Below are 44,531 nucleotides of genomic sequence, written 5' to 3' on the forward strand. Positions count from 1 at the left end.
CGTGTTGGCCTCGCGCCCCCGGGTGCTGCGCGGCGTGGCCCTGGCCCTGGCGCTTGTCGTCTTCTTCCTGTCCCCGCTCGGCGAGGCCGTGGACGGGCCGTGGGCCTGGTTCCTCAACAAGTCCACCGGAGCCGTGTTCCCCCTGCTGCCGTGGCTCGGCTTCCCGTGGCTCGGGGTCTATGCCGGGACGGTGGCGGGTGAGCAGGGACGCCGCGGGCTCGTCCGCGCCCTGCTCTTCCTCATCGGGCTCGGGGTGGCCGGCTCGCTGGCCGCCGAGCCCCTGCGCGACCTGTACCCGGCTCACCGCTTCTTCGTCACCAATCCCTCCAACGCGGCCGAGCGGACCCTGTGGGTATGCCTCGTGCTGCTCGGGCTGGTGGGGCTGGAGTGGCGGACGGCCCCGGGCGCCGCGCCCTCCCGGCCGCGCCGCTTCGTGGAGACGTTCGGCACCTCGTCCATGTCCGCGTACTTCTTCCACGAGGCGCTGATCTACTTCCGCCTCTTCGGCTTCTCCTTCGAGCGGGTGTGGGGCGGCCGCAGTGGCTGGGGGCAGTACGCGCTGCTGACGGGGGTGCTCATCTGCCTGACGTACGGGCTGTGCCTGGGGTTGGATCCCGCCCTCAACGCCGTGCGTCGGGGCTTCCGGTACCTCGTGGAGAGCCTCCCCGGAGGCTCCGGCGAAAAATTCGCCAGGCTCCGTTAAATCCAAATCCTGGCCGATGCGTTTCGAGCGTCCGTTCCCACGGAAACAACCGGAGTGTACATGTCCTCGTCCAAGCTGAACCGCCGCCTGACCCGCTGGGGGAGCGCCGCCCTCGCCCTGAGCCTCGTCTCGGGGTGCAGCACCTCGCCCTCCACGATCGCCGCCAGAGGCCCCGCGCAGTCCGACTGGCAGGCCCAGCCGAACACGACTCCCCGTCAGGAGCCCGCCCCCGTCACCGCCCAGGCCCAGCCCGCCTCGGTGGAGGGCTCCGTGGAGAAGCAGGAAGCGGCGATGGATGCGAAGGCCGACGACTCGGCCCCCAGCAAGCCCAGCCCGAAGAAGCTGGCCGCCCCCGCCGCGGGCTCGGGAGTTGCCCAGGCCGCTCCGGTGCGCCGCGCCCGCGAGGCGGTGGCGATGAAGACCGGGGACGCGCCCGCGCCCACCCTCGAGGTCGAGGAGGCACCCCTCGTCGAGGCCGGAGCCCCCGCCACGCCCCCTCCTCCTCCTCCGGCCCTCAAGGCGCCGCTCGCTTCGGGCAAGGACCTGCGGCAGCCGGAGCCCGAGACCCAGGGCAACCGCTTCACCGAGCACGTGGCCAACGCCTTCACCGAGACCGCCGCGGACCGCTTCTCCACCTTCGCGGTGGACGTGGACACGGCCTCCTACGCGGTGTCGCGCCGCTACCTCAACCAGGGCGCCCTGCCCCCGCACGGGGCCGTCCGCGTCGAGGAGTTCGTCAACTACTTCAAGTACCGCTACACCCCGCCCGAGCAGGGCGCCTTCACGGTGCAGATGGAAGGCGCGCCCTCGCCCTTCAACGCCAACCGCCACTTCCTGCGCGTGGGCGTGCAGGGCAAGGTCATCTCGCGCTCGCAGCGCAAGCCCGCGCACCTCGTCTTCCTGGTGGACACCAGCGGCTCCATGAACCAGCAGGACAAGCTGCCGCTGGCCAAGGAGGCGATGAAGCTCGCGGTGAAGGGCCTCAATGAGAACGACACGGTGGCACTCGTCACCTACGCGGGCAGCACCCGCGACGTGCTGCCTCCCACCCCCGCCACCGACCTGGAGCGCATCTTCAAGGCCATCGACGGGCTGGAGTCCGGCGGCGGCACGGCCATGGGCTCGGGCATGGAGCTGGCCTACAAGCACGCGGTGAAGAAGGCCTCGGGCAACGTGGTGTCGCGCGTGGTGGTGCTCACGGATGGTGACGCCAACATCGGCCCCAACACCGGCCCCGAGGCCATGCTCAACAGCATCCAGGGCTACGTGAAGGAGGGCGTCACCCTGTCCACCATCGGCTTCGGCATGGGCAACTACCGCGACGACCTGATGGAGAAGCTCGCCGACAAGGGCAACGGCAACTGCTTCTACATCGACAGCTACAAGGAGGCGCGGAGGGTCTTCGAGACGCAGCTCACCGGCACGCTGGAGGTCATCGCCAAGGACGTGAAGCTCCAGGTGGAGTTCGACCCCAAGGTGGTGCGCCGCTACCGGCTGGTGGGCTACGAGAACCGCGACATCGCCGACAAGGACTTCCGCGACGACAAGGTGGACGCGGGTGAGATTGGCGCGGGCCACAGCGTCACCGCGGTGTACGAGGTGGAGCTCACGGGCGAGAAGGCGCAGCTGGGCATGGTGCGCATCCGCGCCAAGGCTCCCAACGGCACCGAGGCCGCCGAGCAGGCCTTCCCCTTCGAGCAGCGGATGCTGCGCGCCACGCTGGATGGGGCCTCGCCGGACTTCCGCTTCGCCCTGGCGGTGGCGGCCACCGCGGACGTGCTGCGCGGCAGCCCGAGCGCCCAGGGGTGGAACCTGGCCACGGCTCAGAAGCTCGCCGAGGGCGCCACCGACGGCAACGCGGACCGTGAGGAGTTCGTGAAGCTGCTCACCAAGGCGCGCGGCCTGCTGGGCAACGGCGCCGTGGCTCGCGACGGCCGCTGAAGCACGGGCTCCCGGCCGGGGAGCCCATCCGCGACACGAGGGGCCGCTCCCACGGTGGGGGTGGCCCCTTCGCGTTACGGAGCGACTTTGGATGGCTGAACGAGACGGCTACGGGACCTGGGCGTCGGCCGAGGCGGGCGTCCGCTTGCGGGTCTCGAACTGGGACCACAGGAGCGTGTCACCGGCCTGCACGGGCACCAGGAGGCGCTGATTCACGATGTAGCTGGCGCTGTCCGGCTTGACCACCGAGCTGGTGACGAACTGCTCGGGCACGGAGCGCTGCACGAGCTGGTCGTACGTGATGACGGTGCCCTCGGGGAGGTCCTGGGCCACGACGACCACCGGGACCAGATTCCAGCCCCTTCGGGCATCCGCTCCCTGCTTCTTCGCCCACGCGAAGCCGAGCACGGCCACCAGCATCGTGGAGAGGACGAAGCCGACCACGCCCCCCAGGAGCACGCCGGAGCCGAACGAGCCTCCCTGCCTTGAATTCGTTGGATCGTTCATGAGACCAGGCATGCTAGCCAGCAATCCCCTGCCCGGTCCATCCACGAACTCGGGACGCTCCAGCATCCGCACGCGCGCGCCGCGTCCGCGCCGCGTACGCTCTCGTCCTCCGCATGTCCTTCGTCGCCGCGCCCGATGCCTCCCGTCCCCTGGACCCTCTCCACGCGCCCGGGCTGGACACGCTCCGGGCGCTCGCCATCCTGCTGGTGCTCTGCTTCCACTACCCGCGTGAGGGGGCTCCGGCGTGGTTCGCGCAGCTCGCTCGCTTCGGGTGGACGGGCGTCGATCTCTTCTTCGTCCTCAGTGGCTTCCTCATCGGCCGGCAGTTGCTCGCCCCGCTCGCCGCCGGAGAGCGGCCCCAATGGGGCACCTTCTGCCTGCGCCGGCTCCTGCGCGTCCTGCCTGCCTACTGGGGGGTGCTGGCCATCTACGCCTTCCTCCCCGATGCGCGTGAGCAGGACTCCATGGCACCCCTCTCCAGCTTCCTCGTCTTCACGCAGAACCTCGCCCTGGAGGGTGGAGCGTTCTCGCATGCCTGGTCTCTCTGCATCGAGGAGCAGTTCTACGTCGTGCTGCCGCTGCTGGTGTTCGCGCTCGCGGGCCGCGTGCGCTGGCGGGGCGTGGTGGTGCTCGTGCTCGGCATCATCCTCCTGGGCATCGCGATCCGGATGGGCCTCTGGTGGCTCCACCTCGAGGCACCGCCTCCCGATGCGTCACCCGGGCGCCTCTACAGACGGTGGATCTACTACCCGACGTGGAACCGGATGGATGGCCTGCTCGCCGGGGTGGTGCTCGCGCTCGTGTGGACCTTCCGGCCCGCGCTCTGGAGCCGGTGGGTACGCGCTCCCCTGGGAGCCCTGCTCCTCACGGCCCTGTGTCTCGGGCTCGCCGGGCCGCTGTGCTCCGACAACAGGACGCTGGCCTCCTGCGCGCTCGTCTTCCCGCTGCTCTCACTGGGTTTCGCGGCGCTCGTCGTCCTCGCCCAGACGGAACCCGGTGCCCGCGTCCTCGGGCGCGTGCCCGGAGCACGGTGGCTCGCGAGCGTGACGTACTGCGTGTACCTCTCGCACAAGCTCGTGCTCCACGCCGTGCACGAGACGCTCGCGACGTATGGCATGGGCACCTATCACCCCCTCACAGTGCTCACGTCCGCGGGGTGCGTTCTCTCGGCCGCCGCATTGCTGCACCTGGGCGTGGAGCGTCCCTTCCTCCGCTTGCGCGAGCGCTGGGCACGCCCTCTGGCGCAGCGGGCGAGGCCCGAGCCTGCCTTCGCCGCTGAGCGTGGAGGGAACCCGCCGGCGCTCAACAAGGTTGGTTGACTGGTTGACAGTCATGCCGCGACGCGTTAGGATGCTGAATTCGTAGTGCCAACGCCCCGAATCATGCACACCACCAAAACCAGCCTCAAAGCCAAGCGCGGCCAGCTCTGCAAATGGGGCACTGGTTAGGTGACTGCTTTGGAGGACTCCGTTCCTCCGAGCCCGCCAGCCCCCCGCTGGCGGGCTTTTTTATTTCCCCCCCTCCCTCGAGGAGAGCAAGACGATGTCATCCGCCGTGACCGAGCCGCTTCCCGCCCACCCCCTGGATGCGATCTCCTTCGGAAAGATCGTGCAGATCCGCGAAGGCCTGCTCCGTGCCCAGGCAGCCGGCAAGCGGGTGATCCGCTTCGAGTCCGGTGACCCCAGCTTCTCGATCGCGCCGCACGTGGCGGAGGCCATCGCCCAGGCCATGCGGGCGGGCAAGACGCACTACGTGCCCAACGACGGCATCCCGGAGCTGCGCGCGGCGCTCGCCGACAAGCTGCAGAAGAAGAACGGCATCCAGGGCGCCACGGCCGAGCAGATCTTCCTCACCAACGGCGCGATGCACGCGCTGTACGTGACCTTCGGCTCGCTGCTCGTGCCGGGCGACGAGGTCATCCTCCCCGACCCCATGTGGACCGAGGTGGCGGAGAACGTGAAGCTCGCGGGCGGCAAGCCGGTGGGCATCCCGGTGCGCGCCGAGGAGGGCTACGCCTACCGTCCCGAGGCCATCGCCGCGGCGATCACCCCGCGCACCCGGGCCCTCTTCGTCAACACGCCGCACAACCCCACCGGCGCCGTCATGCCGCGCGAGACGCTGGATGCCATTGTCGCCCTGGCGCGCAAGCACGGCCTGTGGATCGTCTCGGATGAGGCGTACGAGGACGTCATCTACGAGCCGCACGTGCACCACTCCATCGCCTCGCTGGCCGGGGATTGGGCCGAGCGCGTCATCAGCGTCTATTCCTTCTCCAAGAGCCACGCGATGAGCGGGCTGCGCACGGGCTACCTGCACACGCCCTGGGTCCCGTTGCAGAAGCGGGTGCAGAAGCTGCTGCGCTGCACCATCAACGGCGTGAACAGCCTGGCGCAGTGGGGCGCGCTGGCGGCGGTGACGGGGCCCCAGGACAACCTGCTGGCCATGCGCGCCGAGTACCGTCAGCGCCGCGACTCCCTCGTGAAGGCGCTCGAGGGCATCCCGGGCGTGCGCCCGTTCAACCCACGCGGGGCCTTCTACGTGTGGGCGGAGCTCGAGCCGTCCCTCTACGAGCGGCTCGGGGTCGCCAACGCGGACGCGCTCTCGGCGAAGCTGGCGGCGCGGGGAATCGGCAGCGCGCCGGGCGATGCCTTCGGCCACGCATGCGACAACGCCCTCCGCTTCGCCTTCAGCTGCGACACGAAGATGGTGCTCGAGGGCGCGGAGCTGCTGCGCGCCGCGCTGCTCGGGGGCGCGCGATGAGCGGCAAGCTGACCGTGGCGCTCGGGCAGTACGATATTGGCTGGCACGCGCCCGAGGCCTCGCTCGCCGCCGCGGAGACGTTGATTGCACGCGCCGCCGCGGGTGGCGCCCGGCTCGTCGTGCTGCCGGAGATGGCCACCACCGGCTTCACCATGGACACGACGCAGGCCACCCCGCTGGAGGGGCCGGTGGTGTCGCGCCTGGGCGAGCTGGCGAAGCGCTCCAACGTCTGGCTCGTGGCCGGCGTCGCCGCGCGCGAGGAGCGTGGCGCGGACACCGAGGGCCCCTGCACGGTGAACACGTCGATCGCCTTCGACCCCGAGGGACGGGTGGCGGCGGTGCACCGCAAGCAGCGGCTCTTCGCCTACGGCGGCGAGCACCAGCACTACCGGCCCGGCACCACGCCCACCTGCGTGACGATCGACGGGGTGCGCACCGCGCTCTTCATCTGCTACGAGCTGCGCTTTCCCGAGATCTTCGGCGCGGTGGCGCGGAACGTGGACGCGATGGTGCTCATCGCCAACTGGCCCGCGGCCCGGCGCGCGCACTGGGACGCGCTGCTCAAGGCGCGAGCCATCGAGAACCAGTGCTACTTCGTCGGGGTGAACCGCATCGGCACCGGGGGCGCACTGACGTACGACGGCGGCTCGGCGGCCTTCAGCCCCTGGGGCGAGGAGCTCACGCCCGATACGGCCTCCGGCGTGCCGCTCGTCACGCTCGACGTCCACAAGGTCGCGGAGATCCGCGAGAAGTACCCGTTCCTGCGCGACCGCGTGTTCTAGCGCCCCCACGAGGACCGAGGCGCTCCCCGCGCTCCGGGTAGCTGAAGGCTTCTATCGACTTCGACCTGGAGAGCCCACGATGAACCTGGAGATCCGTTTCCTCGAGGCCACCGAGGCGGCGTCCCACCTGGACGCCCTCGTGGAGTTGCTCAGGGACTCCGTGGACAACGGCGCCTCCGTGGGCTTCCTGCCACCGCTCGAAACGGCCGAGGCCCGGGCCTATTGGGAGGGCGTGATCGCGGACCTGGGCCCCACGTCGCGCAGCCTGGCCGTGGCCACGGTGGACGGACGGATCGCCGGCACGGCCCAACTGGTGAGCGCGGGCAAGGCCAACGCCCGCCACCGCGCGGAGGTGTCCAAGGTGTTGGTGCACTCGGCCTTCCGCCGCCGGGGACTTGGCGCCGCGCTCATGCGGGCCATCGAGGAGCGGGCCCGGGAGCTGCGCAAGAGCACCCTGGTCCTGGACACCCTGGAAGGAGAACCCTCCGAGCAGCTCTACCTGTCCCTCGGCTGGATTCGCGTGGGAGTGATTCCCCAGTACGCCGAGCACAACGGAGCCCTGGAAGGCACGGTCGTCTACTACAAGCTGCTCGGCGGCGCGGGACGGTGAGGGAAAGCGCTGAATCCGGCTCGGACACCGCAGCCACCGGTTCACATCGTCATGGGCAGAACTGACACTTCACCGGAGCGCCGGAGTCCATTCGTCTACTTCAACCTCCAGCGAAGACTCGGTTGTGATCCTACCCAAAATCTTCCTGAGGACTCCAGCGTCGCGGCCACCAAGCCTGAAGGCCTGGATGCCTACAAGCTCTTCCCGCGGCGAGCGCTTGCATATCATGACCACATCGTACCGCTCGTAAAGTCCACAGCAAGACCCGGTAGAAATCGGCTTGGTAAACCCAAGGCTGCTCATCAGCGGCTCAAGGCGTGAGAGGAGGTCTGGATCGTCGCTAGAGAGAATGCCTTCACATTTCTGCGGCATCTTGTTGACTCTGAACTTCAAGATCGCACCCCATGCCAGCATCTCGCGTAAAGTCTCGAATCTGTCGTAGAGTTCACCACCCATGGCGTCCCGTTCCGTCACCAGAGCATCCTCCCGTGCCGGCACGTCGAAATCATAGAAGACATGCAGCGGCATCATCTCATTGGACTCATGTCCGATGAGCAAGAATCGGGGATCGGGCGCGACCAACTTCTCGGCGTAACAAGCGAGCACGCGCTGCGCTGAGAAGTCTAGAGTCGGATAAGCCAGAGCCCCCATGCTCTTGCCCATGCGACTCAGGAACCAGCGATAGAACGGAGGCAAGGGGCGATCTGCAAGCCGCTCGATCCGCGCGATCATTTCAGGACTAGCACCCTGCCACTGCTCCTTGAGTTCTGGCACGATTCTCAGGAGCAGTTCTTCCATCTCGAGTTCTATTTCGAGTGCTGACATTCCATTTCCTTGTCTTCAGAGCAGAGCATCGAAGGAATGATGACGTTACAGGTCAAACACGGTGGAACGGTCTTACCATGGTCGAAGTAATCTTCGACCTCCTCCCTGCTCTCCGCATCGCGGAACTTGATCTTCGCCTCGATCGGCTTCTTACCGCTGTGGAACCATCGTTCGGTCAGGCCACCTGGATAGGCGTTATCCGTTAGAGCGAGCATGAGTGCCTTTGGACCGGCACAAGAGCCCGGAGGGTAGGCAGCAGACGATGTCTCACCGCGCTTGCTATCGTCGGCACGTGCCTCAAGCCTCGCCCATGTTCTTTCTATGTCTGTCTCGCGGTGGCTGAATCGTTTCTTAAGGAAACTCTTGACCGTTTGCTTTATGGCACCAGGAGTACTTCCAGATGTGGGAGCCACCCACTCCAGCTCCGTGATGCTGTCGCAGACACCTTGGAGTGTCACCCGCGATTGGTCTGCATAGGTTTTATTTTTTTCGCACTTGCACTGGACTACCCCTAGCATTGTCGCAAGGGGGTTGGGGAGTTTGCCATTACGCACCTTCCTGGAGACCCTCTGGGCCAGTCGCCCGGCGCTGACCTTTGTCGACGGAGTCTCCTTCAGCGTACTGTCTTGACCATGTCGCTGCCTGCACAGAGGGCATCTGTCCTCCCCATTGACAACCATGACGGTACCGTTCGTCTGGAGCACCCCCATCATCGTCGCCGCGTTGGCCGGGCTACCGCTCGGTCCGCAGTTGTTGAGCATCGGGTCGCCGAGCAACTGGACGTTCTTTCCCTCGATCTTCACGTCCATGGACCCGGGACCCGCGAAGCTCGTGGGTCCTTCCACGTTCGAGGAGACCACCCCGCCGCCAGTCCCCTTGCTGGCCACGTCGCCCATGGAACCGAAGGTGGCGCCCCGGATCGCCACCTTCTTCCCTTCGATCGTGACGCTCTTGGAATAGCCCTTCGGGTCCGCTCCGCTCTTGCCAATGTTGGGCAACGGCGTCGGAACAAACGGCGCTGGCGGCCCCGGCATCTTGCACACGTTGGGTAACGTCGCCGCGGCGAGCCCGTTGCTATCCTCGGTCACCGGGGTCTTCGGTGCATTCACGGAGACTTTCGGCATTGGAACTACCTCCTCATGACACCTGCGGAGCTTGCAGGAGCATCGCCCCTCTCAGCCCACCATCGGAACCCGCCATCACCAGCGCCCGGGGACCTCGCGCATAGCCCCGTGCGAACGCCCGGACCGCCAGCACCCCTCCGAGGGCCCCAAATGCGGCGCCCACGTCCCCCCAGCAGTCGCTCGGGGCATTGTACCCCGGTGACTTCCAGACCGACGGCGCCCGCAGCGCGACGAAGCCCCACTCCTCGCTGCGGTAACGCTCGCCATTGATATCCGTGTACAGGACATCGACGCCCTCGCGTGGAAGGTCGAGCCCGGCGACGGCCCCCTGCACCGCCTGGGTCATTCCGACGCCGAACGAGCCCGTGTCACTGTCGCGCAGGAGCCGCTCCTGTGCCGTGCACGACCCTCGCACGATGGCCAGTTGGGGGAGTCGCAGGCGACGGCGCAGACCCGCGCTCATCAGTGCGAGGCACCCAGCTCCCTCGCCCGGGGTGAACCCGCTGCGAATCCCCGGCTGCGCGAACCGGCGGCTGCGCTCCAACCAAACGAACGTGTCCGCGTGGTGGTAGCTGTCGACGCCAACGACCAGGAACAGATTGTCCTTGCTTTCGGAGCACTCCCGCATCACCTGCTCGACCGCCCGAATCGCTCCGGCATGCCCACGCCCTGCGATCTCGACGCGTGCGCTGGACGTTTTCGACCGGAGGCGCGCGGCCACCACGTCCACGACCCAGGCCGCATCTTCTTCGGAGAACCCCGGACGGGTTTCCGGAAGCGCGAGCAACACGCTGAGTTTGCCCCCGTAGAGAATCTTCTGTTCGATCTTGGCTTCGAGTTCCTCGAGAACACTCACCGCCATCGGCATGAGCCGGTCCCGGCCTTCGGGCCTGGACCCGAGCAGCCGGTCGGCGGCGACCACCACCCGTTCGCCGCGTGGGTCGACGAAGGGGTACTCGGCGTAACGGCAGATGCCCGCGCGCACGGACGCCGCGCTGCTCTCGGCGGTGAGTCCGACAGGGGTCCGCGCGGCGACAGCCACTATCTCGACCTGGGCGTTCACGTCGCGCTCCCTTGTTCGACGATTTCAGTCTCGTCAAGATAGTCCGCGTCGGGGGCTCGAACGCGCAACACGCTCTGCCATACCAGGGCCAGGCGCCTTTCTTCAGGTTCCACGACCACCGTCACCATGCGTGCGCCGTGCTGCTCTCGCCGCGTGCCGATACGCGTGGTGAACCCGAGCGAAATGCGCGGGAGTTCGACGCGCAGGACACCGTCAGGGGTCATATTCAGGAGTTCGACGCGCTCGCCTCCGACGAGGGGCTTCTCGAACCGCTGGTCCACGGGGGCACTCAGCGCGAAGGCGGGATCGAAGTCATCGGGGAGCAGCGGTTTCTTCGTTTGCACCCACCGCGCATCATACGTCCCCGCCAGCTTGCGCCGAGGTATCCATGAGGAATCGATCGGGCCGAACCCCGCCGGCCCCATCTCCGCTGGCTCACCACTTGGATACTCGACCGCGTGGGCCAGTTTTCCAGCGACGTGAGCGGCTCGCCGTGCGAAGCCGCGCCCGATCGGGTTCCGCTCGTCGATACGATGTTGCTTGGGATCGAGGTCGGACAGATCACTGCCACCGAACGCGAATTCGTATCGAATCAGGCGCGTGGAGAAAGGCCGCGGACGGGTCACCGTCACGCTGCGCCAACTCGAGTCGTAGAGGCGTTCCCCGTGTACGAGGAGATCCTTGTGGAGCCGTTCGATACGGAGCGAGACCGGCACTGTCGGAACAGGTCTCCCATGAGGTGCGTGCGCGTGGGCGTGGACCAGCACGTCAGTGCCAGGCTTCGCCGCGAGGAGATCGGAGTCGTAGCGCAAGCTCGACCGGCCTGGTTCGCCGAAATACTCTGGCACCAGGACGGGGGGAAGCTGCTCGTCCGCCAGAATGAGCCGTCCCCCGGCAGCAATGTCGAACGTGGCCTTGACGGCGACGAGCCACCAGTGCACTCCGTCCTTGTCGCGCGTCCAGTTTCGCTCTGCGGCGTAAGCGGTGCGATTCTTCAGCCCCCACATTCGAGGGACGCTAGGAAGCTCCAACCATCCTTGTCAACCAGCACGGCTGCGCCGGTAGGATTCCCTGGAGAAGGCATCCTACCTGATCGGCTGCCCTGACCCAGACGAGGTGAGAACTGGGCTCCAGCACAATCGGAGGAGGCACCGAATGAAAGCACCCATGCACTCGTCGGGAGCAGGGACAGACGGAGCAACGCGCGAGCCCATCTGGGGAAGCAAGCTGGGGTGGGTTGTTGGATCGGATGAACTGGGAAAGCTGCTGGTGGACTTCGACGGCAATCGCTCGGGCCGCCCGCTGGCCGCCCGGCGGACCGTCCCGCTGGATCCCGAGACGCTGCGACATGCCATCGCCACCCGTCAGCATGCGGTATTGCTCTTCGAGAACGGTGACCCCTTGCTGCCGCTGGTGGTGGGGCTGGAGCAGACACCCAGTCCCACGCCGTTGGTGGACGCGGTGCTCGCGCAGCCCGCGCCCACCGAGCAACAACCCGTGGAGGCCCATGTCGATGGCAAACGGGTCGTCATCGAGGGTCAGGATGAAATCGTCCTGCGATGCGGCCAGGCCAGCATCACCCTCAGGCGCAATGGCCGGGTGGTCATCAAGGGCACCCAGATAGAGAGCCACGCCTCGGGCATCCACCGCATCAAGGGTGGCTCGGTGCAGGTGAACTGATCCATGACCGTCCCCCTGATGGACATCTACGAAGAACACCTGGACGAGGCGAGCTTCCTCTGGGTGCAGTGGAATCGCGCCCTGGTGGCACCCAACTACAACCTGGAAGACGTGTCCTCGTTGGAGGAACGGCTGCTGGCACACCTGGACGGGCTGGTGCTAGGCGGCGAGCCCGTAGCCACGCAGTTGCTACTCCCCGCGTTGGATTCGGAGGATCCGCCGCGCATCTCCGCTGCCCTGTGGGCTCTGCTCGCCGAGCCTGGGCTCATGGAACTGCCCAAGTTCGTGGAGCGGGTACGGGCCACTGCTCTCGAAGGGCCCCTCGCCGCCTTCCGGCGGGCGCTCGAGCTGAACGCTCGGCCCGAGGTGGGTGAGGCCCTGCTGCCATTGTTGAAGAGCCAGGAGCCCCTGCTTCAGGCCTGGGCGCTCGAAGTGCTCGCCTCCAGGGGACAGTTCCCTCGCGGTGCCGAGGTGGAGTTGCTCGGCCACCCGGACGCGCGGGTGGTGGTGGCCGTACTGCGCGAGACGCCGCTCCTCCCCCGCGATGTGGCCTCGCGCGAGTTGCCCCGGCTGCTGGCCGACGCGCGTCCGGGTGTACGGGAAGCCGCCATCCTCGGGGGGATGCGTTCTGGCGTGCTGGCCGCCTGGGAGGCATGCCGCAAGGCGGTGGATGCGCGAACGCAGGTGGAGCGGACCTCGCTGGTATTACTGGCGCTCGGTGGTGATGAGCGAGACCTGATGCGGCTGCTGGCGTGCACCGGCGTGGAGGCGATGCGCGAGGACTCCCTCTGGGCACTGGGCTTCAGTGGCCGGGTGGAGGCCGCCGAAGCGTGTCTGGAATTCATGGGGCCGGGTCCCGTGGCGGCGCTGGCTGGCGAGGCCTTCAGTGCCATCACCGGTCTGACGCTGGAGGACGCCTACGTGGTGGCCGCGGAGGAGGAGGAGTCGCTGCCGCCTCTGGAGGAGGACCTCGCACGGGATCTGGAGCCCCAGCCTGAGGATGCGCTACCGGCGCCAGCAAGAGAGGCAGTGGCAGCGTGGTGGAAGGACGCCCGGAAGGACTTCGTCCGCGGCACTCGCTACCTGCGCGGGCGCGCGTTCAGCCTGGATGGCCTGCTGGAGGAACTGGCGCGGGGCTCCATGCGGCGACGGCATGTGCTCGCGTTGGAGTTGGCCCTCCGAAGCCAGGGCTCGTGCCAGTTCCAGACACAGGCCTTCACGCCACGACAGTACGCCGCGCTGGCGCAGGCCCGGGACATGCGCGGACGGCTACCGGCCTCTCCCTTCCCCCGCATGATCGGCGGCTGAGCCCCGGGCTCAGGCACGCCCCGCTACGGACCTGTAGCACCCTGTATCGAAATGAGCTTCCGAGGCCGGTGGTTCGGCGCCCGACCCTCGGGGAACCGGATCCCATCCGTCCGCGGGACACGGGGGTAGACGGCCCGGCGGAGGCGACACAGATCGCGAGCGTGGATCACGCCAAGGCTCTCAGGAGCGAGGCGCGCCCCCCGCCCATGCCAGGCCTCGCCCGCGGTTCCGCGATCAGCCAGCGAGGCGTGGTGCGCGTCGGCCTGGGAGTACGCGACAGGGTGCTACAGGGGAGGCGCTGACATGGCGGGGTTGGACTGGATTCAGGTGGACGTGGGCTTCCCCATGAGCCTCGCCGTGGTGTGCGCCGCGCGCGCCCTGGGCATGGAGCGGCGCGCGTTCCTGGGCGCCATGGTGGAGCTGCAGATCTGGGCGGTGCAGGCCCTGCCCTCCGGACGCTTCGAGCCCTTCCCCGCGTCCGCCGGACAGGCGCCGGACGCGTCCGCGGACGAGGCCGTGTGGTGCGAGGCCCTGGAGAGCGCCGTGCGGTGGACGGGCGCGCCCGGTGCCTTCTGGAACGCGCTGCTGCGCTCCGGAATCCTGGTGCGCGAGGGCGACACCGTCCGGCTCACCCTCTGCGAGCGCTACGTGCAAGTGCTCGAAAAGAGGAGGAAGGAGGCCGAGCGCAAGCGCCGCGAGCGCGCCAGCAAGAGCGCCACGGCGTCCACGGGACGTCCGGCGGACGCACCCGGGACGTCCCCCGCTAGAAAGAGAAGGGAGAAGGAGAGTGAGAAGAAGAGTCTTTCTTCTGCTGCAGCGGAGTTGATGGAGGCCGCGTCCACGGGACGGCTCGCGCCTGTCCCGAGGCCCTCGGACGAGGACGTGTGCGCGGACGCCGATCCCGTCCAGCTCTCCCTGCCCGGCACGCACCTGGTGCCCGTCTCCCCTCCTCCCGAGGAACGGCTCCAGGCCGCCGCCCTCACCCAGGAGGACTCCGCGTCCGAGGACGCGCCCCAGCCCGCCCCGCTGTCCGAGGGCGCTCCGGCGGCCCGGGCCCGGGCCTTCTTCGAGGCCTTCCAGGACGAGCGCTGCAAGGTCTTCCGGGGCGTGCCTCGCGAGGACATGCCCGCGGGATGGGCGGACTGGTACGGCCAGGCGCTGACGAAGGTGGGCGGCGACGAGGGACGTCTGCTGGAGGCCTGCCGTGGCTATCTCCAGTCCGACTGGGGCCGCTCGCGCCAGCCGGTGGGGACCGCTCTCGCCTTCCGCGCTCCGAAGGTCTGGGTGCGCTACATCCCGCCCCAACCGTCCTGGCCCACCGAGCCGTCCGTTGAGTCCGGCCCACCGGCCGTGGACGTGTCCACCGAAGCCGGCCGCGTCTGGCAGGAGTGCCTCACCCGGCTGCACGACACCGGGAAGCGCTATGCCCTCTCGTGGCTCACCCGGGCCCACGCCGTGGACGTGGAGGACGGACACCTGGTGCTCTCCGCGCCGGATCTCTACTTCCGCCAATGGGTGGAAGCGCACTACGGCCCCATGGTGGATCTCCTGGTCCAGGACGTGGGCCTGCTGGGCGTGCGCTGGCGGCTGCCCGAGGATACGGAAGGGCCTCGGGCCGCGGGCGCATAGATGGCCCGTTCGCCTCTCTCAGCGGTGCTGCTCGAGCAGCTCGCGCACTCGAGCGGGGCGCTCGCGGATGAACTGGAGCGTCTGCTCCACGGCCGTATCGAATCCGGCGCCGGACGTTTCCTTCCGAGGGTCCGCGTAGACGTCCGAGGCGAGCTGACTCCGGAGGCTCCTCACGCGGGAATCGAGTCCAGCCTTCTCGATCGTGCGCGTCACCTGCTCCAGCCGCGCCACGAAGGCGGCCGCGCAGTCCACCTCTTCCAGACAGCGCGCCGCGAGCAGGCCCGACACCGCCCAGGGATCCACCAGCCCCGAGCGCGAGCCTTCCCGATGCCCGAACGTCTGATCGATTCCCGCCGACAGCAGCGTCCAGCGGCCGGTCGAGGGATCCTGGTACACGCGATAGTTGTTCACCGTCGCGAACGCATACCCATCCCAATGGGAGATGACACTCTCGAGCGCCCACGTGGTGAGGAACCGGTCGTAATCGAAGAACGCCGTCACCTCCGGGTAGAACCCGCCCTTGGGAAGCCGTTGCAGGCGACGGGTGAGCTCGCGCAGGGGCGCATAGGGGTCACCCCCGGTGCTGGAATCACCCGAGCCACACGCATCGCCCTCGAGCTTGCGCGACAGGCAGAACCCCGAGGCGTCCTGTCCCCCGGCCGGGACGTTCTCCGGGAGGAGATCGCACCAATACGTCCCCTCGTAGAGCGCGCCGTCCTTGTCCTCGAACCAGCGCGCCAGGAAGCGCCGGTCGATCGCCTCGACGAGCGTGTAGAGACCCCACGGCTCGCCATTCACATACAACCGGACCGACACCGCGCGGGGCGCCGGTACGCCCAGCTCGCGATAGAGCGGATACCCCAGGCGCTCATTCATGAAGCTCGGGTCCTGCACGTTGTTGTTGAACGTGAAGTTCTTCCGGCCGAGCAACTCCCGCGAAGGCGGGCACCCTGGCACCTCGGGATCGTCCCACTCGAGGTCCACCTTGAAGGAAGGCTTGCCCTCGAGCGTCCTCGCGGAACCGCAGCCCCCCTTCACATGCACGCCCACGCCTTCGAACACCTGCTCGCCGAAGCGCAGCGTGGCCCGGTGAGACCCGCGCTCATAGGGGACGCAGTCGGGCGGAATCGCCTCCGCGTTCATCGCCGCCCAGGAGTCCGGCGGAATGTCGAGGTGGAACTCGAGAATCCGCCCCTCGTCGAAGAGCGCTCGGGACGCATCGTCCGTCCTGAAGAACCGCAACGCGCTCCACGCGCCCCACGTCTCGCAGGACGGCGGCCCATACGCATAGCGGACCCGCACCGCGTACCGCTTCCGCTCCCCGAGCCGGCCGCTCGTGGCCTGGAAGACGCCATCGGACAGGCGCACCGCGTCGAGCTTCGCCGGCTCGCTCACCGCCGCCGACCAGACGAGCCGCTCGGGGACGCCTCCGTCCACCGACCAGAGCTCGAACAGGGCTCGCGCTGGCGCGTTCCCCCCGGCGTCTCGAAACCCCGTCGTCCGGAAGGCCACGTCCTCGGGCACCACCCATTCGTCGGCGGCAGGACGCTCGATGCGAGCCGCCGCCGGCACCGCATTGCCCCCGGGTGGACAGTGGTCCTCGGGTGCAGGCGGCGGCGCGTCCGGAGCATCCGGCTCACCGGGCTCGACGGGGGATGACGGGAGAGGGTCCGCGGGCTCCGGGGCTTCTGGAGACGTCTGCGAACACGCGACGAGCAACGCGACCAGGCAGACCCACGAGCCTCTCGATTTCACGCGGCGAAAAATGGGGCCGCACCCCTTGCCGGGCAATGCGCCACCCCGAGGGGACGGCCAGGCAGGGCCCCGCTCCCTTTTCGCGTCCGGGCGGTTCCCCCTGTCCCTCCACCCACCCGCTTGCCGCGCTCCTCGGGGGGTTCACTTCAGTGGCGAACCGCGCCCCTCCTGGTATAGGGTCCGCACACCCTGAGGAGCGCTGCAACGGGGGTCTCCCCCGCCAGGCTCAGGTTCGTGAACGGCGCTCGCTGACTCGTGGCTGGGTGCACGGGAGGCGAGCAAAAGGCCCGCCTGCCACATCCAGCCCCCGCCAATCAGGAGCAAGGCATGAGGGCTGTAACCGATCTGAGCAAGTTCACCGACTACAAGGTCGCGGACATCAAGCTGGCCGACTGGGGCCGCAAGGAGATCGCGATCGCCGAGACCGAGATGCCCGGTCTCATGGCCATCCGCGACGAGTTCGCCAAGACGCAGCCCCTCAAGGGCGCGCGCGTCGCCGGCTCGCTCCACATGACCATCCAGACCGCCGTGCTCATCCAGACGCTGGAGGCAATCGGCGCCGAGGTCCGCTGGGCCTCGTGCAACATCTTCTCGACCCAGGACCACGCCGCGGCCGCCATCGCCGCCGGTGGGACCCCCGTGTTCGCCTACAAGGGCGAGTCGCTCGAGGAGTACTGGGAGTACACCCACCGCATCTTCGACTGGGCCGACGGCGGCACGCCCAACATGATCCTCGATGACGGTGGCGACGCCACCCTCCTCATCCACCTGGGCACCCGCGCCGAGAAGGATCTCTCCGTGCTGGCCAACCCCGGCAGCGAGGAGGAGACGGTGCTCTTCGCCGCCATCAAGAAGCAGCTGGCCGCGAAGCCGGGCTGGTACTCGAAGAACCTGGCGAGCATCCGCGGCGTCACCGAGGAGACCACCACGGGCGTGCACCGCCTCTACCAGATGGCCAAGGAGGGGAAGCTGGCGTTCCCGGCCATCAACGTGAACGACTCGGTCACCAAGTCCAAGTTCGACAACATCTACGGCTGCCGCGAGTCGCTGGTGGACGGCATCAAGCGCGCCACGGACGTGATGATCGCCGGCAAGGTGGCGGTGGTCGCGGGCTACGGTGAGGTGGGCAAGGGCTCGGCGCAGGCGCTGCGCGGTCTGCAGGCCCAGGTGTGGGTCACCGAGATCGATCCCATCTGCGCGCTCCAGGCGGCCATGGAGGGCTACCGGGTCGTGACCATGGAGTACGCGGCGGACAAGGCCGACATCTTCGTGACCGCGACGGGCAACTACCAGGTCATCACCCACGAGCACATGAAGCGGATGAAGAACAACGCGATCGTGTGCAACATCGGCCACTTCGACAACGAGATCGATGTGGCGAGCCTCAAGCAGTACCAGTGGGACAACATCAAGCCGCAGGTCGACCACATCATCTTCCCGGACAAGAAGCGCATCATCCTGCTGGCCCAGGGGCGTCTGGTGAACCTGGGCTGCGGCACGGGCCACCCCAGCTACGTGATGAGCTCGTCCTTCGCCAACCAGGTGCTGGCGCAGGTGGAGGTCTTCGCCAACCCGGGCAAGTACAAGCCGGGCGTGTACATGCTGCCGCGGCACCTGGATGAGAAGGTGGCGCGCCTCCAGCTCACCAAGCTGGGCGCCATGCTCACCGAGCTCACGCCGGATCAGGCGAAGTACATCGGCGTGCCCACGGAAGGGCCGTACAAGAGCGACCACTACCGCTACTAGGCGGTAGCGCTCCGCGCCTCTTCAGGGCCTCGGGTTCTCCGGAACCCGGGGCCTTTTGTTTTTCCGGGGCGCGGCACCCCGCGCACGGAATGCCTTCTCCGAGTGCTTGCCAGAAGCGGAGGCAGCCCGGCCCGGGATTATTTTCCGCGTGTCACAAATCCTGGCGGCCCTCTCCCACCCGTCCGGTCACGAAGACCGATGCTCGCCTGCCCCGTCCCGGGCAGAGCCAGTCCATTGCAGCCCTGGGAGATGAAGACCTCGCGGAACTTCTCGAGGAGGGGCGCCATTGTCATGGGCGGGTCCTGGCGGGGGTTGGTGAACAATCCGAGGACTCCTCGATTGTGGTCCCCGGCCTGGAGACGTTCACTCCCCGGACCATCCAGGAGAAGCCAGACATGAACTACCGCACCCTTGGACGCACCGGCGTCCGCGTGAGTCCGCTGTGCCTCGGGGCCATGATGTTCGGCCAGTGGGGCAACCCGGACCACGCAGACAGCATCAAGATCATCCACCGGGCGCTCGACGCGGGGATCAACTTCATCGACACCGCGGACATCTACTCGCGCGGTGAGTCCGAGGAGATCGTCGGCAAGGCGCTCGCCGATGGCCGCCGTGACAAGGTGGTCCTCGCCACCAAGTTCCATGCGTCCATGGGGGATGACCCCAATCAGCAGGGCAACTCGCGCCGGTGGATCTTCCAGGAGGTCGAGGCATCCCTGCGCCGCCTGCGCACCGATTGGATCGACCTCTACCAGGTGCACCGGCCCTCGGCGGACACGGACATCGAGGAGACGCTCGGGGCGCTCAGCGACCTCGTGCGCCAGGGCAAGGTGCGCTACGTGGGCTCCTCGACCTTCCCGGCCTCGCAGGTCGTCGAGGCGCAATGGACCGCGCGCGAACGGGGCCTGACGCGCTTCGTCTGCGAGCAGCCGCCCTACTCCCTCCTCGTGCGAGGCATCGAGGCGGACCTCCTCCCCACCTGCCAGCGCCACGGCATGGGCGTCATCCCCTGGAGTCCGCTCGCGGGCGGGTGGCTGTCCGGCAAGTGGCGCAAGGGCGCGCCGCCTCCCTCCTCGACGCGCGCCAACCGCATGCCCGCGCGCTTTGATCTGTCGCAGCCCACCAACCAGCGCAAGCTCGAGGCCGCCGATGCCCTGGGCCGGCTGGCCGACTCGGCGGGCATGTCGCTCGTCCACCTCGCCATCGCCTTCGTCATCAAGCACCCGGCGGTGACCTCGGCCATCATCGGCCCGCGCACCCTGGAGCAGCTGGAGTCGCAGCTCGGTGCCGCCGACCTCACGCTGGACAATGCGTTGCTCGACCGCATCGATGAGATCGTCACGCCCGGGACGAACATCAACCCGGCCGACGCGGGCTGGGAGAACCCGGCGCTCGCCCCCGCCGCGCGCCGTCGCTGAGCACCCCGGGTCACCCGTCCTGCAGCGGCAACTCCACCGTGAAGGTCGCGCCGCCTCCGGGCGTGTCCGTCACGGAGATGGCTCCCCCGTGGGCCTCGACCACCTGGCGTGACACCCACAACCCCAGGCCCAGGCCCCCGTAGTGACGCACGGAGACGGCGCGCTCGAAGCGGTTGAAGATGCGCGCCCGGTGTTCGGGCTTCACCCCCATGCCGTGGTCCACCACGTCCAGGCGCGCGTGGGAGCCCTCCCGCCGCAGCCGCACCTGCACCGGCTTGCCCGCGCCGTAGCGTGCCGCGTTCGACAACAGGTTGTGCACCAGCTGTTTCAGCCGCGAGACATCGAGCAGGCCGGGCAGGCTCGCCTCCGAGTCGAGCGAGAGCACGCAGCCCTGCCGGGCCAGCTCCTCGCGCATCCGCGCCACGCTGTCCGCCACGAGCACCGCCAGGTCCACCGGCTCGCGCTTCAGCCGCAACCGGCCCGAGGCAATCTCGGACACGTCCAGCATCGTCTCGACGAGACCCGCGAGCCGTTGACTCTGCCGGTGCACCGAGGAAAGCCGCTCGCTCGCGAGCGCCCGGACTTCGGCGGGCAGCATCCGCTCGAGGGACTCCACCTGGAGGCACAGGGCGGCCAGGGGTGTCTTGAGCTCATGGCTCGCCACCGACAGGAAGTCGTCACGCGCCTGCACGGCCTCCCGCAGGCTCGACTCGCGGGCCTCGTGCTCCGTGGCCTCCCGGCGCATGCGCGCCAGCTCGAGGTGGGACCGCACCCGGGCCAGCAGCTCCCGCGCGCTGAAGGGCTTCACCAGGTAGTCGTCCGCTCCGGCCTCGAGCCCCTCGACGGAGGCCTCCTCACCCGCGCGCGCCGACAGCAGGAGGAAGGGCACCATCTTGAGCGTGTCCATCGCCCGCACCTCGCGCAGCAGGCCGAAGCCGCCCAGCCGGGGCATCATCACGTCCGAGAGGATGAGGTCCGGCGGATTCTCCCGGGCGCGCTCCAGGGCCCGGACGCCGTCCTCCACGGCCTCCACTTCGAAGGAGGGCCGCAGCAGCCCCGTGATGTAGGCCCGCATGTCCGCGTTGTCGTCCACGACGAGCACGCGGGCGCCAGGGCCCGTCCGGGCAGGGGACTCCGGGGAGACATCGCCCTCCCCTCGCATCCAACCCAGCGCCTCCGAGACGTAGGGCGCGGCGCGAGCCCCGGCCGCCCCGGTCTCGTCCTCCCGGTGCACGCGATCGCGGGGGAGATGGGCACTGCCGAACGGCAGGTGGACGGAGAAGGTACTGCCCTCGCCGACGGCGCTCCGCACGGAGACGCGTCCCCCGTGCAGCTTGACGAGCTCCTGCACCAGGGCGAGCCCGATGCCGCTGCCCTCGTGGCTGCGCGCGCGTGCGCCTTCCACCCGGTGGAAGCGCTCGAAGACGCGCGGCAGCGCCGGCTCGGGAATGCCGGTGCCGGTGTCGCTCACCCGCAGGACGGCCTCGCCGCCTTCCGCGCGCAGGGACACCGTGATGCCTCCCTCGAAGGTGTACTTGAGCGCGTTGGACAGCAGGTTGAAGACGACCTTCTCCCACGCCTCCCGGTCCAGCCAGACGGGCTCGGAGAGCGCCTCCAGGTCCACCGTGAGCACGAGCCCCGCGCGCCGGGCGGCCGACTCGAAGTGGCTCACGAGCTCGGCGGTGAAGGCCGCGAGGTCCGTGGGTTGATAGGCCGCCTTCGCCCGGCCCGCCTCCAACCGGGAGAAGTCCAGCAGGCTGTTGACGAGCTTGAAGAGGCGCACCCCGCTGCGGTGCACGAGCGACAGGCGCTCGCGCTGGTGGGGAGACAGCGCCTCCGTCCCATCGGCGAGCGCGTCCTCGAGGGGCCCCAGCATGAGGGTGAGGGGCGTGCGGAACTCGTGGCTGACGTTGCTGAAGAAGGCCGTCTTCGCCCGATCCAGCTCCGCGAGCTGCTCGGCGCGCCGCTTCTCCTCCTCGAAGGCCCGGGCCCGCGCCGCGTCCGCCGCCACCTGGCGCGCGAGCAGCTGAAGGAAGTCGCGGTAGCCGTCGTCCAGGGGCAGCCGGGGGCTCAGTCCCGCCACCAGCACCGCGTTCGTCTCTCCGCTCGCGCCCAGGGACACGGGGAGCAGCAGCGCGCGGCTGGCCGGCTCGGGCCAGGGGCCACCGGACAGCGCTCCGAAACGCGCGCCCAGGTCCTCGGCGAGCACCTCCTGGCCCGAGCGCAGCACCTCGGCCAGGGGCCAGGCGGCCCCCTCCGCGAGCGCCAGCTCCACCGGAGCGGCCGGCCCTCCCCGCTCCACCCCCGTGCTGGCGGCGAGCCTGGCCTTGTCCGCTGCCACCTCGTAGAGCAGCGCGAAGGGCACGTCCGCGCTCGCCTGGGCGAGCACCTGCTCCACCGAGCGCAGGACGCCGTCCACGTTCTTGTCGAGCGCGGTGCGGATGGACAGCTCGCGGATCGTCCGGAAGCGCCGGTCGCTCAGCACCTGGCGCGTCGTCTCGCTCGCGATGGTGACGATGCCCACGAAATGGCCCGTCTCGTCACGAGTCGGGACGTAGGACCAGGTGAAGAAACACTCCTCCACGAAGCCCCGGCGCTCCATGAAGATGCACATGTCCTGCTCATACGACGCGACCAGCGAGGTCCGGACACCCTCGAGCATGGGCTCCAGGAGATCGCTCCACATCTCGATGAGCGCCTGCCGTGCGGGCACGCCGACGGAGGCGGGGTGCTTGCCCCCGAGGATGGGACGGAAGGTGTCGTTGTACAGCAAGACGTACTCGGGCCCCCAGTAGAGCGCGATGGGATAGGGCGAGCCGAGCATGATGCTCACCGCGGTGCGCAGGGACGCGGGCCAGTCCTCGACGGGACCCAGCGGCGTGCGGCTCCAGTCGAGCGAGCGCAGGAGCGCGCCCATCTCACCTCCACCCGCGAACACCGTCTCCGTGAGGCTCACGCGGGTGCTCCCGCGAGGGCCTCGGCCGCGGGGGGCATGCGCGGCAGGCGTACCCGGAACGTCGTCCCCTCTCCTTCCCGCGAGTCCACCTCGATGCGGCCACCATGCGCCCGCACGATGTGGTCCACGATGTAGAGCCCCAACCCCACGCTGCGCGTCGCGCTGTACCCCGTCGCTCCACGCTGCATGGGCTGGAAGAGCCGCGGGAGCAGCTGCGGCGCGATGGGGGCTCCCTCGTTGTGCACCTCGAGCACTCCCTCGTCCTCTTCTCCGTGGACCTTCACCCGGACGGGGCTACCCCGAGGGCTGTAGTGCAGCGCATTGCCGATGAGGTTGGTGAGCACCTGCGCCATCCGGTCTCCATCCCAGACGGCCCGGCCCTCGCCGCGCTGCTCGAGCTGGATGATGCGCTCGGGGTTGGAGACCTGGAGCTCTTCCACCACCTGCCGGCCGAGGACATGGAAGTCGAGCGGCGCGCACTGGATGGGCAGGCCCCCGCCCAGGCGGGCCTTCGTGAAGTCGAGCAGATCCCGGATCATCCGGTTGGCGCGCTCCGCCGACGCGTAGATGCGCCCGAGCGACCTGCGCTGCCGCTCCCCCAGCCCCGGCTCCCGCAGCAACGTCGTGGCCGACAAGGTGATGGCGGAGAGCGGGTTGCGCAAGTCATGGCTGACGATGCCGATGAGGTGCTGCTCGAACTCGGCGCGATCCAGGGCCAGCCGCTCACGCTCCGCGCGCTCGCGTGCCAGCCGCAGACAGCCTTCCACGCGCGCCAACAGCTCGCGGGCACTGAAGGGCTTCACCAGGTAGTCATCCGCGCCGGAGCGCAGGCCATCCACCGTGGCCTCCTCACCGGCGCGCGCGGACAGGAGGATGATGGGGATGGCCGCGGTCCGGGGGTTGGCCCGCAGCTCGCGCAACAGGCCCAGGCCGTCCAGCCCCGGCATCATCACGTCCGAGAGGACGAGGTCGGGCAGCCGCGCCTGGACCGCCGAGAGCGCCGCCAGTCCGTCCGGCACCGGCTCGACCGAGAAGCGCGTCTCCAGGAGCCGGCGCACGTAGTCGCGCATGTCCGCGTTGTCGTCGACGAGCAGGATGTGGCCCCCCGGAACGAGGTCTCGCGACAGCGGGGGGGGCGAGGCGAGCCAGCTGGAGGCCTCGTCGAGGAAGGGGGCCGCCCCGAGCCCGGTCGACGCCTGCGTGCGCGGAGCCTCGAGCCGTTCGCGCGGCAGGTGGGCGGAGCCGGTGGGAAGACACACGGTGAAGGTGCTGCCCTGGCCCGGCGTGCTGTCCACCCGGAGGGTGCCGCCGTGCAGCTTGACGATCTCCTGCACCAGCGAGAGGCCGATGCCGCTGCCCTCGTGGCTGCGGCCCCGCGCGCCCCGCACCTGGTGGAAGCGCTCGAAGATGCGCGGCTGCTCCTCGGGAGGAATCCCCGTGCCGGTGTCGCGCACGGACAGCTCCACGTGGTCTCCCCGCCACCGCAGGCACACCGTGATGCTGCCCTCGAAGGTGAACTTGAACGCGTTGGAGACGAGGTTGAGGACAACCTTCTCCCACATCTCCCGATCCACCCAGATGGGCTCTGGCAGGGGCTCGCACTCCACCACCAGGCGCAGCCCCGCCTTCGTCATGGCCGAGTCGAAGGCACTGACGAGCCCCGTGGTGAGGACGGAGAGATCCGTGGGCTGGAAGCTGGACTGGATGCGGCCGGCCTCCAGGCGGCTGAAGTCCAGCAGCGTGTTGACGAGCTTGAACAGGCGCACGCCGTTGCGGTGGACGAGCGCGAGCGACTCGCGGGCCTCGTCCGGCAGCCCGCCCGAGTCCAGCAATTCCTCCAGGGGCCCGAGCATCAGCGTCAGGGGCGTGCGGAGCTCGTGGCTGACGTTGCTGAAGAAGGCCGTCTTCGCCCGATCCAGCTCGGCGAGGGCCTCCACGCGCTGCTTCTGCTCCTCGTAGGCGCGCGCGTGGGAGAAGGCCGTGGAGAGGTGGCCCGCCACCAGCTGCAGGAAAGCCTGGTACTTGTCGTCGAACTCGAGCCGGGCGCTCAGCCCCACCACGAGGAAGCCCGCCGGGGGCCCGCCCATCTCGCCCTCCACCGGCAGCACCAGGGCGCGGGTGGGCGCCGTGGGGACCTCGTTGGAGAGCGCCGAGCGCAGCCGCGGGGACAGCGAGGGCACCAGGACGGGCCGGTGCGTCGAGAGCACCTCGTGCAACGGCCAGTCGCCGTGGGACGTGGAGAGCTCCAACACGGGAGGCAGCCGGGAGAGGCCCTCCTGCCGCAGCCCCCGGGCGGACACGAGCGAGGCGCGCTGGCCCTCCGCGTCGCACAGGTAGAGGATGGCGAAGGGCACGTCATGGGGGTTGTCGTCGAGCGCCCGCATCGCCAGCCGGGCGGCCTCGTCGACGCTCCGGGCCTGGAATGAGTCCGCCGCCACCTGCTGCAGGGTGTACAGCCGCCGCTCGCCCAGGATCTGGCTGGTCGTCTCCTGGACGGTGACGAGCACGCCGCCGCGTCCTCCGGCGTCATCGGGAATGGGGCTGTACGAGAAGGTGAAGTACGACTCCTCGAAGAAGCCCTTCCTGCTCACGAACAGCAGCAGGTGCTCGGACCAGGTGGCGGGGCCGCCCCGGAGGACGCCCTCGGCCATGGGGCCGACGGTGGACCAGATCTCCTTCCAGACGTCCGGCCCCGACCCGCCCAGGGACGCGGGGTGCTTGTCTCCCAGAATGGTCCGGTAACCATCGTTGTAGAGCTGGACCATGTGCTCGCCCCACCACATCAGCATGGGGAAGCGGCTGCCCAGCACCACGCCCACGATGGTGCGCAGGGCGGGGGACCACGTCTCCACGGGTCCGAGCACGGTGCGCGACCAGTCGATGGAGCGCATGAGTGCCCCCATCTCGCCGCCGCCCGCGAACACTTCCCCGGCGGTGGCAGGCGCCTTGGATTCTGGAGGTCTCTGACTCATCCGCCGACGTCCATAACACCCAGGGTGCGCATCCTCCGCCGGTTGATTCAGGGGCTCACTCCCGGAGCGTATTCGAGTGAAAACATGCGGCTCGGACCCTGGGCCAGGCAACCAGGCCGCCATCCCCTCGACGGATCGCACGGACCCTTCATCCCGGTACCGGTGAGCCGGCGCCTCCGCCTCGGAGTCACTCAGGGCTTGCGCGTGACGCGCAGGAGCTTCACCGGAGGGGTGAGCTGCTGCCCGTTCGCGGGGGACTGCTGGATGGCACGCACCACGTCCAGGCCCTTCACCACCCTGCCGAAGGCGCCAAAGCCCTGCCCGTCCGGGTTGCGCTTGCCGCCGTAGTCCAGCTCGGGCTGATCCCCGAGGCAGATGAAGAAGTCCGACACCGCGGTGTCCGGCGTGTCGCGCGCCATCGAGACGGTGCCGTCCTGGTGCTTCAGTCCCGTCACGTTCGTGCGCTCGAGCGGAATGGGCGGGCGCTGCTCGGACTCGCGCGCGGGGTTGATGCCGCCCTGGATGACCTCGATCTTCACCTTGTTGTTCGGCTGGTTGTCGGGCTTCACCGTGCGGTGGAACACCCCGCCGTCGAAGAAGCCGCCGTCCACGTAGAAGAGGAAGTTCCGCACCGTCTTGGGCGCGTGGGCCTCGTCGAGCTCCAGCTCGATCTCGCCCTTCTCCGTCTGGAGCACCACGCGCACCGGCCTGGTGGGCTCCGGTTTCGCGGCCTCCGGTTTCGCCGCCTTCTTGGGCGTCGCGGCGAAGGCGGTAGGCGCGAGGGTGAGCAGGACGGCGAGGCAGGCGGATGACAGCAGGTTCATGGGAATCTCCAGTTCACGGAGATTCTTCGCAACAATCCGTTCATCAGGGAAGCGCGAGCGTGAGCACCGAGGGCACGCGCTCCGGAGCCGCGAGCCGCAGCAGGCCATAGCCGATCCCCTGACGCCAGTAGAAGCGCTGGAGCGCCTCGCGCGAGTCGCAACCCGTGGCATCCACGAACTCGACCCAGCCATGGGAGTCACGGTCCACCACGCGCAGCGAGGGGCAGCGGCCACCGGGGACGGAGTCCGCTGAAGGCATCCGTGACGCGAAGCCGGGACAGACTCCTGCCTGCCCTCCGGCCAATCGCGTCCGGTACGGTGAGGCGCGAGCGCCTCGGGTCATCGAGGAGAGGCCCTCCGGCCGCCAGCGTGGGGCCGTCGGAGGGATGCCTCCCCTCTACACACGTCCCGGCCTCCATCGCCGCTTCATGCTCGGCCCTCCCATCGAACGCATCCGCATGACCCCCGGCATCATACCTGGAACTCCCGGAACGCCGCGCCCAACCCGGGGGGCCATGGAAGGAATTGTCGCCACGCGCCGCAATCCCAGACACACAAACGGCCGCCGCGAGCCCAGTGCGTCACACGAGAGGGAAACAGGGGTATCCTCGCACCATCCGATACAGCTGTCGTTTCAACGGCTCGAGGGGAGGAGCGATGATGCGGGCAAGCCTGACTCACGAGGAGGAGCTGGAAACGGCTGTCACCGGGGCCCTCGCGCGGGCGCGGCGCTTCCTGGAGGAGGCGCGGACGGCGGACGGACGCTGGTTGGATTTCCGCTTCCGGTTCGTGGTGGGAGACCGGGACGTCATCAGCTCCCAATGGGTGACGGCCTATGTCGGCCATGCACTGGCCCGGGTGGGGAGCGACCCGGCCCTGCTGGAACATGCAAGGGATTGGCTGGTGGGTCATGCCCACCCCGTGGGTGGCTGGGGCTTCAGCCTGGCGACGCCCGCGGACGCGGACTCGACGGCCAATGTGGTGCATTTCCTGTCACACTGGCGCGGCGAGCCCTCCGGAGAGGCGGCGCTCGCCGAGGCGTGCATGCAGCTGCTGCGCTACTGGGACGAGGCCGAGGGGGGCTTCCGCACCTATCGCCCCGCCGAGCGGCCCTCGCTCCAGGGCTGGGCCAGCTACCCGGGCAGCAGCTGGTGCGACGTCCACCTCTGCGTCACCGCCATGGCGGGACAGGCGCTGCATGCCTCGGGAGACCCGCGCCACCGCCCGGTACTCGAGGCCTGTGCCCGCATGCTGCGCGGCGCCCAGGCCCCCGAGGGCTTCTGGGAGGCCTATTGGTGGCACGGCCGCACCTACGCCACCTTCCACGCGGCGCGGCTGCTTTCCCTCGTGGACGGGGCCTCCGAGCACGTCTCTCGCGCCGCCCGCTGGGTGCTGGGCACGCAGGGGCGCGACGGTGGCTGGGGCAATGGCACCGGGGGCGAGGCCGCGCCCTTCCACACGGCGCTCGCCCTCTCGACGCTGCGGCTCGACGGAGGGCCCTCCCGTCACGGCGCCGCCCTCCACGCCGGCTTGCGCTGGCTGCTGCGCGCCCAGCAACCGGATGGCGGCTGGGCCCACGCCCCCATCATGCGGATGCCCCGCCCCGAGGTCCACGTCCCCTGGGAGGATCCCGACGGCTGCCTCCTGCTGCCCGTGCTCACGGACCGCAACCGGCTCTTCACCACCGCCACCGTGCTCTCGGCGCTCGCGGACCGCCGGGACGCCCTGCGCTCCGGCTGAACGCCGCGTGCCGCCGCGGGCTTCGTCTGGCGCGGCAAACGCAGACATCGAGCCTCACCGGTCTTTCCCGTTCGCCTGCCCATGAACCTTTCACATACAGCCGGAGTCCCGAATCCCTGTCGCGAAAACCGCTCCGTTTGCTTTGACTTTCGAAATGCCATTCCGTATCTTTTGAATCGCTTCCGGCGACAGGAATTGCCCCGCCGCCGAGAGCCTCCGGGCTGGTCCCCACCGGACCGGGGTTTCACTCACCACGAGAGGGTAACGCCATGATCAACGAGACCCACACGAACGAGCAGCCGGCCAACCTCACGGAGCTGAGCGACGAGGCGCTCGACAACCTCATCTCCGGCAGTGCCCAGGAGCTGAGCAGCACGCAGGCCTGGGAGTAGCGCTCCCCAGGAACGCCCCACCTGCTGAACCCGCGGACGGGTGCCTCCGGAGCGCCCGTCCGTCGTCAGCCCGCTCGAACACTCCCGGATTCCACACCCTGGCTGACAATCTTTGACATGAGGGGGAGATCATGGCCGATGCACTGAATGCGTACTTGAAACTCTCCGCGCCATACCTCTCCCCCTGTCTCATCTCACCCACGGCGCTGGCGGACCTCGTCTGGATTGCCCGCCTCCTGCCGCCCGTCTCCGCCTCTGGCTTCGAGTGCCGGCTGGGACGGGAGGAAGCCCAGGCGGATCTCGGCGTGCGCTTGCTCGCCGCGGATGGCAGCCGCGCCGCGCTCGCGGGCCGGGGAGACCCCTCGCTCGCGCTATCCCCTTCCCTGTTCGTCCATCCCGTCTGGGAGCGCCTGCGCCGCTTCGGCGTGCACTGGGACGAGCCGGGCACGCTGTTGCAGGAGGAGATCCGCGACGTCTTCCTGGAGTTCGACGTCGACGGCCCTCCCTCGCCCGTGCCCATCCCCTCCTTCTTCATCGAGTACGAGCGCCAGGCCTGGCGCCGGCTGGAGGCCCTGGAGCAATCCCTGGCGCTGCTGTGGGGCGCGCCGCTCGCGCCCGCCGTCCGCGCGCGCGTCGTCGACTGTCTGGCGGCCCTGCCCCCGGAAGGCTCCGTCTCCGCCGTGGGCGCCATGTTCTCCCGCCGCTTCGACGGGGTGCGGCTGTGCCTCCAGGGTCTGACGCCCGGCACGATGCCCGGCTACCTCGCCCGCATCGGCTGGCCCGGGCAGCCGGAGGAGCTCGAGGCGATGCTCGCCCCGGTGGCCGGCCGGGTGGAGCGCATGGCGTTGAGCCTCGACGTGGGCGCGGCCGTGCTCCCCAAGGTGGGCGTGGAGTGCCACCTCGCCGAGAGCCTCTACGAGCCCGACACCGAGCGGTGGACGGCGCTCCTGGACGTGCTCGTCGAGCGGGGCCTGTGCCTGCCGGCCAAGCGCGAGGCGCTCGTGGGCTGGCTGGGCCATACCCACCTGCGCTCGCGTCCGGAGACACTCCCCTCGAACCTGCGAGCGCTCTCCGCCTCACTCGGTCCCAGCGCCCTGCCCGTGTTCCTGCGGCGCCTCAATCACCTCAAGCTCGTCCTCCAGCCCGGCCAGCCTCCCGAGGCCAAGGCCTACCTCGCGCTCCTCCAACGGTGGCTGGGCCATGACGGGCAGCGGAAGCGCTATGTGTTTGGGGACGTGGAGGAGGTCCGCCACGCCGTCCTCGGGGGCTGAGCCCGCTGCGAGCCCGTCGCCTCGCCCTCTCCCCTCCCGGCATACCGGCCCCTCGGCGGAGGCCCCCATGGCCCAGGGTGTTCCAGAAGAGTTACACTCTTCCACCCTGGCCCAACACGGGAGACAGCAGCGGATGATGGGTGGACAGACCTCGCCGAGGAGCGACTCGGGTCTCGGCACGGAGCAGGAGCTGCAGAGGCGGTTGTCGCTGGCGACCCCCGCGGACACCGTGCGAGGGCTGTCCATGCACGCCATCATGGACGCGGTGCGCCTGGACCTGGGGGACGAGGCCCTGGCGCGATGCCTCACGAAGAGCCAGGAGAAGACCTACAAGAGCTTCTTCAACTACCCCGTCAGCGAGTACCTCGTCCTTCTGTACAACGCGGCGTGGATGCTGAGCGAGAAGCACGGCGGCTTCGACGACTCCATCCGGCGCATCGCGAGCGGCTTCTCCCCCGGCTTCCTGAGCTCGGTGGTGGGCAAGGCCTTCATGCTGCTGTCCAAGGAGGGGCCGAGGCAGCTCATCGGCAACATGCCGGTGGCCTTCCGGGCGGCGGCGAGCTTCGGGGAAGTCATCGTCCAGTGGTCGGGCCCGAGGAGCGGCGTGCTCGTCACCAAGCGGGACTTCCTGCTGTACGTGACGCACGAGGGCGGGCTGCTGAGCCTGTTCCGCGCGCTGGGGTTGCGCAACGCCCGGGCCCAGGGCCGGCAGACGGGGCCGCTGGACAACGAGGTGGAGTTCTCCTGGGAGTGAGCTGACGCCGGGCGGGTCCGGCCGGGCGTACTACCCGGCGAGCAGGGCCGGCCGGCAGCTCGCGTCGCCGCTGGCCGCGGGCAGGGTGAGGGTGAGCAACGTGCCGCGTCCCTCGCGGCTCTCGGCGCGCAGCGTGCCGCCCAGGCTCGTCACGATGGCGTGGCTCACCGACAGCCCCAGCCCCGTGCTCCCGGCGCGCGCGGCGGCGAAGGGCTCGAAGATGCGCGAGAGGGCCTCGGGCGGCAGGCCCTTGCCCGAGTCCTGCACCTCGATCACCACCTCGCCCTCCTCCCCGGTGTAGGCGGCCACGCGCAGCACGTTGCGCGCGGCGTCCGCCGGCTCCATCGCCTGCACCGCGTTGAGCACCAGGTTGAGGAAGAGCTGGCTGAGCCGGGCCTCGTCCGCCCTCACCACCGGCACCTCGTGGAAGTCCCGCTCCAGCCGCGCCCGGTGCTGCAGCTCGCCGCGCACGAGCTTCAGCGCGTTCTCCAGCACCGGCTGCACCTCCACCCACCCCGTCTGCTCCTGCGGCTTGCGCGAGAGCGTGCGCAGATCCTGGACGATGTGTTTGATGCGCACCGCGCCCTGAGCCGTCTCGGACAGGGCCTCGATGACGTCGTCCAGCTCCCGCGTCACGGCCTCGCCCTTGTCGCGCAGCGACTTCCCCAGGCGCTCCAGCTCCTCGCGGGCGAAGGAGAGGTTGGCGAGCATGAAGGCCAGGGGGTTGTTCATCTCGTGCCCCACCGCGGCCGCCAGCGAGCCCAGCGCGGACAGGCGATCGGCCTGGATGAGCTGCGCCTCCATCTGCTTGCGCAGCGTCACGTCCTTGGCGAACACGCGCAGGCCCGGCGGATCCCACAACTGCGCCACCGTCAGCTCCCAATACCGGCCGTCCAGCTGCACCGTGGGGGCGGGCTCGCCCGAGGGAGCACCCCGCCAGACCCACTGCAGCGCCGCCTGCACCAGGGGGTGCTGCGCGCCCTGCACCAGCAGCTCCGGGAAGGCCTTGTGCGTAGCCGGGTTGCCGAAGCGCAGCTCCCCGTCCATGCCCAGCTCCAGCAGGGGCTCGGGGTGCAGCAGCGGGAAGGAGGCCAGGCGGTAGAGCGGCTCCTCCAGCGCGCGCAGCCCCGACACGTCGCGCACCAGCAGGCCCAGGCGCGGCACCTTCTCGCCGGCCACCGGGGCGCACGGGGTGACCTCCGCGGCGTACCAGCGCGTCTCGCCCTCCACCTCGAGACGGTACTCCAGCCGGCCGCCCGCGCCGCCGTGGCGTACCGCGCGCACCAGCGCCCGCAGCGGCTCTCCCGCCTCCTGCCCCAGCACCTCCACCAGCGAGCGCCCCTCGGCGCCCGTCACGTCCCGCCCGAAGGCCCGGCCCGTGGGCGACCACAGCCGCTGGCACCGCTCCTCGCCGTCCAGCTCCGCCACCACGTACTCGGCGCCACGCTCCTGCCGCGGCTCCACCTTCCGCTCCGGCGAGCGCGACGGCAGCACGAAGCCCTCCACCCGGAAGGGTCCCATCAACATCTCCAGGCCGGAGCCATCGGTGTTCATCCGCGTGAGCACGTTCACCAGCGCGGCGGCGTCCTGCTCGGACAGGCGCCGGGTGAGGATGATGCCGTCGGCCAGGGTGGGCTCGGTGAAGAGGAATGTGGTGAGCTTCGGCTCATCCGCGCCCACGTAGGACGCCAGGGTGGCGCGCATGGCGTGCTCGTCCGGGTGGTTGGTGAAGGTGGAGGCCACGTCCGCCTCGCCCGCGAGCACCGCCTGGAGCGCCTTGCGGTAGGTGCCGAGGAAGCGCTGCTCGGAGAAGACCTCGTCCGTGCGCACGCCCCGCTGCTCCAGGCAGCGCACCGGCAGCAGGTGGCCACCGGTGGAGCGCGGGGCCACCCAGGCGGCGCGCTTGCCCTTCAGCGTCTCGAGGGTGAGCGGCTCCTCCGCCCGGCACACGAGGGCGGCGTGGTAGTAGCAGCTGCCCGAGCGCACCGCGCGCAGCACCGCCCGCGCCCGCGGCTCGAAGGCGTCGCACTGCTCGGCCGTGCCCCACGCCATGTCCACCCGGCCCGCCGTCAGCTCCGTCTCCAGCGCCTCGTACGTGGGCGCCAGCTCCATCACCACCGGCCGTCCCAACCGCTCCGACAGTGCCCGCCCGAAGAGCTCGACCCGGACGTGCTCCCTCACCTCGCCCAGCGAGGGGTAGAGCAGGAAGCGGATGGGGGTGGTCGACGTGGTCACGTGCGTTTCCTCCTTCGATGCCCCCCAGAGCCCGGACCGGCCCCGAGTCAGTTTCGTTTCACATCATGCACAATTCTGTACTCCATTGCATACTTTTCCTGTTTGACTGGAAAAAATGGCCTGTCGGGCCCGGCTTCTCTCACCCGGAGTCACTGAATTCCGGGTTTGGCTCGTACAGGGCGCGGAACGCCGCGGCGGATCACAGCCCATGGAGCGGAAGCCGTAGGTGGGGAGCCCCTCCGGGCGCGTTTCGTCCCGACGGGTCCGAGGGCCGTACCCGTTGCGCCAAATCGAGCCGGGGAGACCGCCCTCCCCTGGAGCCCGCTCAGAACGCCTTGAAGGTGGTGATGGTGTAGGTGTCCTTGACGCCGGAGAGCGTCTGGATGCGCTCGGTGACGAAGCGGCCGATGTCCTGGTCCTTGTCGAGGTGGAACTTGGCCAGCAGATCGTACCCGCCCGAGGTGGAGTAGACCTCGGCGGCCTCGTCGACCTGGTCGATGAGCATCGCCGCGGTCTTGTAGGTCTGCCCGAGCTCACACTTGATCATGACGAAGATGGTGTGCACGGGCGCGCACCCTATCACGCCACATCGGGGAGGGAGCCGGGAGCGGCCGGGGCCGCCGACTCACGGCGCACGAGCCGCCGCATGGAGCTCTTGCCCACGATGACATCCACCATCTTCCGGACGCGGGTCCACACGCTCTCCTGCACGTAGGGGACGCCGTGCTTCTCGCACAGCGCGCGCACCTGGGGCTGGATGCGCTGGTACTGGAGCATGGAGAGGTCGGGGAAGATGTGGTGCTCGATCTGGTAGTTGAGCCACAGGTGGAGGTAGTCGTTGAGGTCTCCACCGGTGCGGTAGTTGGCGCTGCCGATCACCTGCTGGAGGTAGCGCTCGCCCTTGTTCTCCGGCTTCGAGTCGAAGCGGTAGAGGTCCTCGCCGGTGTGGTTGGGGCCCACGACGAGGAAGGTGTGCACGTTGGTGATGATTTCGGCCAGGAGCGAGTTGCACAGGACGCTGAACGAGGCCCACGCGCCCAGGGGCAGGAAGAGCGCGGGGAGCAGGACGAAGTTCCAGGCGAAGTAGGGGGCGAAGCCGGACAGGAGCACCTCGCGCCACTCCTCGCGGGTGAGGGGCCCGTCGGGGCGGCGCTTGCGGCGGAGCGAGGCGAGCGTCTCCGGGGAGTAGTAGCTGGCGCGCCAGGTGATGGCGAGCAGCGCGAGTTGGAAGTAGCGCAAGGCGAGCGGGCGATGGGGAGCGCGCAGGGAGCCCTCGGCGTTGCGCTCGAGGAGATCCGGGTCGGCGTCCTCGCCGGTGTGCGAGTGGTGGAGGACGTTGTGCTCGAAGACCCAGGCATCGGGGAGGATCCAATCGAGCCAGTCGACGAAGCGGCGGTTGCCCTTGGCGAAGCCCTTGCTGGTGCGCTCGACGGGGGCGCCGGGGACGCGGTCGTAGCCGCGGTGTCCCACGTGGTGCATGAGCAGCCAGCGCGTGGAGCGGCCGAGCCCCATTCCCACCGCGCTCAGCGGATTGGGGGCGATCCAGGACGCGGCCAGGCCGAGCACCGTGGCGACGCGGCCCCAGGTCTCGATGCGCCGCAGGTGCCGGAGGTCGTCTTCGCCGACGGAGGCATCGATCTCGGCGCGCAGGGCGCGGATGTCCGCGTGGAAGGCGTCCACGTCCACGGACGCGGGATCGAAGTCAGGGGTGGCGCGGGACATGCGGGGGACCTCGGAAGCTCGGGGCGGGCGGAGCGGGATGGGGGGACGAGAAGAGCGGGCCCGCCAGTGCGCGCTCGGAGGGCGCACGGTAACCGGAGGACGGTGGCCCGGGAAAGGGGTTAACCTCGAGCGCATGTGGAGTGCCTTCACTGAACGCAACATCCTGAGTAAGGGCGTCAACGCGGTTACGAGCCATGTCGCCAGGATGGGGCTCCTCGTGCTCCTCGCGGCGTGTAGCGGTAACCAGACACACCCGTTGTCGCGGGGGTTGCATTCGTTGTCATCTCAGCAGGCGCGGGTTTGATTGTCTTCGCCCCCTGGTGCTACTGACATGAGTTTCGACATCAACGCGGTTTGCGGTGTCCTCCAGAGGTTCCAGGCAGAGATCGGCTCCCCACCCGGTACAGAGCGATCTCGCTGAGCCATCGGAAGATCACGACGAGTAACGCCTGACAGCGGATCCAACCAGGAGCACTCCAGAACGGGTAAGCCGCAACCAGCCCATCACGCCCTGTCCCCGGCTGGCGTCCCATGGTTGACTCTCTTAGTCTTTGAGGCATGGAAAACCTGAATTATGCTCTTCGCCTCGGGACTGTGTTGTGGGGTGTGCTCGCGTTGGATTGCTCGGCTGGGACCGCTGCTCTGGGCCCGGGGGACTGCCGACCGGGCGACTCCTCTATGACGTGCTGTATCAAGAAATACCTCTACGACCCGGTGGGGGCCTGTGGCGCCTCGCCCTCGGAGGTTGAGCAGGTATTAAAAACCGTGCGTGCGGACGAGGACGAGGACGCGGACGACTTCGCCAACAACGCAGCCCTTCCCGGGTGGAAGCAGAAGTGCATTCGGTCTTATGTGAAGTGTAAAAACGGTGGTTGGACGGGCAACTGTCACGATTGCATGCGCTACTGTGAGGGGCAGCATCAATGGCCGTCCGGCGAGTGCCACGAACGTTAAGCGTCAAGAGGATCTGAGTACATGCGGGAAGGGAAGGACTTGGATGAGGTGTGGGCGCTCGCTCGTAGGGTGCTCGAAGACAGCAGCCCCCTAGAACTCACCGCCGAGACGCGCGGCCTCATTTCGCGGACGGCTCAGCAGGTGGCCATCAGTCAGCAAGATGCGGAAGAGGCCCTCCGCAGCCTGCCCACTGCAATCCCCCTACTCCGGCAAATCCACCAGCGAATCCGTGATGGGTCGAACCGACTCGACGAGTCCCGAGACCGGGCGGACGAACTCCAGCAGCAAGGAGACTACAGTGCGGCACAGCAAGTCATGCGGGACCTGCTGGCCGTGGAGGTCGTTCCGTTCTACCGGGAGCTGGCTGAAGTTATCCTCAACAAGGTGACGAGGCTTGCCGAGGTGTATGCAACTGGGCGAATCCATCCGGACTTGCCCGACCGGCCGCAGCTCGCCGCCCTTTCACAGCGCGTTCAGCAGGGGCACGCCCTGGAACTCACCGATGACTTGCGCGCCCTTCTACACCGGACCGCCCCCACGGCAGCCGTCAGCGAGACCGAGACGGAAGAGGCCCTAAAAAGCCCGGGAGGCGCCGAGGCCATCATGCGGATGATCCTCTCTCGCTTTCAAAAGGCTGAGCGCCGCTTCCTACGATCCATGTACCGGATGACGAGCCTCCGGGATGCGGGCGACGTTGAGGGTGCGCGCCAGCAGATGCGCGACGTCTTGGCCGTGGAGGTCGTGCCGCTGTACCGCGAGATGGCCGAGGAGCAGCTCAGGGGCCTCGACAGCCCCCCCTCGGAGTCGTAACCCCAGGGCTTCTTGTGAAATCGCCGATGGCTTCCAAGATGGCTTCTTCTGCCCGCGAGCCGTTCCGCCCCCATCCCCTGGGAGAGGGATTGTTGATGGCTGTTATTGGCTTGGAGCCGGAGGGACTCAGCCCACGGGGCGCTGCATGGCCTGGAGCAGCTCGAGCGCCTCGGTGACGGCCTGCCAGACCTGCATCGCCTTGAGGCTCTCGTCGCCGCCCTGCAGCGTCCGCTTGGCCAGGCGCTCCAGCGGCGCCAGCGCGCTCTCCACCAGCGCCAGTTGCCGGCCCACGTCCGCGGGCAGCGGAGCCGAGGCCGCCCGCTGCAGCGCCTGCGCTGGAGCACGCTCCGCCATCGACTTCACCGCCTGGGACATCTGCTCCATGTAGCGTCCCAGGTCCGCCGGAGGCGCCGAGACGGGCGCGGCCACAGGCTGGCGCTCCGCCATCGTCCGCACCGCCTGCGTCAGTTGCTCCATCACCGGGCCCAGGTCCGCCGTCTGCGCGGGCGCCACCGAGCGCTCGGCCAGCACCTTCAGCACCTTCGCCAGGTGTTGCAGGTAGGGCGTCAGGTCCGTCCCCGGGGCCACCTGCACCACCGGCGCGGGCGTCTCCCTCCGAGCCAGCTCCAGCATCGCCTCGCGCAGCGCCTCCAGCCGCGGCGTCACCTCGGCCACCGGGCTCGGACCCGACGGCCGGCTCACTACCTCGGCTGCCCGCACCACCGCTCCCGCCACCGAGCCGAGCTGCTCCTCGATCGCACTGAGCTGACCCGTCACCCGCGCCACGGGGTCATCCTCCTTCCCGCCCATCCGCTTCACCCGCGCGAAGCCCTGCTTGATCTCCTCCCAGCGCTTCGCCCTCTCCGGCGTCAGGCGTCCGCGCAGCTCCCCCAGCTTGAGCAGGTTCTGCTCGGCCGCCGTGGTGAGCGTCTGCGATTCGCCCTGGTAGTGGTCGTCGATGAGCCGCTCCAGCTCATCTTCCGTCATCGCCGACACCACCTTCTCGGTGACCTTGCCCATGTTGCGGTAGCTGCCCTGCAGCTTGAACGCGGGCTCCGTCCGGAAGCGCTCGTCCTGCGCCGCCGAGGCGATGTACTCCAGGTTCACCTTCAGCAGCACCTGCTGCACCCGGAACAGCCGCTGGAAGACAGCGACAATCTCCTGCAGCTCCGCCGCCGCGTAGCCGTACGACAGCTCGCCGGTGGGCACCTCCTCGCCCTTCGCCATGCGGATGAGCTTGTAGATGTCACCCGGCTCGCGCGTGGCGAGCGGCGCCAGCACGCTGTTCGACGTGAGCGCGTTCTCGATGTAGCTGAGCGCGAACAGCTCCTCCTTGCCATCGAGGACGTCACCCAGGTTGTAGGTGTCGGCGCGGTTGGCGAGCATGTCCGGGATGCGGAAGCGGTCGCCCGTCTCGGTGTACGGGTTGCCGGCCATCACCACGCAGAACTTCTTGCCGCGCAGGTCATACGTGCGCGTCTTGCCGTTCCACACGCCCTCGACGCGGCGCTGGCCGTCGCACAGCGAGATGAACTTCTGGAGCAGCTCCGGATCCGTGTGCTGGATGTCGTCGAGATAGAGCATCACGTTGTTGCCCATCTCGAAGGACAGGTTGATGCGCTCCACCTCCTGGCGGGCCGTGGCGTTGGGGGCCTCGGCCGGATCCAGCGACTTCACCGAGTGGCCCAGCGCGGGGCCGTTCACCTTCACGAAGGTGAGCCCGAGCCGGCTGGCCACGTACTCCATCAACGTCGTCTTGCCGTAACCCGGAGGCGACATGAGCAGCAGCATGCCCATGCGGTCCGTGCGCTTGTTCTCGCCCGCCGCGCCCAGCTGCTTGGCCAGGTTGGCGCCAATGAGCGGCAGGTACACCTCGTCGATGAGCTTGTTGCGCACGAAGGACGAGAGCACCTTCGGCGTGAACTCCTCGAGCCGCAGCCGGCGGCGCTCGCGGTCCAGGATATCGCGCAGCATGGCGCGGTAGGCGTGGTAGGCCAGCACGCGCACCTGCCGGAAGTCGCTCAGGCGCGTGAGGAACTCGTCCAGGCGCAGCGGCAGCTTGCGGTCCTGGATGCGCGGGTGCTGGCCCAGCATCCCCGCCACCTCGGCCGACGTCAGCGCACCGGCCACCTCCCGGTCCAGCTTGCGCTCGGTGAGCAGCACCACCGCGGCCTCCACCGCCACATGGGCCGCCGCACCCGGGCCTCCCTCGCGCCGCGCCAGGTAGCCCTCCACCCACGCGCGCACCACGCGCAGGCGCTCGGGCAGGTTCTTCTCCAGGCCGCGCAGATCCTCCTCGAACGCCGAGCGCGTCCCCGCCCGGTCCAGCTGTGACAGCAGCGCGTCCTTGAGCGCCACCGCCTCGCCGCTCGTGGTGAAGCGGGGCCGGTCCACGCCCAGCTCCTCGACGAGGTAGCGCCCGGCGAGCCGCGCCTCCGCGGGGCCGCACTGCACACCCGTGGCCTTCAGGAAGACGCCGATGCGCTCCCCGGCCTCGTTGCCGAGGGCCACCAATTCCGCCGACTCACCAAAGGCGGCGCGGAGCCGGTGCAGGCTGCGCGCGCGGCGGTGGAAGAGCGACTTCTCGTCACCCTCGCCGCCGAAGGCCCAGAACAGGGCCGCCCAGGCGCGAGGCGTGGGCGCGAAGCGCAACAGCCCCGCTCCCGTGTGCATCGCGAGCAGCCGCTCCAGGATGGCCGCCGCGTCCGCGTCGTGGACGCCGCGCTCGTAACCCTCGTCGTACTTGTCCGCCGAGTACGCGCGCACCTTCTCCAACAGCCCGCCCTGCTCCAGCGCCGCCTGGTGCAGCACCGCGAGCGTCACGCTCCCCTTCCCCTCCTCCGCGTCCAGCAGCACCTGCGCGGCGAGGTACTCGGCGCGGTACACCTGGGGCGTCTCGGAGACGAGGTGCTGATCCCAGAGCTCGCGGTACTTCTCCAGCTCCGGGTCCTCCAGCTTCTGGGCGTAGTCCGTGCCGGTGAGCTGCAGGTAGAGCGCGCCGTCGCGCGGCACCAGCGTCAGGTCCAGCGGCTGGGTGTTGACGTTGAAGCGGTGCTTGCCGAACTTGATGACCGGGGCGCCCGAGCCCTCCTCGTAGAGGTCGTTGCGGTCGCGCAGCGCGCGCAGGGCGTCCTGGCGCGCCGTCTTCACCCGGCTGAGCACCTCGTCCGAGCGCACGCTGTCCTGGAGGTCCAGGAGTTGCTGGGCGAGCTGCCGCAGCTTCTGCACCATGGAGTCGGACGCGAAGTACGCGTTGAGCTCGTCCTCGTCCTTGAAGGACTTCGCGCGGCGGTTGACGCCGGTAATGATGCGCTCGGCGGCGCCGAAGAGGTTCTGCGCGCGGCGCTGGCGCTCGTCCACCAGCGCCTGCTTCTTCTGCCCGAAGGCCTCGAGCAGCTCCTCGCGCTTCTGCGTGAGCTGGCCGAGGAACTCGTCGAACTCGCCGAAGCGCCCCTCCATCTCCTCCAGCTGCACGGTGAGGCGCGAGAGGCCCTCGTCGCACTTCTCCGGCGAGTCCGCCACCGACAGCGCGCTCTCCACCGCCTGGCCGAGCAGCTTGAACTGGGCGCCGAACTCGGCCCGCTTCTCGCGGCCCACCAGCTCCTTGCGCTTGACGTTCAGGCCCGCGCGCACGCGGTTGAGCCGGGAGAACAGCTCGGAGATGCCCTCGAGAATCCGCGCGCGCGCCAGCGGGTCGCCCACCTGCAGGCCGCCCACCGTCTCGCTCAGCACCTCGAGGCCCTTGCCCACCTGCTCGATGTCCTCGCCCAACGGGGCCAGCTCGGTGGTGGTCTGGAGGGGCTCCAGCTTCTGCAGCAATGTGTCCAACCGCTCGGCCAGGGGCTGGAGCGCCTCGCCCCGCTGGAGGAACTGCACGGCGTCCGTGCTGACGCGGTCCGTCTCCCCGATGACCTGCTTCTCGAGTGCCTCGAGCTTCGGCACGTCGATGTAGCGGATCTCCTTGAGGGTGATGAGCTGGCCGCGCTGCTTGCGCAAATCCGAGAGGGCCATCATGAAGCCCTCGGCGCTCTGGAGCTCCTCGGGGCGCACCTTCAGGAGCACCTGCTCCTGGGCCGTCTGGGCCGCGGCGATGGCGTCCGTGGCGCGCTTGCGCAGGGCGAGCACCTTCTCGAACTCGTCGATGATGAGCTCGGAGGTGCGGCGCAGGGTTTCAATGCCCTGCTGGAGCGCCGTCTCCTCGTGCGCGAGCCAGTAGAAGGCATCGAGCATGCGCGTGGCGGCGGCGGCGAGGTCCTCGTAGGTGCGGCGCGAGGGCTTGTCCGTGCGGGCCATGCGCACGAGCGTCAGCGCATCGGAGATGCCGCGCACGAGCTCGGCGTTGCCTACCTTGCCGAGGTAGCCCGGCGCGGGCGGCATCTTCGCGGCGTGCTCGGCGGAGACGAAGGGCGTCTGCCACACCTGCATGGGGTGCACGCGGGTGGGCTCGTTGGAGGTGGAGCGGAACACCACCATGCGCCCGTCCCCGAAGAGGCTGAAGCCGTTGCCCAGCAGCGGGTTCTGCACCTCCTTGCGCACCAGGTTGTACGGGAAGAGGACGTAGGCGCCCTCGTCGTTGCGGAAGAAGACGTAGAGCACGTCCTCGCCGTTGGGCGAGCGGATGGCGCGCTTGAAGCGCAGGCCCTCGCCAATGCCCTCGAAGACCTTGAAGTCTCCCGTCTGGAGGTAATAGCCGCCGGGGAAAACGATGCCCTGGTCCTCGGGCAGCCGGATGCACGCGTTGCCGATGGCGTCGATGCGCACCACGTGCTGCGTGCGCGTGTTGAAGACGAGGTAGCGGTACTTCTGCTCGCGGAAGGGCAGCACCCGCAGGAGGATCAGCGCGCCCACCTGCGCGTAGGCGAACTCGGCGTCGTCGAGCGACTGATCCGGATCATCGACCGGCTCGCGGTAGATGCCGAGCCCGTCCGCCGTGTTGTTCTCCACCTTGACGGTGAGGTCTCCCTTCACCGTCTCGACGAAGACCTGGTCCAGGACGTTGACGTGCGGGTGCTGGCCGAGCACGTAGTTCTCGCGCGTGGCCACCTTCCACTCGAAGTCGTGGGAGGGCGGGAAGACGTGATCGCGCTCGCCCTGGTTGTCGATGTAGGTCGCGTTGCCCTCGACATCGAGCGCGAAGCGGAAGACCTTGATGTCGCGCTCGGACTGGCCCGTCTGGAAGATGGCCAGGAGCTTGGTCTCGTTGCGGCGCAGCTGAAGGAGCTTCGCGTCCTTGTAGTACTTGTAGAGCTCGCCGAAGTCCTTGATGAAGCGCGGATCCGCCAGGAACCCGCCGGCCTCGGAGACCGGCACGGAGGAGAGATCGAAGCCCTCGGCGGTCTTCTCGAACTTGTGCAGCGAGAAGACGTCCGCGACGACCGTCTCCTTCTTCAGGCCGATGAAGACGTTGTAGCCGAAGAGCAGGTACTTCCCGACGCCGACGATGTCGCGCGGGACGCAGTTGTGCTCGGTGCGCACGCGCTCGTTGCCAATGACGGTGAGCTCGGTGCCGCCGAAGAGCTTCTTGCGCCGGTCGTTGAGATCATTGGCCTTGTTGCCGAGCGCCTCGGCCTGGTTGAACAGGCGCGCGCGAATGACCTCGTAGCTACCGCCCTCCAGCGTGGCCTCGCCCGCCGCGGGAGTGGGGGTTTCAGTTGCCATCGTCAGTTCACCGGGAATGGGGGGAACGGGGGGAACCTGGGATGCACGTACCCTCACCCCGACCCTCTCCCGGAGGGAGAGGGAGGGTTACCCGTGCTGGGGTGAGGGTATCGGCGATCCGTTCTACGGACCCGTGGGCTCAGCCCTGGGTCTTCTCGGGAGCCGTGGCCCGGACGGGCTCGGCCTCCACGAGCGACTTGAGGTTGGAGGCCGCCGCGGCTGCGGGGCTCGGCGCCATGCGGTGCAGCAGGGCGGCCATGGCCAGGTTCTGCGCATCGTTGGTGAGACCCGGCTTGGAGAGGATCTCCTTGAGGTCCGCGGGCAGATCCTTCTCGCCGTTGAGGTAGCCGCCGAAGGCCTTGCGCAGCGTCTCGCTCTGCTCGAACGCGCCGTCCACGGACTGGCCCACGGTGATGGCCTTGATGAAGCGCTCGAAGAACTGGCCGTCGCCACCGACGATGTTGATCTTCGCGTGGCCCATGGTCTCGGCGAGCACCCTGGACTGGGCCTCGGCGATGTCCTTGCGCACCTGGATGGAGGCGAGCTCCACGTCGCGATCCTTCTGCAGGCGCAGGCGGAACTCCTCGTGCTCGCGGGTGGCGCCCTGGAGCAGCTTCATGGACTCGGCCTTCTCGGCCAGACCCCGGGCCTCGGCGAGCAGCTTCTCCTCGATGGCCTTGGCCTCGGCGAGCAGCTTCTCGCGGATGGCGACGGCCTCGGCCTCGCCGCGCTTCTGGATGGACTCGGCCTCGGCCATGCCGATGCTCGCACGGGCCAGGCCGCGCTCCTTCTCACCGGCGGCCTCGGCGAGCAGCTTCTCGCGGGTGGCGGAGGCCTCGGCGAGCCCGCGCTCCCGGAGGACGGCGGCCTGGGCCACGCCCTGCTTCTCGATGACGGCGGCCTCGGCCTCCTTCACGCGCACCGTGGCCATGCCCTGCTTCTCGACGGCGAGGGCATCCGCCTCCTTCACGCGCACCTCGGCGAGGCCGTGGGCGGCCTCCTCGGCCTGGATGCCCTCGGACAGGCGCATCTTCGCCTTGGCCGTCATGTCGGAGGCCTGCAGCTCGGCCTCGGCCAGGGTGAGCTTCTCCTTGGCGGTGAACTTGGCCACCTCGTTGCTGGCCTCGGCGGCCTTGATGTCCTTGACGAGCTTCTCCTGCGCCTGGGCCTCGGCGGTGATGAGCAGCGCGTCCTTGCGGCGCGTGGCCTCGGCCTTCACGCGCAAGTCCTTGATGCGCTCCTCCTCCTCCGCCACGCCCTTCTCCACGACGATGCGGGTGCGCACCACGTCGGCGATGGCCTTCTTCTCGGCCTCGAGCTGCTTCTCCTTGCCGATGCGCGACAGCTCCACCTCGCGCTCGCGGTTGATGGCCTCCAGGGCGCGGTCCTTCTCCACGCGCTCGGACTCCACGCCCACCACGCGCTCGCGGTTCTTCTGCGCCACTTCCACCTGGCGCTGCTTGTTCTGCTCGTTGATCTGAATCTCTTCCTCGGCCTTGATGCGCGCCAGCTGCTGCTTGGCGTACTCCTCGGCCTTCACGCGCTCGGCCTCGGCGGTCTCACGGGCCTGGATGGAGTCGATCTCGCGCTTCTGCTTGGCGGCCGCCTCGGCGCGCTGGCGCTCGAGGGCGAAGATGGCCTCATCCGACTCGACGTTGCGCTTGGTGATGTTCATGCGCTCGTTCTGCCGGAACTCGTTCGTCTGGACGTTCTGCAGCGACGTGAGCTCGGTGATCTTCCGGATGCCCTCGGCGTCGAGGATGTTGTCCTTGTCCAGCATCTCCACCGGGGTCTGCTCCAGGAAGTCGATGGCGCAGTCCTCGAGCATGTAGCCGTTGAGGTCCTTGCCAATCACCCGCAGGACCTCGTCCTTGATGGCCTCGCGCTCGGTGTAGAGGTCCTTGAAGTCGAACTTCTTGCCGGCCGTCTTGAGGGCCTCGGAGAACTTGGCCTCGAAGAGGTGCTCGAGGGTCTGCGGATCACTGGCGCGGGCGCAGCCGATGGACTGGGCCACCTTGAGCACGTCCTCGCGCGTCTTGTTCACCCGGACGAAGAAGGTGACCTTGATGTCCGCGCGGATGTTGTCCTGGCAGATGAGGCCCTCCTTGCCGCGCCGGTCGATGTCCACCGTCTTGAGGGAGATGTCCATCACCTCGGCCCGGTTGACGATGGGCCACACGATGGCGCCGGTGAAGGTGACGAGCGGCTCACCCTTGAAGGGGTTGATGATCAGCGCGCGTCCCTGGTCCACCTGCCGGTAGAACCTGGAGACGATGAACGCGGAACAGAAGAGGAAGAAGAGTCCTCCCACGATTCCGGAGGCGACGATTGGAAGTTCCATGTCGGTGCTTTTCCCGAGCGAGTAGACCGGGGGACCTTCTATCACGCGGCC

General features: G+C 68.9%; 31 protein-coding genes and 1 riboswitch (1 of these 32 only partly in view). Of the genes, 16 read left to right on the plus strand and 15 right to left on the minus strand.

Features of this window, described 5'->3' with window-relative positions:
• Positions 1–703, plus strand: partial view of a heparan-alpha-glucosaminide N-acetyltransferase domain-containing protein gene (locus ACJ8AN_RS11215; RefSeq protein WP_407755281.1) — the 3' portion only. Its footprint begins 401 nt before the window's first position; 703 of the gene's 1,104 nt are visible here — the last part of the coding sequence; its start codon lies off the left edge, out of view; the stop codon is at positions 701–703.
• Between the two features lie 60 nt (positions 704–763).
• Positions 764–2,644, plus strand: a complete 1,881-nt coding sequence (locus ACJ8AN_RS11220) for a von Willebrand factor type A domain-containing protein (RefSeq protein ID WP_407755282.1) — start codon at positions 764–766, stop codon at positions 2,642–2,644.
• A 108-nt stretch (positions 2,645–2,752) separates the two neighbouring features.
• Here ACJ8AN_RS11220 and ACJ8AN_RS11225 read toward each other — a convergent pair whose 3' ends face one another.
• Entirely contained in the window at positions 2,753–3,151 is a 399-nt protein-coding gene (locus ACJ8AN_RS11225; RefSeq protein WP_407755283.1) for an SAF domain-containing protein, read from the minus strand.
• Between the two features lie 113 nt (positions 3,152–3,264).
• Here ACJ8AN_RS11225 and ACJ8AN_RS11230 point away from each other — a divergent pair, with 113 nt between their 5' ends.
• From ACJ8AN_RS11230 to ACJ8AN_RS11245, 4 genes are all read left to right on the plus strand, one after another.
• Positions 3,265–4,470, plus strand: a complete 1,206-nt coding sequence (locus tag ACJ8AN_RS11230; protein WP_407755284.1) for an acyltransferase family protein — start codon at positions 3,265–3,267, stop codon at positions 4,468–4,470.
• A 223-nt stretch (positions 4,471–4,693) separates the two neighbouring features.
• The gene (locus tag ACJ8AN_RS11235; RefSeq protein ID WP_407755285.1) at positions 4,694–5,911 is read left to right on the plus strand and encodes a pyridoxal phosphate-dependent aminotransferase; all 1,218 of its coding nucleotides are present in this window, start codon (positions 4,694–4,696) and stop codon (positions 5,909–5,911) included.
• Entirely contained in the window at positions 5,908–6,693 is a 786-nt protein-coding gene (locus ACJ8AN_RS11240; protein WP_407755286.1) for a nitrilase-related carbon-nitrogen hydrolase, read from the plus strand. The genes ACJ8AN_RS11235 and ACJ8AN_RS11240 overlap by 4 nt, the downstream gene beginning before the upstream one ends.
• Positions 6,694–6,772: 79 nt before the next feature.
• Positions 6,773–7,303, plus strand: coding sequence for an N-acetyltransferase family protein (locus ACJ8AN_RS11245; RefSeq protein ID WP_407755287.1), 531 nt, complete (start codon positions 6,773–6,775; stop codon positions 7,301–7,303).
• A gap of 69 nt (positions 7,304–7,372) precedes the next feature.
• On the opposite strand, the gene ACJ8AN_RS11250 is transcribed toward ACJ8AN_RS11245, so the two are convergent.
• The 4 genes from ACJ8AN_RS11250 to ACJ8AN_RS11265 are packed head-to-tail and all read right to left on the minus strand — an operon-like array spanning position 7,373 to position 11,322.
• Positions 7,373–8,128, minus strand: a complete 756-nt coding sequence (locus tag ACJ8AN_RS11250; protein ID WP_407755288.1) for an SMI1/KNR4 family protein — start codon at positions 8,126–8,128, stop codon at positions 7,373–7,375.
• Positions 8,110–9,252: a DUF4150 domain-containing protein gene (locus ACJ8AN_RS11255; protein WP_407755289.1), complete on the minus strand. Its 1,143-nt coding sequence runs from the start codon at positions 9,250–9,252 to the stop codon at positions 8,110–8,112. Before ACJ8AN_RS11255 ends, ACJ8AN_RS11250 begins: the two co-directional genes overlap by 19 nt.
• 13 nt (positions 9,253–9,265) lie before the next feature.
• The gene (locus tag ACJ8AN_RS11260; protein WP_407755290.1) at positions 9,266–10,315 is read right to left on the minus strand and encodes a hypothetical protein; all 1,050 of its coding nucleotides are present in this window, start codon (positions 10,313–10,315) and stop codon (positions 9,266–9,268) included.
• Complete coding sequence (locus tag ACJ8AN_RS11265; protein ID WP_407755291.1) at positions 10,312–11,322, minus strand: DUF2169 domain-containing protein; 1,011 nt, start codon at positions 11,320–11,322, stop codon at positions 10,312–10,314. The genes ACJ8AN_RS11260 and ACJ8AN_RS11265 overlap by 4 nt, the downstream gene beginning before the upstream one ends.
• A gap of 148 nt (positions 11,323–11,470) precedes the next feature.
• Between ACJ8AN_RS11265 and ACJ8AN_RS11270 the strand changes: the two genes are divergently transcribed.
• From ACJ8AN_RS11270 to ACJ8AN_RS11280, 3 genes are all read left to right on the plus strand, one after another.
• Positions 11,471–11,995: a DUF6484 domain-containing protein gene (locus tag ACJ8AN_RS11270; protein WP_407755292.1), complete on the plus strand. Its 525-nt coding sequence runs from the start codon at positions 11,471–11,473 to the stop codon at positions 11,993–11,995.
• Positions 11,996–11,998: 3 nt separating this feature from the next.
• Positions 11,999–13,303, plus strand: a complete 1,305-nt coding sequence (locus ACJ8AN_RS11275; protein WP_407755293.1) for a TIGR02270 family protein — start codon at positions 11,999–12,001, stop codon at positions 13,301–13,303.
• Between the two features lie 303 nt (positions 13,304–13,606).
• Positions 13,607–14,932 carry a DnaA N-terminal domain-containing protein gene (locus tag ACJ8AN_RS11280; protein ID WP_407755294.1) on the plus strand — a complete coding sequence of 442 codons (1,326 nt, stop codon included), beginning with the start codon at positions 13,607–13,609 and terminating at the stop codon, positions 14,930–14,932.
• An 18-nt stretch (positions 14,933–14,950) separates the two neighbouring features.
• On the opposite strand, the gene ACJ8AN_RS11285 is transcribed toward ACJ8AN_RS11280, so the two are convergent.
• Positions 14,951–16,504: a CotH kinase family protein gene (locus ACJ8AN_RS11285; protein ID WP_407755295.1), complete on the minus strand. Its 1,554-nt coding sequence runs from the start codon at positions 16,502–16,504 to the stop codon at positions 14,951–14,953.
• Between the two features lie 368 nt (positions 16,505–16,872).
• A riboswitch (S-adenosyl-L-homocysteine riboswitch) is annotated at positions 16,873–16,941 on the plus strand.
• Between the two features lie 73 nt (positions 16,942–17,014).
• Between ACJ8AN_RS11285 and ahcY the strand changes: the two genes are divergently transcribed.
• Both ahcY and ACJ8AN_RS11295 read left to right on the plus strand, forming a co-directional pair.
• A complete protein-coding gene (gene ahcY / locus ACJ8AN_RS11290) occupies positions 17,015–18,433 on the plus strand; it encodes an adenosylhomocysteinase (protein ID WP_407755296.1) in 1,419 nt (472 codons plus the stop codon).
• A 395-nt stretch (positions 18,434–18,828) separates the two neighbouring features.
• Positions 18,829–19,851 carry an aldo/keto reductase gene (locus ACJ8AN_RS11295; RefSeq protein WP_407755297.1) on the plus strand — a complete coding sequence of 341 codons (1,023 nt, stop codon included), beginning with the start codon at positions 18,829–18,831 and terminating at the stop codon, positions 19,849–19,851.
• Positions 19,852–19,861: 10 nt separating this feature from the next.
• Here the strand turns inward: ACJ8AN_RS11295 and ACJ8AN_RS11300 are convergent, their stop codons facing one another.
• From ACJ8AN_RS11300 to ACJ8AN_RS11315, 4 genes are all read right to left on the minus strand, one after another.
• The gene (locus ACJ8AN_RS11300; protein ID WP_407755298.1) at positions 19,862–22,807 is read right to left on the minus strand and encodes an ATP-binding protein; all 2,946 of its coding nucleotides are present in this window, start codon (positions 22,805–22,807) and stop codon (positions 19,862–19,864) included.
• Positions 22,804–25,779: an ATP-binding protein gene (locus ACJ8AN_RS11305; protein WP_407755299.1), complete on the minus strand. Its 2,976-nt coding sequence runs from the start codon at positions 25,777–25,779 to the stop codon at positions 22,804–22,806. Before ACJ8AN_RS11305 ends, ACJ8AN_RS11300 begins: the two co-directional genes overlap by 4 nt.
• A gap of 191 nt (positions 25,780–25,970) precedes the next feature.
• Positions 25,971–26,603, minus strand: coding sequence for a peptidylprolyl isomerase (locus ACJ8AN_RS11310; RefSeq protein WP_407755300.1), 633 nt, complete (start codon positions 26,601–26,603; stop codon positions 25,971–25,973).
• Positions 26,604–26,646: 43 nt separating this feature from the next.
• Positions 26,647–26,862, minus strand: coding sequence for a DUF4135 domain-containing protein (locus tag ACJ8AN_RS11315; protein WP_407755301.1), 216 nt, complete (start codon positions 26,860–26,862; stop codon positions 26,647–26,649).
• Between the two features lie 398 nt (positions 26,863–27,260).
• On the opposite strand from ACJ8AN_RS11315, the gene ACJ8AN_RS11320 reads away from it, so the two are divergent.
• The 4 genes from ACJ8AN_RS11320 (at position 27,261) to ACJ8AN_RS11335 (ending at position 30,760) form a co-directional block, all read left to right on the plus strand.
• Positions 27,261–28,343 (plus strand): prenyltransferase/squalene oxidase repeat-containing protein, encoded by a 1,083-nt coding sequence (locus ACJ8AN_RS11320; RefSeq protein ID WP_407755302.1) that lies wholly within the window; start codon positions 27,261–27,263, stop codon positions 28,341–28,343.
• 269 nt (positions 28,344–28,612) lie between these two features.
• Positions 28,613–28,735, plus strand: a complete 123-nt coding sequence (locus tag ACJ8AN_RS11325; protein WP_407755303.1) for a hypothetical protein — start codon at positions 28,613–28,615, stop codon at positions 28,733–28,735.
• Between the two features lie 131 nt (positions 28,736–28,866).
• On the plus strand, positions 28,867–30,006 hold the full coding sequence (locus ACJ8AN_RS11330; RefSeq protein ID WP_407755304.1) for a hypothetical protein: 1,140 nt from the start codon (positions 28,867–28,869) through the stop codon (positions 30,004–30,006).
• Positions 30,007–30,139: 133 nt separating this feature from the next.
• Entirely contained in the window at positions 30,140–30,760 is a 621-nt protein-coding gene (locus ACJ8AN_RS11335; RefSeq protein WP_407755305.1) for a TIGR02265 family protein, read from the plus strand.
• Between the two features lie 30 nt (positions 30,761–30,790).
• On the opposite strand, the gene ACJ8AN_RS11340 is transcribed toward ACJ8AN_RS11335, so the two are convergent.
• The 3 genes from ACJ8AN_RS11340 to ACJ8AN_RS11350 form a co-directional block, all read right to left on the minus strand.
• A complete protein-coding gene (locus ACJ8AN_RS11340) occupies positions 30,791–32,995 on the minus strand; it encodes a PhnD/SsuA/transferrin family substrate-binding protein (protein WP_407755306.1) in 2,205 nt (734 codons plus the stop codon).
• Positions 32,996–33,320: 325 nt separating this feature from the next.
• On the minus strand, positions 33,321–33,560 hold the full coding sequence (locus tag ACJ8AN_RS11345) for an Lrp/AsnC ligand binding domain-containing protein (RefSeq protein ID WP_407755307.1): 240 nt from the start codon (positions 33,558–33,560) through the stop codon (positions 33,321–33,323).
• Positions 33,561–33,574: 14 nt separating this feature from the next.
• On the minus strand, positions 33,575–34,717 hold the full coding sequence (locus tag ACJ8AN_RS11350; RefSeq protein ID WP_407755308.1) for a fatty acid desaturase family protein: 1,143 nt from the start codon (positions 34,715–34,717) through the stop codon (positions 33,575–33,577).
• A gap of 975 nt (positions 34,718–35,692) precedes the next feature.
• On the opposite strand from ACJ8AN_RS11350, the gene ACJ8AN_RS11355 reads away from it, so the two are divergent.
• Entirely contained in the window at positions 35,693–36,481 is a 789-nt protein-coding gene (locus ACJ8AN_RS11355) for a DUF2379 family protein (RefSeq protein WP_407755309.1), read from the plus strand.
• 126 nt (positions 36,482–36,607) lie between these two features.
• Here ACJ8AN_RS11355 and ACJ8AN_RS11360 read toward each other — a convergent pair whose 3' ends face one another.
• Both ACJ8AN_RS11360 and ACJ8AN_RS11365 read right to left on the minus strand, forming a co-directional pair.
• Positions 36,608–42,139: a DNA repair ATPase gene (locus tag ACJ8AN_RS11360; protein WP_407755310.1), complete on the minus strand. Its 5,532-nt coding sequence runs from the start codon at positions 42,137–42,139 to the stop codon at positions 36,608–36,610.
• 139 nt (positions 42,140–42,278) lie between these two features.
• Complete coding sequence (locus ACJ8AN_RS11365; RefSeq protein WP_407755311.1) at positions 42,279–44,480, minus strand: hypothetical protein; 2,202 nt, start codon at positions 44,478–44,480, stop codon at positions 42,279–42,281.
• Between the last annotated feature and the right edge of the window lie 51 nt (positions 44,481–44,531).

This window comes from Archangium sp., from assembly GCF_045802675.1.
Classification (GTDB): domain Bacteria; phylum Myxococcota; class Myxococcia; order Myxococcales; family Myxococcaceae; genus Archangium.

Excerpts from the sequence above, each read along its gene's own strand:
- ACJ8AN_RS11295 (WP_407755297.1), top strand. The coding sequence starts at position 18,829 with ATGAACTACCGCACCCTTGGACGCACCGGCGTCCGCGTGAGTCCGCTG.
- ACJ8AN_RS11230 (WP_407755284.1), top strand. The coding sequence starts at position 3,265 with ATGTCCTTCGTCGCCGCGCCCGATGCCTCCCGTCCCCTGGACCCTCTC.
- ACJ8AN_RS11320 (WP_407755302.1), top strand. The coding sequence starts at position 27,261 with ATGATGCGGGCAAGCCTGACTCACGAGGAGGAGCTGGAAACGGCTGTC.
- ACJ8AN_RS11325 (WP_407755303.1), top strand. The coding sequence starts at position 28,613 with ATGATCAACGAGACCCACACGAACGAGCAGCCGGCCAACCTCACGGAG.
- ACJ8AN_RS11240 (WP_407755286.1), top strand. The coding sequence starts at position 5,908 with ATGAGCGGCAAGCTGACCGTGGCGCTCGGGCAGTACGATATTGGCTGG.
- ACJ8AN_RS11235 (WP_407755285.1), top strand. The coding sequence starts at position 4,694 with ATGTCATCCGCCGTGACCGAGCCGCTTCCCGCCCACCCCCTGGATGCG.
- ACJ8AN_RS11280 (WP_407755294.1), top strand. The coding sequence starts at position 13,607 with ATGGCGGGGTTGGACTGGATTCAGGTGGACGTGGGCTTCCCCATGAGC.
- ACJ8AN_RS11255 (WP_407755289.1), bottom strand. The coding sequence starts at position 9,252 with ATGCCGAAAGTCTCCGTGAATGCACCGAAGACCCCGGTGACCGAGGAT.
- ACJ8AN_RS11360 (WP_407755310.1), bottom strand. The coding sequence starts at position 42,139 with ATGGCAACTGAAACCCCCACTCCCGCGGCGGGCGAGGCCACGCTGGAG.
- ACJ8AN_RS11220 (WP_407755282.1), top strand. The coding sequence starts at position 764 with ATGTCCTCGTCCAAGCTGAACCGCCGCCTGACCCGCTGGGGGAGCGCC.
- ACJ8AN_RS11330 (WP_407755304.1), top strand. The coding sequence starts at position 28,867 with ATGGCCGATGCACTGAATGCGTACTTGAAACTCTCCGCGCCATACCTC.
- ACJ8AN_RS11245 (WP_407755287.1), top strand. The coding sequence starts at position 6,773 with ATGAACCTGGAGATCCGTTTCCTCGAGGCCACCGAGGCGGCGTCCCAC.
- ACJ8AN_RS11365 (WP_407755311.1), bottom strand. The coding sequence starts at position 44,480 with ATGGAACTTCCAATCGTCGCCTCCGGAATCGTGGGAGGACTCTTCTTC.
- ACJ8AN_RS11315 (WP_407755301.1), bottom strand. The coding sequence starts at position 26,862 with ATGCCTTCAGCGGACTCCGTCCCCGGTGGCCGCTGCCCCTCGCTGCGC.
- ACJ8AN_RS11355 (WP_407755309.1), top strand. The coding sequence starts at position 35,693 with ATGCGGGAAGGGAAGGACTTGGATGAGGTGTGGGCGCTCGCTCGTAGG.
- ACJ8AN_RS11270 (WP_407755292.1), top strand. The coding sequence starts at position 11,471 with ATGAAAGCACCCATGCACTCGTCGGGAGCAGGGACAGACGGAGCAACG.
- ACJ8AN_RS11265 (WP_407755291.1), bottom strand. The coding sequence starts at position 11,322 with ATGTGGGGGCTGAAGAATCGCACCGCTTACGCCGCAGAGCGAAACTGG.
- ACJ8AN_RS11250 (WP_407755288.1), bottom strand. The coding sequence starts at position 8,128 with ATGTCAGCACTCGAAATAGAACTCGAGATGGAAGAACTGCTCCTGAGA.
- ACJ8AN_RS11225 (WP_407755283.1), bottom strand. The coding sequence starts at position 3,151 with ATGAACGATCCAACGAATTCAAGGCAGGGAGGCTCGTTCGGCTCCGGC.
- ACJ8AN_RS11310 (WP_407755300.1), bottom strand. The coding sequence starts at position 26,603 with ATGAACCTGCTGTCATCCGCCTGCCTCGCCGTCCTGCTCACCCTCGCG.
- ACJ8AN_RS11305 (WP_407755299.1), bottom strand. The coding sequence starts at position 25,779 with ATGAGTCAGAGACCTCCAGAATCCAAGGCGCCTGCCACCGCCGGGGAA.
- ACJ8AN_RS11335 (WP_407755305.1), top strand. The coding sequence starts at position 30,140 with ATGATGGGTGGACAGACCTCGCCGAGGAGCGACTCGGGTCTCGGCACG.
- ahcY (WP_407755296.1), top strand. The coding sequence starts at position 17,015 with ATGAGGGCTGTAACCGATCTGAGCAAGTTCACCGACTACAAGGTCGCG.
- ACJ8AN_RS11275 (WP_407755293.1), top strand. The coding sequence starts at position 11,999 with ATGACCGTCCCCCTGATGGACATCTACGAAGAACACCTGGACGAGGCG.
- ACJ8AN_RS11350 (WP_407755308.1), bottom strand. The coding sequence starts at position 34,717 with ATGTCCCGCGCCACCCCTGACTTCGATCCCGCGTCCGTGGACGTGGAC.